This window comes from Cupriavidus sp. 10L43_2 (assembly GCF_056395265.1).
The window spans coordinates 171,843-227,697 of the sequence record NZ_JBFTJE010000002.1 but is presented as its reverse complement, the minus strand read 5'-3'; the positions used below and the strand labels follow the sequence as shown (position 1 = coordinate 227,697).

Annotated in this window: 50 protein-coding genes (2 of these 50 only partly in view); 13 read left to right on the top strand and 37 right to left on the bottom strand. The window is 69.0% G+C overall.

Annotated elements, in window-relative coordinates; translation table 11 throughout:
- The 6 genes in view from AC1DEL_RS03290 to AC1DEL_RS03265 are tightly spaced (at most 40 nt apart) and all read right to left on the bottom strand, a layout consistent with a single transcriptional unit that may run on beyond the window.
- A protein-coding gene (locus tag AC1DEL_RS03290; protein WP_477125209.1) for a hybrid sensor histidine kinase/response regulator crosses the window boundary here: on the bottom strand, positions 1 to 1,905 show its 5' portion. 66 nt of this gene lie to the left of the window's left edge; the window shows 1,905 of its 1,971 coding nt (coding positions 1–1,905); its start codon is at positions 1,903 to 1,905; the stop codon falls past the left edge of the window.
- Positions 1,898 to 2,815 carry a sensor histidine kinase gene (locus tag AC1DEL_RS03285; protein WP_092293247.1) on the bottom strand — a complete coding sequence of 306 codons (918 nt, stop codon included), beginning with the start codon at positions 2,813 to 2,815 and terminating at the stop codon, positions 1,898 to 1,900. Before AC1DEL_RS03285 ends, AC1DEL_RS03290 begins: the two co-directional genes overlap by 8 nt.
- Before the next feature lie 40 nt (positions 2,816 to 2,855).
- The gene (locus AC1DEL_RS03280) at positions 2,856 to 3,902 is read right to left on the bottom strand and encodes an ATP-binding protein (RefSeq protein WP_255370757.1); all 1,047 of its coding nucleotides are present in this window, start codon (positions 3,900 to 3,902) and stop codon (positions 2,856 to 2,858) included.
- Positions 3,877 to 4,302, bottom strand: coding sequence for an anti-sigma regulatory factor (locus AC1DEL_RS03275; protein ID WP_441591024.1), 426 nt, complete (start codon positions 4,300 to 4,302; stop codon positions 3,877 to 3,879). The genes AC1DEL_RS03280 and AC1DEL_RS03275 overlap by 26 nt, the downstream gene beginning before the upstream one ends.
- 1 nt (position 4,303) lies before the next feature.
- Positions 4,304 to 4,666 (bottom strand): STAS domain-containing protein, encoded by a 363-nt coding sequence (locus tag AC1DEL_RS03270; RefSeq protein WP_092293251.1) that lies wholly within the window; start codon positions 4,664 to 4,666, stop codon positions 4,304 to 4,306.
- 13 nt (positions 4,667 to 4,679) lie between these two features.
- Positions 4,680 to 5,528, bottom strand: a complete 849-nt coding sequence (locus tag AC1DEL_RS03265; protein WP_092293253.1) for an STAS domain-containing protein — start codon at positions 5,526 to 5,528, stop codon at positions 4,680 to 4,682.
- Positions 5,529 to 5,804: 276 nt separating this feature from the next.
- On the opposite strand from AC1DEL_RS03265, the gene AC1DEL_RS03260 reads away from it, so the two are divergent.
- Genes AC1DEL_RS03260 through pdeM form a run of 5 tightly spaced genes read left to right on the top strand, consistent with a single transcriptional unit; the run spans position 5,805 to position 12,251 of the window.
- Complete coding sequence (locus AC1DEL_RS03260; RefSeq protein ID WP_092293255.1) at positions 5,805 to 6,062, top strand: hypothetical protein; 258 nt, start codon at positions 5,805 to 5,807, stop codon at positions 6,060 to 6,062.
- 36 nt (positions 6,063 to 6,098) lie between these two features.
- The gene (locus AC1DEL_RS03255; RefSeq protein WP_477104961.1) at positions 6,099 to 7,175 is read left to right on the top strand and encodes a ligase-associated DNA damage response exonuclease; all 1,077 of its coding nucleotides are present in this window, start codon (positions 6,099 to 6,101) and stop codon (positions 7,173 to 7,175) included.
- Entirely contained in the window at positions 7,172 to 8,872 is a 1,701-nt protein-coding gene (locus AC1DEL_RS03250) for an ATP-dependent DNA ligase (RefSeq protein WP_441591021.1), read from the top strand. The genes AC1DEL_RS03255 and AC1DEL_RS03250 overlap by 4 nt, the downstream gene beginning before the upstream one ends.
- The gene (locus tag AC1DEL_RS03245) at positions 8,869 to 11,550 is read left to right on the top strand and encodes a ligase-associated DNA damage response DEXH box helicase (RefSeq protein ID WP_477125208.1); all 2,682 of its coding nucleotides are present in this window, start codon (positions 8,869 to 8,871) and stop codon (positions 11,548 to 11,550) included. Before AC1DEL_RS03250 ends, AC1DEL_RS03245 begins: the two co-directional genes overlap by 4 nt.
- Positions 11,547 to 12,251: a ligase-associated DNA damage response endonuclease PdeM gene (gene pdeM, locus AC1DEL_RS03240; RefSeq protein ID WP_477125207.1), complete on the top strand. Its 705-nt coding sequence runs from the start codon at positions 11,547 to 11,549 to the stop codon at positions 12,249 to 12,251. Before AC1DEL_RS03245 ends, pdeM begins: the two co-directional genes overlap by 4 nt.
- On the opposite strand, the gene AC1DEL_RS03235 is transcribed toward pdeM, so the two are convergent.
- Positions 12,197 to 12,736: a CinA family protein gene (locus AC1DEL_RS03235; protein WP_092293265.1), complete on the bottom strand. Its 540-nt coding sequence runs from the start codon at positions 12,734 to 12,736 to the stop codon at positions 12,197 to 12,199. The genes pdeM and AC1DEL_RS03235 overlap by 55 nt on opposite strands.
- Before the next feature lie 390 nt (positions 12,737 to 13,126).
- Between AC1DEL_RS03235 and AC1DEL_RS03230 the strand changes: the two genes are divergently transcribed.
- Complete coding sequence (locus AC1DEL_RS03230) at positions 13,127 to 14,212, top strand: flavodoxin family protein (RefSeq protein WP_255370980.1); 1,086 nt, start codon at positions 13,127 to 13,129, stop codon at positions 14,210 to 14,212.
- Positions 14,213 to 14,231: 19 nt separating this feature from the next.
- Here the strand turns inward: AC1DEL_RS03230 and AC1DEL_RS03225 are convergent, their stop codons facing one another.
- A complete protein-coding gene (locus AC1DEL_RS03225) occupies positions 14,232 to 16,178 on the bottom strand; it encodes a PAS domain-containing hybrid sensor histidine kinase/response regulator (RefSeq protein WP_477125206.1) in 1,947 nt (648 codons plus the stop codon).
- A gap of 315 nt (positions 16,179 to 16,493) precedes the next feature.
- Here AC1DEL_RS03225 and AC1DEL_RS03220 point away from each other — a divergent pair, with 315 nt between their 5' ends.
- The gene (locus AC1DEL_RS03220; protein ID WP_454757464.1) at positions 16,494 to 17,561 is read left to right on the top strand and encodes a Rieske 2Fe-2S domain-containing protein; all 1,068 of its coding nucleotides are present in this window, start codon (positions 16,494 to 16,496) and stop codon (positions 17,559 to 17,561) included.
- Positions 17,562 to 17,586: 25 nt separating this feature from the next.
- Here AC1DEL_RS03220 and AC1DEL_RS03215 read toward each other — a convergent pair whose 3' ends face one another.
- Complete coding sequence (locus AC1DEL_RS03215; RefSeq protein ID WP_441644207.1) at positions 17,587 to 18,666, bottom strand: alkene reductase; 1,080 nt, start codon at positions 18,664 to 18,666, stop codon at positions 17,587 to 17,589.
- Positions 18,667 to 18,796: 130 nt separating this feature from the next.
- On the opposite strand from AC1DEL_RS03215, the gene AC1DEL_RS03210 reads away from it, so the two are divergent.
- A complete protein-coding gene (locus AC1DEL_RS03210; protein ID WP_477125205.1) occupies positions 18,797 to 20,395 on the top strand; it encodes a phospholipase D family protein in 1,599 nt (532 codons plus the stop codon).
- 62 nt (positions 20,396 to 20,457) lie between these two features.
- On the top strand, positions 20,458 to 20,793 hold the full coding sequence (locus AC1DEL_RS03205) for a helix-turn-helix transcriptional regulator (protein ID WP_477125204.1): 336 nt from the start codon (positions 20,458 to 20,460) through the stop codon (positions 20,791 to 20,793).
- A gap of 149 nt (positions 20,794 to 20,942) precedes the next feature.
- On the opposite strand, the gene AC1DEL_RS03200 is transcribed toward AC1DEL_RS03205, so the two are convergent.
- From AC1DEL_RS03200 to AC1DEL_RS03160, 9 genes are all read right to left on the bottom strand, one after another.
- Positions 20,943 to 22,010 carry a 2-aminoethylphosphonate aminotransferase gene (locus AC1DEL_RS03200; protein WP_477125203.1) on the bottom strand — a complete coding sequence of 356 codons (1,068 nt, stop codon included), beginning with the start codon at positions 22,008 to 22,010 and terminating at the stop codon, positions 20,943 to 20,945.
- The gene (aepY, locus tag AC1DEL_RS03195) at positions 21,997 to 23,202 is read right to left on the bottom strand and encodes a phosphonopyruvate decarboxylase (RefSeq protein ID WP_477125202.1); all 1,206 of its coding nucleotides are present in this window, start codon (positions 23,200 to 23,202) and stop codon (positions 21,997 to 21,999) included. The genes AC1DEL_RS03200 and aepY overlap by 14 nt, the downstream gene beginning before the upstream one ends.
- Complete coding sequence (aepX, locus tag AC1DEL_RS03190) at positions 23,199 to 24,908, bottom strand: phosphoenolpyruvate mutase (protein ID WP_454757048.1); 1,710 nt, start codon at positions 24,906 to 24,908, stop codon at positions 23,199 to 23,201. Before aepX ends, aepY begins: the two co-directional genes overlap by 4 nt.
- Complete coding sequence (locus AC1DEL_RS03185; protein WP_477125201.1) at positions 24,905 to 25,690, bottom strand: phosphocholine cytidylyltransferase family protein; 786 nt, start codon at positions 25,688 to 25,690, stop codon at positions 24,905 to 24,907. The genes aepX and AC1DEL_RS03185 overlap by 4 nt, the downstream gene beginning before the upstream one ends.
- Positions 25,691 to 25,714: 24 nt before the next feature.
- Entirely contained in the window at positions 25,715 to 26,716 is a 1,002-nt protein-coding gene (locus AC1DEL_RS03180) for a flippase-like domain-containing protein (RefSeq protein WP_092301090.1), read from the bottom strand.
- Positions 26,713 to 27,540, bottom strand: coding sequence for a HalD/BesD family halogenase (locus AC1DEL_RS03175; protein WP_092301095.1), 828 nt, complete (start codon positions 27,538 to 27,540; stop codon positions 26,713 to 26,715). Before AC1DEL_RS03175 ends, AC1DEL_RS03180 begins: the two co-directional genes overlap by 4 nt.
- Positions 27,541 to 27,547: 7 nt before the next feature.
- Positions 27,548 to 28,222, bottom strand: coding sequence for a CDP-alcohol phosphatidyltransferase family protein (locus AC1DEL_RS03170; protein WP_092301098.1), 675 nt, complete (start codon positions 28,220 to 28,222; stop codon positions 27,548 to 27,550).
- Positions 28,223 to 28,427: 205 nt separating this feature from the next.
- Positions 28,428 to 29,690 (bottom strand): cytochrome-c peroxidase, encoded by a 1,263-nt coding sequence (locus AC1DEL_RS03165; RefSeq protein WP_477125200.1) that lies wholly within the window; start codon positions 29,688 to 29,690, stop codon positions 28,428 to 28,430.
- A gap of 64 nt (positions 29,691 to 29,754) precedes the next feature.
- Positions 29,755 to 31,059: an alkaline phosphatase family protein gene (locus tag AC1DEL_RS03160; RefSeq protein ID WP_477113660.1), complete on the bottom strand. Its 1,305-nt coding sequence runs from the start codon at positions 31,057 to 31,059 to the stop codon at positions 29,755 to 29,757.
- 151 nt (positions 31,060 to 31,210) lie between these two features.
- Here AC1DEL_RS03160 and AC1DEL_RS03155 point away from each other — a divergent pair, with 151 nt between their 5' ends.
- The 3 genes from AC1DEL_RS03155 to AC1DEL_RS03145 are packed head-to-tail and all read left to right on the top strand — an operon-like array spanning position 31,211 to position 33,194.
- On the top strand, positions 31,211 to 31,834 hold the full coding sequence (locus AC1DEL_RS03155) for a TetR/AcrR family transcriptional regulator (RefSeq protein WP_092301320.1): 624 nt from the start codon (positions 31,211 to 31,213) through the stop codon (positions 31,832 to 31,834).
- Positions 31,835 to 31,888: 54 nt separating this feature from the next.
- Entirely contained in the window at positions 31,889 to 32,245 is a 357-nt protein-coding gene (locus AC1DEL_RS03150; RefSeq protein WP_092301107.1) for an ArsR/SmtB family transcription factor, read from the top strand.
- Positions 32,229 to 33,194 (top strand): SRPBCC domain-containing protein, encoded by a 966-nt coding sequence (locus tag AC1DEL_RS03145; protein ID WP_477125199.1) that lies wholly within the window; start codon positions 32,229 to 32,231, stop codon positions 33,192 to 33,194. Before AC1DEL_RS03150 ends, AC1DEL_RS03145 begins: the two co-directional genes overlap by 17 nt.
- A 33-nt stretch (positions 33,195 to 33,227) precedes the next feature.
- Here the strand turns inward: AC1DEL_RS03145 and AC1DEL_RS03140 are convergent, their stop codons facing one another.
- Positions 33,228 to 35,234 (bottom strand): FUSC family protein, encoded by a 2,007-nt coding sequence (locus AC1DEL_RS03140; protein ID WP_477125198.1) that lies wholly within the window; start codon positions 35,232 to 35,234, stop codon positions 33,228 to 33,230.
- 135 nt (positions 35,235 to 35,369) lie between these two features.
- On the opposite strand from AC1DEL_RS03140, the gene AC1DEL_RS03135 reads away from it, so the two are divergent.
- On the top strand, positions 35,370 to 36,260 hold the full coding sequence (locus tag AC1DEL_RS03135; protein ID WP_441644214.1) for a LysR family transcriptional regulator: 891 nt from the start codon (positions 35,370 to 35,372) through the stop codon (positions 36,258 to 36,260).
- Between the two features lie 74 nt (positions 36,261 to 36,334).
- Here AC1DEL_RS03135 and AC1DEL_RS03130 read toward each other — a convergent pair whose 3' ends face one another.
- From AC1DEL_RS03130 to napA, 18 genes are all read right to left on the bottom strand, one after another.
- Positions 36,335 to 41,209 carry an ESPR-type extended signal peptide-containing protein gene (locus AC1DEL_RS03130; RefSeq protein ID WP_477125197.1) on the bottom strand — a complete coding sequence of 1,625 codons (4,875 nt, stop codon included), beginning with the start codon at positions 41,207 to 41,209 and terminating at the stop codon, positions 36,335 to 36,337.
- Between the two features lie 144 nt (positions 41,210 to 41,353).
- Positions 41,354 to 42,520, bottom strand: coding sequence for an ABC transporter permease (locus AC1DEL_RS03125; RefSeq protein ID WP_092301122.1), 1,167 nt, complete (start codon positions 42,518 to 42,520; stop codon positions 41,354 to 41,356).
- A gap of 22 nt (positions 42,521 to 42,542) precedes the next feature.
- Entirely contained in the window at positions 42,543 to 43,697 is a 1,155-nt protein-coding gene (locus AC1DEL_RS03120; protein ID WP_092301125.1) for an ABC transporter permease, read from the bottom strand.
- 34 nt (positions 43,698 to 43,731) lie between these two features.
- Positions 43,732 to 44,445 (bottom strand): ABC transporter ATP-binding protein, encoded by a 714-nt coding sequence (locus AC1DEL_RS03115; protein WP_441590997.1) that lies wholly within the window; start codon positions 44,443 to 44,445, stop codon positions 43,732 to 43,734.
- A gap of 25 nt (positions 44,446 to 44,470) precedes the next feature.
- Positions 44,471 to 45,679: an efflux RND transporter periplasmic adaptor subunit gene (locus AC1DEL_RS03110; RefSeq protein WP_441590995.1), complete on the bottom strand. Its 1,209-nt coding sequence runs from the start codon at positions 45,677 to 45,679 to the stop codon at positions 44,471 to 44,473.
- Between the two features lie 76 nt (positions 45,680 to 45,755).
- The gene (locus tag AC1DEL_RS03105) at positions 45,756 to 47,168 is read right to left on the bottom strand and encodes an FAD-binding oxidoreductase (protein ID WP_477125196.1); all 1,413 of its coding nucleotides are present in this window, start codon (positions 47,166 to 47,168) and stop codon (positions 45,756 to 45,758) included.
- Positions 47,169 to 47,196: 28 nt separating this feature from the next.
- Positions 47,197 to 47,904: a FadR/GntR family transcriptional regulator gene (locus tag AC1DEL_RS03100; protein ID WP_092301134.1), complete on the bottom strand. Its 708-nt coding sequence runs from the start codon at positions 47,902 to 47,904 to the stop codon at positions 47,197 to 47,199.
- 133 nt (positions 47,905 to 48,037) lie between these two features.
- On the bottom strand, positions 48,038 to 49,051 hold the full coding sequence (locus tag AC1DEL_RS03095; protein ID WP_477125195.1) for a cytochrome c-type biogenesis protein CcmH: 1,014 nt from the start codon (positions 49,049 to 49,051) through the stop codon (positions 48,038 to 48,040).
- On the bottom strand, positions 49,044 to 49,583 hold the full coding sequence (locus tag AC1DEL_RS03090; RefSeq protein ID WP_477125194.1) for a DsbE family thiol:disulfide interchange protein: 540 nt from the start codon (positions 49,581 to 49,583) through the stop codon (positions 49,044 to 49,046). Before AC1DEL_RS03090 ends, AC1DEL_RS03095 begins: the two co-directional genes overlap by 8 nt.
- A complete protein-coding gene (locus AC1DEL_RS03085) occupies positions 49,580 to 51,589 on the bottom strand; it encodes a heme lyase CcmF/NrfE family subunit (RefSeq protein WP_477125193.1) in 2,010 nt (669 codons plus the stop codon). The genes AC1DEL_RS03090 and AC1DEL_RS03085 overlap by 4 nt, the downstream gene beginning before the upstream one ends.
- Positions 51,586 to 52,041 carry a cytochrome c maturation protein CcmE gene (gene ccmE, locus AC1DEL_RS03080; protein WP_092301143.1) on the bottom strand — a complete coding sequence of 152 codons (456 nt, stop codon included), beginning with the start codon at positions 52,039 to 52,041 and terminating at the stop codon, positions 51,586 to 51,588. The genes AC1DEL_RS03085 and ccmE overlap by 4 nt, the downstream gene beginning before the upstream one ends.
- A complete protein-coding gene (ccmD, locus tag AC1DEL_RS03075) occupies positions 52,038 to 52,190 on the bottom strand; it encodes a heme exporter protein CcmD (protein ID WP_092301146.1) in 153 nt (50 codons plus the stop codon). Before ccmD ends, ccmE begins: the two co-directional genes overlap by 4 nt.
- A gap of 18 nt (positions 52,191 to 52,208) precedes the next feature.
- A complete protein-coding gene (locus tag AC1DEL_RS03070; RefSeq protein ID WP_477113671.1) occupies positions 52,209 to 52,970 on the bottom strand; it encodes a heme ABC transporter permease in 762 nt (253 codons plus the stop codon).
- 4 nt (positions 52,971 to 52,974) lie between these two features.
- Entirely contained in the window at positions 52,975 to 53,640 is a 666-nt protein-coding gene (ccmB, locus tag AC1DEL_RS03065; RefSeq protein ID WP_092301152.1) for a heme exporter protein CcmB, read from the bottom strand.
- Entirely contained in the window at positions 53,640 to 54,275 is a 636-nt protein-coding gene (gene ccmA, locus AC1DEL_RS03060; protein WP_441645212.1) for a cytochrome c biogenesis heme-transporting ATPase CcmA, read from the bottom strand. The genes ccmB and ccmA overlap by 1 nt, the downstream gene beginning before the upstream one ends.
- Before the next feature lie 57 nt (positions 54,276 to 54,332).
- Positions 54,333 to 54,923 carry a cytochrome c3 family protein gene (locus AC1DEL_RS03055; RefSeq protein WP_092301158.1) on the bottom strand — a complete coding sequence of 197 codons (591 nt, stop codon included), beginning with the start codon at positions 54,921 to 54,923 and terminating at the stop codon, positions 54,333 to 54,335.
- Positions 54,924 to 54,942: 19 nt separating this feature from the next.
- Entirely contained in the window at positions 54,943 to 55,416 is a 474-nt protein-coding gene (locus tag AC1DEL_RS03050) for a nitrate reductase cytochrome c-type subunit (protein WP_255370982.1), read from the bottom strand.
- A gap of 30 nt (positions 55,417 to 55,446) precedes the next feature.
- Positions 55,447 to 55,855 carry the final stretch of a periplasmic nitrate reductase subunit alpha gene (napA, locus tag AC1DEL_RS03045; RefSeq protein ID WP_092301164.1) on the bottom strand. The gene runs 2,087 nt beyond the window's last position, so 409 of the gene's 2,496 nt are visible here — the last part of the coding sequence; the start codon falls outside the window, past its right edge; the stop codon is at positions 55,447 to 55,449.

Below are 55,855 nucleotides of genomic sequence, written 5' to 3'. Positions count from 1 at the left end.
GCACACCGCGTCGAAGCCAGATTCGATGGCCGCGCGGCGGTCCTGCTGGCGGGTGAAGGCGGTCAGGGCGATGGCTGGCGTACGCGCCCGCGAGGCCACCGCCTCGCGGATGCGCACTTCGCGGATCAGGTCGTTGCCATCGCGGCCGGGCAGGCCGATGTCGCTGATGATGAGGTCCGGCGTGGCGGCCTCGATTTCATCCAGCGCGGTCTCGCAGTCGCGCGCGGTGCGCACCCGCGCGCCGTCGTTCGACAGGATGGCCGACAGCGCCGCCGCCGCATCGTCATCGTCCTCCACCAGCAGCACGTCCAGCGCGTTCAGCGGCACGCCCGGCTGGATCGCCGCCACCTCGGCGCGCTCGGCGCCCGGTTCGGGCGAGCCCGGCTCCACCAGCGGAATCGAGACCTCGAACATCGCGCCCTTGCCCTCGCCATCGCTGGCGGCATGCACCGTGCCGCCGTGCATCTCGGCCAGATGCTTGACGATGGCCAGCCCGAGCCCCAGGCCGCCGTGCTGGCGCCGGTTGGCGTCGTCGCTCTGCGTGAAGCGGTCGAACAGCAGCGGCAGGAAGTCCGGGGAGATGCCGCGCCCCTGATCGATCACGCGCACGCGCAGCGTCTCGGCGTCTGAGCTGGCCTCCACGCGCACCGCGCCGCCCTCGGGCGAGAACTTGATGGCGTTGGAGAGCAGGTTCCACAGGATCTGCTGGAAGCGCGCCGGGTCCAGCCAGGCGCGGGGGACCAGCGTGGCCGGCAGGATCACGTCCAGCGCCACGCGCCGCTCGGCGGCCTGCGCCTGCATGCTGTCCAGCGCGCCGCCGATCACATCGGCGGGGTTGGTCAACTCGCGCTCCAGCTTCATCTTGCCGACGTTGAGCATCGACACATCGACCAGATCCGCCACCAGCCGGCGCTGGATTGCGATATTGCGCTCCACCGCCGCCAGACCGCGCCGGCCTTCCTCGGACGCCACATGGCGGCTCAGTACATGGGTCCAGACCGAGATCACGTTCAGCGGGTTGCGCAGTTCGTGCGAGAGGATGGCGATGAAATCGTCCTTCATCCGGTTCAGCCGCTCCACGGCGGCGCGCGCGGCCTGCTCGCGCTCGATCAGCTGCTCGCGCTGGCGCTCCAGCAGCACGCGGTCGGTGATGTTGGACACCACGGCCACCTTCACGCCGTTCTCCAGCACGGCCGAGATGCTCCATTCCAGGTGCATGGTCTCGCCCTGCGCGTCGCGCAGCGGAAACGCGCCCTGCCAGCCGTCCTGCAGGTGCTGGCCGGTGGCCTCGGCCACGCGCGCCACCCAGTCAGGCGGGGCGAAGGCGGCCACGTGCTGGCCGATCAGCGCCTCCGCCGGGCGCTGCAACAGGCCCAGCATGGCCGGGTTCAGGTCGACGAAGCGCCCGTCCAGATCCAGCGTGCAGATACCGCCGATGGCCTGGTGGTAGATCGCCCGGAAGCGCGCCTCGCTCTCGCGCAGCGAGCGCTCGGCGGCGCTGGCGCGCAGCAGCGAGGAGATCGTGGCCACCAGCACGGCCGGCTCGGCCGGGTGGACCAGGTAGGCGCTGGCGCCAGCGTCCAGGCCGCGCACCTTGTCGTAGTCGGCCACGTAGGTGGCGGAGAGGTGTACCACCGGCACGGTGGCGGTCTCGGCGCGCTCGCGCAGGCGGCGGCAGACCTGAAAGCCGTCGATGTCCGGCAGGTTGACGTCGAGCACCACGGCGGAGACGCTGGTGTCGGCGCGTTGCAGCGCCTCCTGGCCGCTCTCGGCCTCGATGGTGCGGAAGCCGGCCGCGCTCAGCACGCGCACCGTGGCGTAGCGCGTGACCGGGTTGTCATCGACCACCAGCACCAGCGGCGGGGTGTCGCCCCTGCCGATGGCCGCTACGATGTGATCAGCCATGATGGTCTCCGGCAGGCGCGTCCGTTGGCACGGGCAGCGCCACCGGCACGGTCACGTAGAAGCGCGAGCCCACGCCGACTTCGCTCTCGAAGCCCACATGCCCGCCGAGCAGCTCCGCCAGTCGCTTGCTCAGCGCCAGCCCGAGGCCGGAGCCCCGGTAGCGCCGCTGCAGCGGGGAGTCGATCTGCACGAAGTCCTGGAACACCTCGCCGTGAGACTCCGCCGGGATGCCGATGCCGGTATCGCGCACGGAGAACGTGATGGTGTCGTCGCCGTCGCACACGGCCGAGACGCGGATCTCGCCGCTCGGCGTGAATTTCAGCGCGTTGGAGACGTAGTTGCGCAGGATCTGCGAGAGCTTGCGGTCGTCGCTGAACAGCTTGGGCACGTCGTGCGGGGCCTCGAAGATCAGCGACACCTCCGGGTTGGTCAGCACGGGCTTGAACATGCCGCGCAGGGCATCGAACAGCGCCACCATGTCGAACCAGGCCGGCGACACATCCACGCGGCCCGCCTCCAGCCGCGCCAGGTCGAGCAGGTCGTTGACCATCTCGGCGAACTCGGCGGCAGTGTCGCGCACGAACACCACCTGCTTTTCCTGCTCGGGGGTGAGCGGGCCGTCCACGCGGTCGATCAGCAGCCGGGTAATGCTCTGGATGGCGACGATCGGCGTGCGGAACTCGTGGCTCATATAGGCCAGGAAGCGGCTCTTCAGCTCGGTGGCCTGGCGCAACTGGTCGGCCTGGATGTCCAGTTCCGAGTACAGCGCCAGCACGCCGCGATTGGTTTCCTCAAGCTCGGCGCGCAGCGCCTCCACTTCCTGGGTGCGCGCCGCCAGCGCGGCCTGGAGTGCGGCGGGGTCGGTGTCGGGGGAGGCGGTCGGGTGGGTCGGGTGGGTGGGGTGGGTCATAGCGGCCAGTCTCACGGTGTCTTGCGGGGGCCCGGGGGCATCACCGCTGCGCGCGGCGAACCACCACGACGGTGGCATCGTCGCGGCCCCGGCAGAATTTCCAGAACACGAACGCGGCCACCAGCGACGGATCGCGCTGCAGCACGGCCGGGTCGTCCAGCCGCCAGCGCGACTGGATGCCATCCGAATGCACGATCAGCACGGCGTGCGGCGGCCACTCCACCTCCTGCTCCTGCACGGCCCGCATTTGCAGGCCGGCGGTGCCATTCTGGACCAGCAGCGTGCGGTCGTCGATGCCGGATATCACGCGCGCCATGACGTTGCCGGCGCCGGCATAGCGGATGCATTGGGCGCCGGCGTCCACGCGTGCGGCCGTCACGGCGGCGCCGCGCGTGGTGCGCAGCGCGCCGTGCGCCAGTTCCAGGTAGCGGCCGGGATGGCTGCCCCGGGCCCGGGCGAACACGGACAGCGCCACGGCGGCGGCTTCGGCGGCGTCGGGGCCGTGCCCCAGGCCGTCCGCCACCACCACGTCGGCGCGGTGGTCGTGCACGGCCACGCTCCAGCCGTCGCCGCTGACCGTCTCGCCCGGCGCGGCCACGCAGACCGCGCCCACGTCGAAGCCGTTGCTGGTGCGGCGCGCCGTGCCGCCAGCATCGCGCTCGCGGTAGAAGCGCGCCAGGATCAGCGTGCCCTGGCCGGGGCGGGTGTAGATGTCGAAGTCGTCGGCCAGCCGGCTGACCGCGCCGAGGCCCTGGCCTGCGCTGCCGCCGGTGGAATAGCCGTCCCGCAGGCAGGCCTGGAGGTCGGTCATGCCGGGGCCGTCATCGATTGAAATCAGCTCGATGGCGATGCCGTCGCCCAGTTGGCACGCTGCCACCAGCAGCCGGCCGCCCCGGGCGTGGTTGACGAGGTTGTTGCCCAGCTCGTTGACGGCCACGGCCAGCCGACCGGACTGGATGGCATCGAAGCCGTGCCGCCCGGCCAGTTCGGCGGCGGCGCGTCGGGCCTCGCCCACGCGGCTGCGGTCGCCCATCGGCACGGCGATGTGCGGGCCCAGGTTGTTACTTCCACCGAGTGATGCTGACACAGGTTCCCTCGCCAACTTTGGTTCTGATGGCGAACTCGTTCACCAGCCGTTTGCTGCCCGACAGGCCCATGCCCAGCCCGCTGCCCGTGGTCCAGCCGTCGACCAGCGCCTGTTCCACGTCCGGAATGCCGGGGCCCTTGTCCTCGAAATGCAGCCGCAGGCCCTTGCGGATGCCCTCGGCCAGCATCTCCCAGCGCATTTCGCCGCCGCCGCCGTACACCACGGTGTTGCGGGCGAGTTCGCTGGCCGCCGTAATCATCTTAGTCTGCTCCACCAGCGAGAACTTCAGTTGGATTGTCAGCGTGCGCACCATCGCGCGCGCATGGACGATATCGCGCTCGTCCTTGAGCGGGGAGCTGCCCGTATCGGCCAGCTCGGTGGCCACGGCAGGGGTGGCCATCTCAGGCCACCCGCGCGGCGGCGTCGAGCATCTGCATGCCGCGCTCCACGCTCAGGGCCGTCTTCACGCCGCCCAGCGAGAGCCCCAGCTCCACCAGCGTGATGGCCACGGCCGGGCGGATGCCCACCACCACCGTGGTCGCGCCGAGGATGCGGCTGATGTCCGAGATGCTCACCAGCATGCGGCCGATGAACGAGTCCACCATCTCCAGCGCCGAGACGTCGATCAGCACGCCATGCGCGCCGGTCTGGTCGATGGTGGAGGCAATGTCTTCCTGCAACATCAATGCGGTCTGGTCCTGCATGTCGATCTGGATCGTGACCAGCAGGTTCTTGCCCATCCGCAGGATTGGAATCCGTTCCATGGCGCCTCCGGGTTCAGGCGGCGCGGGTGACGGTGTGGCCGGTCATGCGCATGGCCGTGGCCAGCGCGTCCGCCAGCGTGGACTTGGTGATGATGCCCTGCAGGTCGATGCCAAGATGGACGATGGTCTGCGCAATCTGCGGCCGGATGCCGCTGATGATGCTTTCCGCGCCCATCAGGCGGATGGCCGTGACGGTCTTCATCAGGTGCTGCGCCACGAGGGTGTCCACGGTGGGCACGCCGGTGATGTCGATGATGGCCAGCTCGGAGCCGGTGTTCACCAGGCGCTCCAGCAGCGTTTCCATGACGATCTGCGCGCGGCTGCTGTCCAGCGTGCCGATCACGGGCACCGCCAGCACGCCGTCCCACAGCTTGATCACGGGCGTGGACAGCTCCAGCAGTTCGTGCTGCTGGCGCATGATGATGTCCTCGCGCGTCTTCTGGTAGGTGGAGACGGTCCACTGCGCCATGCGGTCCACGATGGACGAGGCGGCCCAGACCACCTCGATCTGGCCCTCCACCTCGCCGCGATGGCGCTGCAGGCCATCGAACAGCGGGCGCTTGAGCGCCAGCACGAAGCCGCTGGTCACGTCGGCCGTCTCGCCCTGCGCCGCGCGGGCGGCGGACAGGTGCGACAGCGTGTCCCGCAGGGTGGTCCAGGCACGGCTGTCGAAGTTGCTCGCGTCGGCATCCGCCGACAGGCCGGTGTCAAGCGCCTTGAGAATGGCGCGCTGCTCGGTCTCGAGGTTCTGGCTCAGGCCGCGGCCGCCCGTGTAGGTGTGATATTCGGCGGTCCAGCCGCGCAGGATGGTGTCCGGGTCCTCGCGCAGGAGGTCCGCTAGTCGCTGGTTTTCTGGGCGCATGAAGGTGTGAAAGATGGGAGGGATCGGGCAAGGAGGCGTCCGCGGCTGACCACGCCGCACGGCAGGACGTTGAGTCGATTCTAGGAGAGATTCCTAGTCGACACTATCGGCGCCCGGCTGATTGACGCCGTATGGGAAATCGGCATTCCGCTCTCTAAGTGATGCATTGGTAACTTTGTGAGAATGCGCCGACAGCCGAACGGGACACCCCACGCTGGCCGGCGCCGCCCCGGGCCGACTACGCTGGATATGGATCGTCAGGTCGGGAGGATTTCCGTGGATTGGCTCGATGCGCTGCAATGGCCCGCGATGGCGGTGACGGTGGCCGCCACCTGGCTGGTCGGCAGCCGCGCGGCGGGCCGTCGCAAGGTGGGCTTCTGGGTCTTCCTGGCCAGCAACGCGATGTGGGTAGGCTGGGGTTTCCATACCGGGGCGTGGGCGCTGGTGGTGCTCCAGTTCGCGCTGGCCGCGCTGAACGTGCGGGGCATGGCGGAGGCCCGCAAGGCGCGGCGCGCGGGGCCGTCCGCTACCTGACGCCCCGCCTATATATATAGAGGGGGATGGATCCCGATGGCCGACCTGATCGTCGCGCGGCCGGAAGGGCTGTATTGCCCGCCCGGCGACTTCTATATCGACCCGTGGCGCCCCGTGGTGCGCGCCGTCATCACCCACGCCCATTCGGACCACGCGCGCTTCGGCCACGGCAGCTACCTCTGTGCCGCCCCCGGGCGCGGCGTGCTGCTGGCGCGGCTGCCGGGCATCGCGCTGGAGACGCTGCCCTACGGCGAAGCCATCACGCATCACGGGGTGCGGCTGAGCCTCCATCCGGCCGGACACGTGCTGGGATCTGCCCAGGTGCGGCTGGAACATGGCGGGCAGGTCTGGGTGGCCTCCGGCGACTACAAGGTCGAGGCCGACGGCACCTGCGACCCGTTCGAGCCGGTGCGCTGCGACACCTTCATCACCGAAAGCACCTTCGGCCTGCCGATCTACCGCTGGCCGACGCAGGCCGCGCTGATGGCCGAGATCTTCGGCTGGTGGCAGGCCAACGCGGCGGCGGGGCGGGCGAGCGTGCTGTACTGCTACGCCTTCGGCAAGGCGCAGCGCATCCTGCACGGGCTGATGCGTCATGCGGGCGCGGACGTGGCGCTGCCGGGGCCCATCGTCGTGCATGGGGCGATGACCACGCTGAACCAGGCCTATGCGGATGCCGGCGTGGCCCTGCCACCCACCCTGACCACGGCGGACCTGCCGGCGCGCAGCCCGGCCCTGCGCCGCGCGCTGGTGGTGGCGCCGCCGTCCGCGCAGCGCTCCACATGGCTGCGCCGCTTTGGCGAGGCCGCCGATGCCTTCGCCAGCGGCTGGATGCAGTTGCGCGGCACGCGGCGCCGGCGCGGCGTCGATCGCGGCTTCGCGCTGTCCGACCATGCGGACTGGCCCGGGCTCCTTTCGGCGATCACCGCCACGGGCGCGCCGCGCGTCATCGTCACGCATGGCAACGTGCCGGTGATGGTGCGCTACCTGTGCGAGCAGGGCTGGCAGGCGCAGGCGTTCCAGACCGAGTATGGGGACGACGCCGGGGACGATGACGAGCCGTCGCAGGAGACCGTGGAAACCCCGGTCGAAACCCCGGAGGCAGCCCCATGAAAGCCTTCGCCGACCTCTACGCGGCGCTGGACGGCACCACGTCCAGCAACGCCAAGCTGGCGGCGCTGGTCGATTACCTGCGCGCCGCGCCGCCCGAGGACGCCGCCTGGGCGGTCTACTTCCTGTCCGGCGGCAAGCCGCGCCAGCTCGTGCCGGTGGCGATGCTGCGCGAACTGGCCCGGCAGGCCGCCGCGCTGCCCGAGTGGCTGTTCGAGGAAAGCTATCAGGCCGTGGGCGACCTGGCCGAGACCATCGCGCTGTTGCTGCCGGCCACGCCCCACATCGACACGGCCGGGCTGGCCGAATGGGTCGAGCAGCGCCTGCTGCCGCTGCGCGGCCAGCCGCCGGAGGTGCTGCGCGAGCGGCTCGATGCGCTCTGGCGCCCCCTCGACGCGCGCGGGCGGCTGGTCCTGTTCAAGCTGATCACGGGCGCGTTCCGCGTGGGCGTGTCGCGGCTGCTGGTCACCCGCGCGCTGGGCGAGGTGGCCGGGCTGGACGCCAAGCGCGTGGCCGAGCGCATGGTCGGCTACACCGACATCTCGCGCCGCCCCGATGCCGCGCACTACCTCGCGCTGATCGCCCCGGACGATGCCGGGACGGCGGCGGGCGAGGGCGCCCTCGCCACCTTGCAGCGCGGCGGCCAGCCCTATCCGTTCTTCCTCGCCCATCCCTTGCAGGCCCCGGTGGAGGACTTCGACACCGTGCTCGGCGCCCCGGCCCGCTGGCAGGTGGAATGGAAGTGGGATGGCATCCGCGCCCAGCTTGTGCGCCGGGCCGGCGCCACATGGCTGTGGTCGCGCGGCGAGGAACTGATCACCGAGCGCTTTCCCGAGCTGGCCGAAGCCGCCGCCACGCTGCCGGATGGCACCGTGCTCGACGGCGAGATCGTGATCTGGCAGGACCGCCGCGTGCAGCCGTTCGCCTTGCTCCAGCAGCGCATCGGTCGCAAGACGCTCGGCGCCAAGCTGCTGCGCGAGGCGCCGGCCATCCTGATGGCCTATGACCTGCTCGAATGGCAGGGCGAGGACTGGCGCGCCCGCCCGCAGGCCGAACGCCGCGCGCGGCTGGAGCAGGTGATTGCCGATCACGTCCACCCGGCGCTGGAGCTGAGCCCGCTGGTCGATGCCGACAACTGGGCGCGCTACGCCACGCTGCGGGAGACCTCGCGCGAACTGGGCGTGGAAGGCTTCATGCTCAAGGCCGCCGACGCCGCCTACGGCGCGGGGCGGACCAAGGACGTGGGCGTCTGGTGGAAGTGGAAGATCGATCCCTACACCGTGGATGCCGTGCTGATCTATGCCCAGCGCGGCCACGGCCGGCGCGCCAGCCTCTATACCGACTTCACCTTCGCGGTCTGGAACGCCCCGCCGGGCACGCCGGAGCGCGCGCTGGTGCCGTTCGCCAAGGCGTACTCAGGGCTGACCGATGCCGAGATGCGCGCGGTGGACGCCATCGTGCGCAAGACCACCGTGGAGTCCTTCGGCCCGGTGCGCAGCGTCACGCCGACACTGGTCTTCGAACTCGGCTTCGAGGGGATTTCCCGCAGCGGGCGGCACAAGAGCGGCATCGCCGTACGGTTTCCGCGCATGCTGCGCTGGCGCACGGACAAGCCGATCGAGGAGGCCGACACGCTGGCCACGCTGGAGGCGATGCTGCCGGGCGCCGCGCGCGCGGTGCCGGCCGAGGATGCCGCATGAGCGAGGCCGCACCGTTCGTCCGCGCCCCGCCAGTGGCTGAGACGCTGCCGGCGCTGTTCGCGGCCCGCCACTGGCAGCCGTTCGATTTCCAGCGCGACGTGTGGGACGCCATCGCCCACGGCCAAAGCGGGCTGCTCCACGCCACCACCGGCACCGGCAAGACCTACGCCGCGTGGCTCGGCGCGCTGCTGGCCTTCGCCGAACCGCCGGCCCGGGCCGGCGCCACGCCGCCGCCGCTCACCGTGCTGTGGCTGACGCCGATGCGCGCGCTGGCCGCCGACACCACGCGCGCCTTGCAAGCCCCGCTGGCCGAACTCGGCCTCGACTGGACCGCGGGGCTGCGCACCGGCGACACCGGCAGCAGCGAACGCGCCGCGCAGGCGCGCCGCCTGCCCACGGCGCTGGTAACCACGCCAGAGAGCCTCTCCCTGCTGCTGACCCGCGCCGACGCACGCGAGGCGCTGGGCCGCGTGCGTCTGGTCGTGGTCGATGAATGGCATGAGTTGATCGGCTCCAAGCGCGGCGTGCAGGTGCAACTGGCGCTGGCGCGGCTGCGGCAATGGCAGCCCGGGCTGATGGTCTGGGGACTGTCGGCCACGCTCGGCAACCTCGACCATGCCAGCGACGTGCTGCTGGCCGGCCTGCCGGACGATCGCCGGGTGCTGGTGCACGGCCACACGCCGAAGACGCTGGTCATCGACACGCTGCTGCCGGACGCCGCCGGGCGCTTTCCGTGGGCGGGGCATCTCGGCCTGTCGATGCTGCCGCACGTGGTGCGCGAACTGGAATCCACCAGCACCGCGCTGGTGTTCCTCAACACGCGCTCGCAGGCCGAACTCTGGTATCAGGCCCTGCTCGATGCACGCCCCGAGTGGGCCGGCCAGATCGCGCTGCACCACGGCTCGCTGGACCGCGCCGTGCGGGATTGGGTGGAGGTGCATCTCAAGAACGGCGCGCTGCGCGCCGTGGTGTGCACGTCGAGCCTGGATCTGGGCGTGGACTTCCTGCCCGTGGAGCGCGTGCTCCAGATCGGCTCGCCCAAAGGCGTGGCGCGGCTGTTGCAGCGCGCCGGACGGTCTGGCCATGCGCCGGGGCGGGCGTCGCGCGTGACCGTGGTGCCCACGCACAGCCTGGAACTGGTGGAAGCCGTGGCAGCGCGCAACGCGGTGCGCGCTGGCCGTATCGAGGCGCGCGAGTCCCCGGACAAGCCGCTCGACGTGCTGGTCCAGCATCTGGTGACGGTGGCGCTCGGTGGCGGCTTCCGCGCCGATGACCTGCTGGCCGAGGTGCGCACCACCTGGGCCTATCGCGCCCTGAGCGACGAAGAATGGCAGTGGTGCCTCGACTTCGTGCGGCAGGGCGGGAGCACGCTGTCCGCCTATCCCGACTATCGCCGCGCGATGCCCGACGAGGCCGGCGTCTGGCGCGTGCCCGATGCCCGGCTGGCGCGCCGGCACCGCATGAGCGTGGGCACCATCGTCAGCGATGCCACGATGCAGGTGCGATTCTGGACGCGCGCGGGCAGTGGCGGGGCCTCGCTGGGCACGGTGGAGGAGGGCTTTATCGCGCGGCTGGCGCCCGGCGACTGCTTCCTGTTCGGCGGCCGGCTGCTGGAACTGGTGCGCGTGCAGGAGATGACCGCCTACGTGCGCCGCGCGGCCGGCAAGCGGCCCTCGGTGCCGCGCTGGAACGGCGGCAAGATGCCGCTTTCCACCGAACTGGCCGAGGCCGTGGTCGATACGCTCGAAGCCGCCCAGCTTGGCCACCTCGACCCGGCCAGCACGCCCGAACTGCCGCTGATCCAGCCGCTGGTAGACCTGCAGGCGCGCTGGTCGGCGCTGCCCACGCGCGGCACGCTGCTGGCCGAGACCCTCCATTCGCGCGAAGGCTGGCATCTGTTCCTCTATCCGTTTGCGGGCCGCTCGGTGCATTTGGGGCTGGGCAGCCTGCTGGCGTGGCGGCTCGGGCAGCAGGTGCCGGCGACGTTCTCCGTGGCCGTGAACGACTACGGGCTCGAACTGCTGGCCTCGGCGCCGCTCGACTGGGCGCACTGGCTGCCGCTGGTGCTGGCCGAGGAACGCCAGCGCGACCTGGCCGCCGACGTGCTCGGCAGCCTGAACGCGGGGGAGCTGTCGCTGCGGCGCTTCCGCGAGATCGCCCGCGTGGCCGGGCTGATCTTCCAGGGCTACCCTGGCGCCCACAAGAGCGCGCGCCAGTTGCAGGCGTCATCGAGCCTGTTCTACGAGGTCTTCCGCAAGCACGACCCGGCCAACCTGCTGCTCGGGCAGGCCGAGCGGGAGGTGCTGATGCAGGAGTTGGACGCCCACCGCCTGGCCGACACGCTGGCCCGGCTGTCCGCGCTGCGGCTCGATCTGCACGCGCTGAAGCGCCCCTCGCCGCTGGCCTTTCCGCTGGTGGTGGAATTCCTGCGCGAGAAGCTCAGTACCGAGAAGCTGGCCGACCGCATCGCCCGCATGCTGGCCGAACTGGAGGCGGCGGCGGGGCCGGTGGGGGATACCGTCGATGCCGATGCCGCGCAGGTGGCCGAGGTGGCGCGCTTCGGCATGGCCGATCACGTCAAGTCAGGTGGCCGCAGTGGTGGAAGAAGCGGGGCCAGCGGTCGCGCACGTCGCTCGGGGCGCCCGCGCAAGCCATCGAAACCGCTCCCGCTGCTATGAGCCAGCCAGACGCCGCCACGTTGCATGCCTTCGGCGCCCAGGCCGTGGAAGTGGCCGGGGAGACGCTGTGGCTGCTGCCCGAGCACGCCATCTGGTGGCCCGGCGCGGCGATGCTGCTGGTGGCGGACGTCCACATCGGCAAGGCCGCCGCGTTCCGGGCGCTGGGGCAGCCGGTGCCGCCCGGCACCACGGCCGAGAACCTCGCCCGGCTGCACGCGCTGGCCGTGCGCTATCCGGCGCGGGAGCTGGTGTTTCTGGGCGATTTCCTGCACGCCCGCGCCGCGCGCACGGCGGCGGTCATCGTCGCGCTGCACGACTGGCGCCGGGCGCTGCCGGCCCGCGTGCGCTGCACGCTGGTGCGCGGAAACCACGACACCCACGCCGGCGACCCGCCGCCGGAACTCGGCATGACCGTGGTCACGGAACCGCTGCGGGCCGGCCCGTTCGCGCTGTGCCATATGCCGGGCGCTTCCCCGGACGGCTATGTGCTCGCGGGCCACCTCCATCCGGCCGTGGTGCTGCGCGGCAGCGGTGCCGACGCGCTGCGGCTGCCGTGCTTCGTACTGGGGGAGCATGGCGCGATCCTGCCGGCTTTCGGCGCCTTCACGGGCCAGGCCACGATCCGGCGCGCGCCGGGGGACCGCATCTATGGGGTGGGCGACGGGCGGGTCTGGCCGGTGCCGCCGCGCGCCAGTTCGTAGTAGTGCGGGATGCGCAGCAGCGCGTAGTCGGCGGCAGCGAAGCGCACGGTGTTGCGGTCGCCGTCGAAGCGCCGCGTCTCCGTGAACACGGCCAGCGGGGCAGTGCGGCCCGGCATCCGCAGCACCCACGCGAAGCACTGCGTGCCAGCCGGGGTGTCGTCGGGCGCGTTGCCGTCGGCCACGCCCGTGTTGGCAATCGCCAGATTGGCATCGGCCAGACGCAGCACGCCGTGCGCCATGGCCAGCGAGACGGCCTCGCTGGTCAGCCCGTGGCGACGGATGACTTCCTCGGGCACACCCAGCACCGAGGTCTTGATGTCGGGCGCATAGGCCACCACGGCGCAGCGCAGCACGTCGCCGCAGCCGGGCACCTCGGCAATGCGCGACGCGATCAGCCCGGCCGTGCACGACTCCGCCGTGGCCAGCCTGAGACCATGCCGCGCAAGGAAATGCGCCGTGTCCCGGATTTCAGGACTTTCTTTCATGTCGATGCCTTGTCGAGTGATGGCGTGGAGGGGCAGGTTTTGTGCCAGCGCGGCTGGAACCGCCGGCCCTCTCCCCCGGCCCCTCTCCCGCAAGCGGGCGAGGGGAGCATACCGGCAGGCTTTGATGGGCCCCTGGTTTTCTCCCCTCTCCCGCAAGCGGGCGAGGGGAGCACACCGACAGGCTTTGATGGGCCCCTGGTTTTTTCCCCTCTCCCTCCGGGAGAGGGGCGGGGGAGAGGGACGGCGTATCCACGGGCGACGCCGCGCGCAAAACCTGCATCGTTCTCCACGCATCCCCTTGTAAGACTTGCCAAGCCGCCCCACTGGCGGGCGCTGCGGGGTGGCGCCTATCTTGCAGAGACCTATGCGTCACCACAGAGGGGGAACGCCATGGACAAAGACGCCGCCCACGACGTGCGCAAGGGGCAGGTCACCGAAAAAATGCCGCGCGAGGCGTTTCGCGAGCGCTTCCGGGCGCGCTTCTACGACCCGGCGTTCCGCGCCGAAGAGGCCGCGATCGACCGGCTCGAAGCCATCGCCTGGGCCGCCTACGCCGACAGCCGCAAGGCGCCGCTGACCGCCAAGGCCGGCCCGGGCGCGGCGGACCCCGGCTACGACGTCTCCGTGGAATGGCTCGCCGCCCGGGACGCCATCGCGGCAGCGCAGCAACGGCAGTCAGACCCCGCCACGCCGCCCCGCGTGCTGCTGGTGGTGGCTGCCGCGCGCAACGACTTCACCTGCCCGGGCGAGATGTCGAAGTCATGGCGGCTCGCCGAACTGGCCCGGGCGCGGCTCGAACACGATGGCATGACCGTCGATGTGCTCGACCTCAGCGTGCTGACCTCGGACCCGGACCGCCAGATCCACCCCTGCAAGGGCTGCGTCTCCACCGCCATGCCGCTATGCCACTGGCCGTGCAGCTGCTATCCGAACCACGCGCTCGGGCAGGTCAACGACTGGATGAACGACCTCTACCCGCGCTGGGCCGCCGCGCACGGCGTGATGATCATCACGCCGGTGTACTGGTATCAGGTGACCAGCCCGCTCAAGCTGATGATGGACCGGCTGGTCTGCGCCGATGGCGGTAACCCGGACCCGAGTAGCACACACGGCAAGACCGTGCCCGAGGCCAAGGCACTGGAACTGAAGGGTTGGGACTACCCGAAGCACCTCGCGGGCCGGGTCTACGGCCTCGCGGTGCATGGCGACGTGGCCGGCATCGAAGGCGTGCGGCGCGCGCTGTCTGACTGGCTCGACTGGATGGGGCTGGTCGATGCGGGGCAGAAGGCCCGGCTCGACCGTTTCATCGGCTATTACAAGCCCTACGCGACGTCGCACCGCGAACTCGATGTCGATGGGGACGTGCAGCGCGAGGTGGAAACCGTGGCCGGGGCCGTGGCCAGCGCGGTGCGGCTGCGCCGGTCCGGCGGCCTCCCGCAGGCGGACGAGGGTCTGCCGGCGCCGCGCGTGAAGTAGGGGGATGAGGCCGGCGATGCTAGCCGGCGTCGATGGCCTGGAGCAGCGCCTCCAGTTCCACCGGCTTGACCAGATGCCGGTGGAAGCCGGCCTCCTGGGTCTGCTGGCGGTCCGAGGCCTGCCCGAAGCCGGTCATCGCGATATAGCGCGTGTTGGCCAGCGTGGGCATCTGGCGCAGCGCGTGGACCACCGCGAAGCCGTCCATGCCCGGCATGGCCAGGTCGACCAGCGCCACGTCCGGGCGCACGCGCGCCGCCGCGTACACGGCTTCCATGCCATCGTAGGCAATCGTCACGGCGTGGCCGGACATCTCCAGCAGGATCGCCATGCTGTCGGCGGCGTCGCGGTTGTCATCCACCAGCAGCACGCGCAGCGGCCGGGGCGTGCCGGCGGTGGCATCGGCGTTCTCGCCGGCCGGATTGAACGCCGCGGCCAGCGGAAGCTGCACCGTGAAGGTGGCGCCCAGCCCGGGCCCCTCGCTCGTGGCCGAGACCGAGCCGCCGTGCATCTCCACCAGCGAGCGGCACAGGGACAGGCCGATGCCCAGCCCGCCCTGCGCGGTGCTGCCGGGGCGGTCTTCCTGCACGAACAGGTTGAAGATCGTGTCGAGCGACTCGCGCGCGATGCCCCGGCCATGGTCGATGATCTGGATCACCAGCGTGCGGTGGCGCACCATCGACGTAATCGAGATCGACGCGCCCGGCGGCGAGAACTTGGAGGCATTGAGCAGCAGGTTCTGGATCACCTGCACCAGCCGCGTGCGGTCCGCGAACAGCGGGATGTCCTCGGTGGCGGCGGTTACGCCCACCGGCTGGGACTTGGCGGCCAGCGTCGGCTCGGCGGCCTCGATGCCGAGCGCGATGATCTCGCGCGCCTGCATCGGCTCCCGCCGCAGCTCGATCTTGCCGGCGGCGATGCGGCCCACGTCGAGCAGATCGTCCACCAGCCGGGTGAGGTGGGTCATCTGCCGGTCGATCAGGCTCAGGCTCTTTTCGGTGACGGCGGGCTCCTGCGGGCGCAGCCGCATCACGGTCAGTGCGTTGCGGATCGGCGCGAGCGGGTTGCGCAACTCGTGCGAGAGCGTGGCCAGGAACTCGTTCATGCGGCGCTCCGATTGTTCAAGTTCGACCAGCCGCTTGCGCTCGCTCATGTCGCGCGTGACCTTGGCGAAGCCGCGCAGGTTCTGGCGCTCGTCATAGACCGCCGTGATGGTCACGTTGGCCCAGAACAGCGAGCCATCCTTGCGCACGCGCCAGCCCTCGTCCTCCACGCGGCCCGTGGCGCGGGCGATGGCCAGCTCGCGGCCGGGCTTGTCCGCCGCCAGGTCCTCGGCGGGATAGAAGACCGAGAAGTGCTTGCCGACGATCTCGTCGCGGCGGTAGCCCTTGATATAGGAGGCGCCGGCGTTCCAGCTCATCACCCGGCCGTGCGGGTCGAGCATGAAGATGGCGTAGTCCTTGACGCTCTCCACCAGCATCCGGAAGGTTTCCTCGCTCTGGCGCAGGGCCTCGGCGGCGAGGCGCTGCTCGGTCATGTCGCGCGTGACCTTGCCGAAGCCGAGCAGGTGGCCCTTGGGGTCGCGCAGCGCCGTGATGACCACGTTGGCCCAGAAGCGGGTGCCGTCCTTGCGCACGCGCCAGCCTTCGTCCTCGAAGCGGCCGATGCGCGCGGCGGTCTCCAGCTCCATGCCCGGCCAGTTACGCGCGCGCGCCTCGTCGGTATAGAAGCGGGAGAAATGCTGGCCGACGATCTCGTCGCGCGCATAGCCCTTGATCCGTTGCGCGCCGGTGTTCCAGCTGGTGACGTGGCCCTCGGCGTCCAGCGTGAAGATGGCGTAGTCCGTGACGGCCTCCACCAGCGTGCGCAGGCGTTCGCTATCCACATCGTTGGGCGAGGCGGCTGGCGAGGGCCCCGAAGGCTGCGAAGGCGGCGGGGGCGGGGAGGGTGGGGATGCGGGGCGCGGCATCGTGTTGGCTGGCTTCAGATCCTCCAAGGATACATAGATTTCGACCATTTCTGGCCCGGTGGCTACCCGCAGGCAGGAGATTCCCACCCATCGGGCAGGCCGGGGCTGTCGCCGCTCCGCAACACGTGGCGCGGGGCGTGCCGGGGTGGGGTAACGTCGGAGAAATGCCGACATACCGGGGGGGCGCAATGGGGTAGACTCGATCGCTTCCCTGCCAGTCCTGGCTCCACGGAGACGCCACGCATGTATGCCGAGTCCGCGCTTGACCGCCGAACCATCGATCCAGCCGTGCAGGCGGAGCCGCCGCCAGCCGCCATGGCGGCGCCGCAGCCACTGGCCGGTGACGTCGGCGTGCGGGACCTGCGGCGCGTGCCGATCCACCCCGACTACTGGTATCCGCTAGCCTGGTCCAAGGAAGTGAAGCGCGGCAAGGCGCACGGCGTGCGCTTCGCGGGCGACCCGATCGTGCTGGTGCGCACCGAGAGCGGCAACGTGTTCGCGCTCGAAGACCGCTGCGCCCATCGACAGGTGCCGCTGCACGCGGGCGTGGTCGATGGCGAATCGATCCGCTGCTGCTACCACGGCTGGACCTACGACTGCACTGGCCGCTGCATCGACGTGCCCTACCTCGGCAAGGAACGCCTGCCCAACGGCGTGCGCGCCTACCCCTGCAAGGAAGTGGCTGGCCTGATCTTCGTCTTCCCCGGGGACCCCGCGCTGGCGGACAGCAAGCCGCTGCCGGCCTTCGCCTCCGTGGCGGACAAGCAGTACAAGACCCGCCGCCTGGGCCGCGCGGTGAAGTGCCACTACTCGTTCATGCATGAAAACCTGATGGACATGAACCATCAGTTCCTGCATCGGCGCCAGATGGGCATGATGCGCGCGCGCTCGGTCGGGCGCAGGCGCGGTGAGGGCTTCGTCGAGGTCGATTACACCTTCACCCGCGAGGGCGGCAAGCAGCCCGTGGGCGAGGCGCTGGTGTTCAGCAAGGACGGCGGGGAGAACAGCAAGGATGTGATGACGGTACGTACCGTCTATCCCTATCAGACACTGCAGATTCGCTCGGGCAGCGGGACGCTGGTGATGGACCTGTGGATTGCCTACGTGCCGCTGGACGCGGCGCAGCGCACCAACCGGACCTTCGGCATGCTGTCGATTCGTCGCCCGGGGCTGCCGTTCGCGCTGGACCTGGCGTGGCCGCTGCTGGTCTGGTTCACCGAACGGATCTTCAAGGAAGACCGCGAGATCGTGGAGATGGAACAGGCCGCCCACGACAAGCAGGGCGCGGACTGGAACCACGAGGTGTTCCCGGTCATCCGCGACCTGCGCGACCTGCTGCGCGAGTGCGGCGGCCGGACGGTGATTCCGATCCAGAAGATCTGAACCCCGTCCCAGCCGCCCTACGCCATTACGACGCCGACGCGGTTTCCAGCGTCGGGTAGTCCGTATACCCGCGCGTCTCGACGCCGCCCGTGCCGTACATCGTGGCCGGGTCGACCGCGTTCAGGTCGGCGCCCAGCCGCAGCCGTTCCACCAGATCCGGATTGGCGATGTACGCGCGGCCGAACGCCACGGCGTCGGCATCGCCCGTCGCCAGCACAGCCGTCGCGGCGGCCTGGTCGAAGCCATCGTTGGCGATGATCGCGCCACCGAATTCGCGCTTCAGCAGCGGCAGCAGGGCGCCTTCGCCCGGCGTCTCGCGCACGAACAGGAAGCCCAGGCCGCGCTGGCCCAGCGCCCGCGCCACATGGCCGAAGGTCTCGGCCGGCTGGCTTTCGGCCATCGAATGACTGGGCGAACGCGGCGCCAGATGCACCCCCACGCGCTTGGCGTCCCACACGGCCGTCACGGCATCCGCCACTTCCAGCAGGATGCGCGCGCGGTTCTCGATCGATCCGCCGTATTCATCCGTCCGCACATTGCTGCCGTCCTGCAGGAACTGGTCGAGCAGGTAGCCGTTGGCGGCGTGGATGGTCACGCCATCGAAACCGGCCGCCTTGGCGTTGGCGGCGGCGCGGCCGAAGTCGGCCACCACGGTGCGGATCTCGTCACGCGTGAGTTCACGCGGCACTACGAAGGGACGCTGCGGACGCAGCAGGCTCACATTGCCCCCGGCCGCGATCGGGCTCGGCGCCACAGGCTGGCGGCCATTGAGCAGGCTCGGGTCGGAAATCCGGCCAACGTGCCACAGCTGGGCCACGATGCGGCCGCCGGCGGCGTGTACGGCATCCGTTACTTGTTTCCAGCCTGCTACCTGCTCGCCGGACCACAGGCCCGGCACGTTCTGGTAGCCCACGCCGTCTTCGGAGATGGGCACGCCCTCGGAAATCAGCAGGCCGGCAGAGGCGCGCTGGGCGTAGTACTCGGCCATGACCGCGTTGGGGACATGCACGGGCTCGGCGGCGCGCAGCCGGGTCAGCGGCGCCATGACGATGCGGTTCGGCAGCGCCAGGTCACCAATTTGCAGGGGATCGAACAGGGTGGGCATAAGCATATCCGTCACGGTTATAAAGCTTGCAAACTGCAAGTAATGCAAGCTTAGCAGCGCGCGGTAAGATCGCAAACGTCGATTTCGACCCACTCAATTGTTGCGGGTGGAACAATCCAGGAGCGGTCCGATGCGCGTTGCAAACTGGCTGATGGCGGCAGGAGTGATCGTGATGTCGATGCTGGGGGCGGGCTGCGCCAGCCTGCCGCCGCATCCGGCCCAGCCACCGACACAGGCCCTGGCCTTGGCCGATTCCGCCGATTCCGCCGATACCGCACTCGGCCGGGCACTGGCGCCGCGCCTGGCGCAGCATCCCGGCGAATCGGTGTTCTATCCGCTCACCGCCGGCGCCGATGCCTTCGCCGTGCGCCTCGCGCTGGCCCGCACCGCCCAGCGCAGCCTGGACCTCCAGTACTACATCTTCGATGCCGACGACACCGGCCTGACCCTGCTCGCCGAGGTTATGGCTGCCGCCGACCGTGGCGTGCGCGTGCGGCTGCTGCTGGATGACCTCCACACGGATGGCCAGGACCAGGCGCTGGCCGCGCTGGACGCCCATCCCAACGTCGAAGTGCGCCTGTTTAATCCGTTTGCCAACCGGGGCGTGCGGATGTTCGAGTTCGCTACTGATTTCCGCCGCGTGGACCGGCGCATGCACAACAAGTCGATGACGGCGGACAACCAGCTCACCGTGGTGGGCGGCCGCAATATCGGCGATGCCTACTTCGCGGCCAAGAGCGATGTCGATTTCAGCGATCTGGACCTGCTGGCGGCCGGCCCGGTGGTGCCGCAGGTCTCGGCCGTGTTCGACGATTACTGGAATGCCGAGGCCACCTATCCGCTCGCCACCCTGGCGAAGCCCCAGTCGGACGCCGAGACCGTGGCCTTCCAGCAGCGCGTGCGCCAGTACCTGGACGACCGCAAGGTCAAGCTGCGCGCCACGCCGTACGGCAAGACCGTGCTGGAGTCCGGCGTGATCCGCGCCATCCAGCAGGAGGCGCTGCCGGCCTACTGGGGCCGCGCCACGGTCATCGCCGACCGCGCCGCCAAGGTCACGCTGCCGCCCGAGGACGATTCGACCCACGCGATTCCGGCGCTCACCAAGGTGCTGGGCAGCGCGCAGCACGACCTCACGCTGGTCTCCCCGTACTTCGTGCCCGGCGATGCCGGCATGGCGTGGCTGACCGGGCTGCAACAGCGCGGCGTGCAGGTCCACATCCTCACGAATTCGTTCGGCGCCACCGATGTCTCGGCGGTGCACGCCGGCTACGCCCCGCGCCGCGAGGCGCTGCTCCGGGCTGGTGTGTTGCTCTATGAACTCAAGCCCAGCGCCTACGCGGAAATGGCGAAGGAGAAAAAGGGGCACGGCATGGGGGGCAGCAGCCGGGCCAGCCTGCACGCCAAGACCTATATGGTCGACCGGCGCCTGCTGTTCATCGGCTCCCTCAACCTGGACCCGCGCTCGGCGCGGCTCAACACCGAGATGGGCATCGTCGTGGACAGCGCGCCGCTGTGCGACATGCTTGGCAAGCGGCTCGACGATGCCTTGCTCGACGCCGCCTACCAGGTCGTGCTGCTGCCCGACCCCCAGACCGGCAACCTCCAACTGGCCTGGATCACCCGGGAGGACGGCGTGCTGCGCACCTACACCAGCGAGCCGGACATGAGCACCTGGAACCGTATCGGCCAAGGCTTCATGCGCCTGCTGCCGGTGGAGTCGGAGTTGTGATGACAGAGGCACATGTGTGTCTGTGCTTGCTATAACAAGCAGTAACGCCAATAATGCTTGTTATGACACGCCCGATCGCCTCGCCACTGCCCCCTGAAGTCGGATTGCGCCTCGCCGCGCTCGGCTCCCGTATCCGGGACGCCCGGCAGCATCGCAAGCTGCGCCAGGTCGATCTGGCGCAGCGCGCCGGCCTGTCCCGCTCGACCATCGAGGCCATCGAGCGCGGCAGCCCCGACACCGCCATCGGCGCCTTCGCCCGCGCCCTCTGGGTCATGGGCCTCGACCGCGAACTGGACGTCGTGGCCGACGCCGCTCTCGACCAGGAAGGCGCCGCACTCGAATACCAGCCCGGCGAGCGCCGCGTGCGCATTCGAAGGGCACTCGACAATGACTTCTGAGGCAAGGCCGCTGGAAACAGGGTTTGATGGACGAGGGAATCGGCGAGCAGGAAGCCGACGACTGGGCCGTCTGCTTTACCCCGCTGCCGGATTCCCTCTGATCGATTAGCCGACCGACTTGCCGACCGACTAGCCGACCGACTAGCCGACTAACGCTGCGTCAGCGCCTTGAAGCCGTCCACCAGCCGGTCGATGTCGGCCGGGGTGAGCGCGCCCATGGTGGAGATGCGGAACAGTTGCGCGGACAGGCCGCCCTGGCCGGCATAGATCACGAAGCCGCGTGTCTTCAGGCCGTCGTGAAGTTGCTCGTACGTCACGCCTTGCGGCAGCTTGTACGCGCACAGCACCACGGACGACTGGGTGGCGGGCCACAGCGGTTCGATGCCGAGTGCCGCCAGCCCTGCGCGGGCCTGTTCGGCCAGTGCGGCGTAGCGCTGATGCCGTGCCTGCCAACCGCCTTCTTCCTCGTGCTCGCGCAGGGCTTCCACCAGCGCGTAGTACGCGTGCACGGACGGCGTGAACGGCGTGTTGCGCTGGTCCTGGAGCTTGGCCAGCCGGCCGATGTCCAGGTAGTAGGTGCGGCTGGCCGCCTGCGCCAGCGCGCTGCGCCGGGCGATGACGAAGGCCGCGCCGGGCACGCCGTGCAGGCACTTGTTGGCCGTGGCGGACACGGCGTCGATGCTGCCGCCGAAATCGATGGCCTCCGCGCCGAAGCTGCTCACCGCATCCACCAGCAGGCGCACGCCGTGTTCCTGGCACAGCCGGTCCACGGCGGCGATGTCGTTGAGCCGCCCGGTGGTGGTCTCGTGATGGATCACCGCCACGTGCGTGATCGCCTTGTCAGCCTTGAGGGCGGCGGCGATACGGTCGAGGTCGGGCGCGTCCATCCAGTCGTGCTTCACCAGCGTGTGCGCGATGCGGTACTGCGCGGCGATCTGCGCGATGCGCTCGCCATAGACGCCGTTCTGCACGATCAGCAGCTTGCCCTGCTCGGGGACGAGGCCGGCGATCATGCTTTCCAGCGCGGCGGTGCCCGAGCCCGTCATCAGCACGGTGGACCATGCGGCGGCGTCGAGCGCGTAGATCTTCAGCAGCCGCGCGCGGGCTTCGTCCTGAAGGTCGAAGAACTCGCTTTCGCGGTGGCACAGGTCGGTTTGCAGCAGGCTCTGGCGCACACGCTCGGAGAGCGTGACGGGGCCCGGGTTAAGCAGCAGCATGGTCGGTGCCTTGGCTTGTGCCTTGATCGGCGCCGATCTGGCGGCCGAGGCGGGTCTTGACTTCCACCGGCGTCACGGTCGGGCGCGGCAGGCCGTCCGGCGTGCCGGCGCGGGTTTGCAGGCAGACGAAGGTCGGGCCGGCCTTGGCCGTGGCGGCGCCTTGCAGGACCTGGTCGAGCAGGTCGAGGTGATCGCCCTCGGCTGCCGACGCGTAGCCGCATGCAGCCGCCACCGAGGCGAACGACACGTTGTGCGACACCGTCGACTGGCCGCCCGTGGAGTCGTGCGCGTTGTTGTCCAGCAGCACATGCGTGAGGTTGGCCGGGCCGTAGGCGCCCAGCGTGGCGAACACGCCCATGCGCATCAGCGCGGCGCCGTCGCCATCGATGGCCACCACGCGCAGGTCCGGGCGCGCCAGCGCGAGGCCGAGCGCGAACGGCGTGAGGCAGCCCATCGAGCCGACCATATAGAGCTGGTTCGGCCGATCATCGAGCGCATAAAGCTCACGACCGCAAAAGCCGGTGGAGGCCAGCACCACGGTGCCGTCGACCGGCGTATGGGCGATCACGCGGGCCAGTGCGTCGCGGCGGCTCGGCAGTTCGGCGGCCGGCACGTTGCGGCGCGACACCTGCGGCGTGGCCTTGGGCCGTGCCTGCGGCGGCGTCTGGGCCGTCAGCGGATAGGGCGCCACGCTGCCTTTCTGCATGACCAGCGCGTAGGGCCGGCCGGTGGCGTCCATATGGGCCACGGCGCGGTCCAGCGCGGGGCCGACATCGGCTGGCTCGGTCGGGAACAGCTCCCATGGAATTTCCATGGTTTCCAGCATGGCCGGCGTGACCGGGCCCATCAGCGCGTGCTGGGGCTCGTCATGCACGCCGGGCTGGCCGCGCCACGTCACGATCAGCAACTGCGGCAGGCGGAACGTCCACGTCAGCGAGGTCAGCGGGCTGACGGCATTGCCGAGGCCCGAGTTCTGCATCATCGTCACGCCGCGCACGCCGTTTTGCGCGCCTTGCGTCACGCCGGCGATAAAGGCGACGGCATCGCCCTCATTGGCCGCCGAGACGTAATGCAGCGTGTTGTCCTGCACCACGTAGTTGATGAACGGCGTCAGGTACGAGCAGGGCACGCCCGCGTACCACTGGAAGCCACGCTCGCGCGCGGCCTCCACGAACTGGACCGCCTCGATCATCGGGCGGCCTCGCCGTCGGCCTCACCGTCGACATTCCCCAGGGCGTACGGCGTCTGCGTATGGGCGAAGTCGCCGGCACGGCGGAAATCGTCCAGATCGTTCACACCGCGCCAGTGGCCGTGCACGTACTTGACCTCGACCTTCTCGCCGGCTTCGACCAGCGCGTTGAGCAGGTCGGGCAGGTCGAGCTGGTCGAAGTCAGGCCGCTCGCGCAGCTTGGCCAGCAGCGCCTGCAGCTTGGCGCGGCCTTCGCCACGCACGCTGAACAGGCCGATCCAGCGGCCATTGGGCTGGGCTTCGCCGGCGGCGGGCAGGGTGTCCGAGACCTTCTTCAGGGTGATGGTCTGGCCGAACAGGTCGCGGTCGTCGCCGCCCGAGCACCAGGCGAAGTCGCGCACGCTCTGGTTCGACGGTGCGGTCTGCGAGGAATCCACCACCACGCTGAACGGGGCGTCGGATTCGAGCAGATCGCGCAGGATGTAGCTGCGGAACAGCAGGTCGCCGTAGGCGATCACGGTGTCGGTCTGCATGGCATCGGCCGCGCAGGCCAGCGAGGCCAGTTCGCCGGTCTGGGCGTGGCGCTCGTTGACCGCCAGCTTGATGCCGGCCGTGTCGATGGCCTGCGCCTGGTAGCCGCCCACCACGGTGATGTCGTTGATGCCTTGCTTCTTGAAGCCATCGACCAGCCAGCGCAGCAGCGGCTTGCCGGCCACCGGCAGCATGATCTTGGGCTTGTCTTCGGTCAGCGCCTCCAGGCCCTTGCCACGGCCAGCCGCCAGCACCACGGCGGCGCCCGGCACCTGCGCGCCGGACAGGTAGATCTTCTCGGCGGCCGAGTACTCGTCGGCGTCCTGCAGGCGGAAGATCTCGTTGACGGAGGCGATGCGGTCTTCCACGTTCACCAGCGTTTCGCTGTCGTGGATTTCGCGGGCCACGGCCTGCATTGACGAGGCCGCCACGCGCACCAGGTGGTTGGCCCAGATCACGAGGCTGATGCCCGCCTTGCGGAAGGCCTCGGTCGGCGTGCTGTAGTACTTCGTCGGCACGATGACCAGCGGACCCCGGCCCGCCCATTCGCGCGCGAAGGTCAGGATCTCGTCCGGCTTGGACAGCTTGCTGTGGATCAGGATGGCGTCGGCGCCGGCCTGACGGTAGGCCTCGGCGCGGCGCAGGGCTTCTTCCATGCCCCAGCCGGCGATCAGGGCTTCCACGCGGGCGACGATCGAGAAATTGTCGTCGGTCTGCGAGTCCTTGCCGGCCTTGATCTTGCCGCAGAATTCGTCGATTTCCGCCAGCGGCTGGCGCTCGCCGTCGATGAAGCTGTTGGTCTTCGGGAACTGCTTGTCCTCGATGCAGACGCCGGCAATGCCGCGCTGCTCGAGCTTGCGCACCAGACGGCGCACATTGTTGAAGTTGCCGTAGCCGGTGTCGCCGTCGAGCAGGATCGGCAGGTCGCTGGCATCGGCCATGAACTCGAGGTTGTCCACCACCTGAGTCCAGCTGGCCTCGTTGTTGTCACGCACGCCGAACTGGGCCGAAATGGCCAGCCCGGAGGCCCAGATGCCCTTGAAGCCGGCCTCGCGCACGATGCGCGCGGACAGCCCGTTGTGGGCTTCCATGATGAATTCGAGCTGGTTGGACACCAGCATCTGGCGCAGACGGGCGGCGCGGGAGGTGGCGAGCAGGTTCGGGTCGATGGCGTTCATTGTGCGAATCCCACGATGGGCAGAAGTTGGGGCAGGACTTCATTGGCGGCGCGTTCGACGTCGCCGGGGAAATCGATCTCGATCCACGGCGCGCCGGTTACGTCGGCCGTGTCGAACTGGTGGCTACGCTGGGCCAGCGACTCGAGCAGCAGGTCGCGGACGGCTTCCTCGTGCGGCATGTTGGCGCGGCCCGAATCGACGTAACCCTTGACGATCTCGGCCAGCCGGCGTGCCGTGTGTTCGTGGAATCGGAAAAATCCTACGGATTCGCCGATGGTGTCGTACTGGAGGTCGGCCATCAGCTGCTTGCGCAGCTCTACCGGCACGCCGTCGCGCAGGCAGAGCTTGACGGGCTCGTCGCCGGCCTCGAAATCGCGGTCGATCAGCAGGCGGTTGACGGTCTCACCGGCCACCAGTGCGTTGAGAATGCGCTCATCGTAGAGCACGTCGGCGTCCATCAGCAGGACGTCGCCGCCGCGCGTGAGGGCGTCCGCCACAGTGTGCACGGTCAGCACGCTGCCGAGGTCGAAGCGCGGGTTCAGCACGATTTCCACGGGCGGGTGACCGGCCGGGCGCTCGATCTGGGCCAGTTCGGCCTGCACTTGAGTGGGCTCGAAGCCCAGCGCCAGCACAACTTCCGTGACGCCGGCCGCGTCGAGCATGCGCAGGTGGCGCTCGAGCAGGGTGATACCGTCAAAGCGCAGCAGGCACTTCGGAAACTGCTTGCCCGGCTGTTGCTGAAGCCGCAGGCCCAGGCCCGCGGCGAGAATGATTGCTCGCATTATTGTCTTTTCACCTTGCTTGAATTATTCGGAGCCCTGCCACGCGGCCTGCCGGGTGCGCCGGCGCTGGTATCGACGCTCGCTGTGATGCAGGTAGAGCAGCCCCGGAATGCCGAGCACGAGTTCGCGCACGCGCTTGGCCAGCGACATCGCCAGCGCGGCATCGGGCGGCAGGCCCACCAGCGGCGCCAGCAGCAGATAGCCGCCTTCCTGCGCGCCGAGCGAGCCGGGAATGGCGAACGCCGCGCCACGAATCGCCTGACCCACGCTCTCCAGCAGCAACGCCTCGTGCCAGCTCACCGGATGGCCCAGGAAGTAAAGAATCAGCCAGACCTCGCCGGTGCCAACGATCCAGCCGGCCAGATTCAGCATGAAGCTGGCGGCTACCTTGCGGCGGTCGCGGTAGAGGGCGCGGATGGCCTCGTCCACGGCATCGGCGCGCAACGCCAGATCATCCCAGTTGCGCTTGCCGAACACGCGCGCGGCCACGCGCATCACCCGGCCGAACATGCCGCGCCGCTGGAGGATGCAGAAGGCCAGCACGCACAGGGCGAGGACCACCGTCACGGCGATGATCGGCGTGCGCTGGTCGGAGAGGTTGCCCTGTGCGCCGAACAGGAGGATGCCGAGCAGTGCGAACAGCATCTGCGAGAGCGCCTGCGTGGTCGTGCTGACGGTGATGGCCGCGGCGGCGTCGCGCATGCGGGCGCCATGATGGGCGAGGTAGCGCACCATCAGCACCGGGCCGCCGATCTGGCCAGCCGGCAGCAGGCTGTTGACCGACTCGCCGGCCCAGCGCGCACGCAGCGCGGTGCAGAACGAGCCATGGTGCGCGGTGCGGTCCACCAGCACGGCGATGGCGGCGGCGTCCAGCGCCAGCGGTACCACGTGGAACGCGGCGACCACGGCCAGGCCCCAGCCGGCCGACATCAGCGTGGTCGTGACCGCGCCAAAGCCTTGCCATGCCAACAGCGCGACAAACAGCGCCGCGCCAATCGTCAGCAGAATAAATGCGGCACGCGTCACTTGCCAGACTTCCCGCCTGATAGCAGGCGCTTGAAGACCTGCCGGAAGCCGAAATAGGCCACCGCGTCTTTCATATTGGAGATAAAGCGCAGCCACGGCCGCATGCCCGGATCGGTCACGTATTCGAAGGTCAGCGACACGCGGATCTCGTTCGGGCCGGCCGGGGTGATGCGGTGGCGCAGCTTGTCGCCATCGAACAGCACGATGCCGCCCGGCGGAATCTGCACCGCGCCCGGTTCGTCGGGCACCTCGGGGTTGCGGGTGTGGAGTTCGTATTCGAGCCGGCACGAGGACTCGTCCAGCACGCCGATCAGCAGCGTGTAGCGCCGGCCGTCGTAATAGGAGGTGTCGTAGTGCCAGCCGATATGGTCGCCCGGGCGCGTGTAGTAATAGAGCGCGTAGGCGTGCGGGTCGGTGGGCGGGCAGACCTGGAGCTTGTCTCCGGTGACCTGTTCGAGCCAATGAATCAGCGCGGGCGATCGATAGAGTTCGGCAATGAAGGGCGCCTGCTCGTCGATGGTGTGCCGGCTGACGCTGCCACCCTGCTTGTGGCCGGGCAGGTAGTTGCGGTTCAGCCCCGGCTGGAGCGCGCGGGCCAGCGCCTCCAGCTCGGCGCACTGCTCGGGCGGCAGGAATGTGTCGAGGTAGAGGAACGCGCCCTGGCGGTCGAAGTCGGCGCGCAGCGCGGGCGTGTCCAGCCCGGCCGCCGCGCGTGCCACGGCGGCATCCGGGTGGCCGGCATGACGCGGAGGCGGCGCGGGAGCGTCGATGACTGGATCGAGCGGGGAATCGAGCGCGATGTCGCGGGTAGCCTGTTCCGTCATGGCTGCCTCAATGTTTCGTTGGGGTGCCGACCGCCTGGGGGCGCCGCATGACGCGCCAGTAGTCGATGATCACAAGCAGGGCAAACAGCGGCGCGCCAACCGAGGCCAGCGCCAGGAACGGTCCGATGCTGCTGGTCAGCGTGACCAGCGGCAACAGGTACAGCACGTCCTCGGTCTCGAACCCGGCGGCGGAAGCCTGCTTGGTGCCACTCTTGCCAACCCGCGATTCTATACGCATGCGCAGGAAGAAGATCAGGGCCACCGCCAGCCCGGCCACGGTGCCGCGGCCCACGGGGCCGATCGCCTCGGTGGTCGCGGGCGCGGTCGCGCCAATCGCCATGCCCATGCTGACGAACAACAACACGGTAATCAGGGCGTCGCTGGCCAGATCGTAGAAATGCCCGATCTTGCTGCCTTTGCCGCTGATTCGCGCCAGTTCGCCATCGGTGTGATCGATGAAGTTGGACAGCACGACCAGCAGGGCGCCGTAATTGGTCCACGCGTAGCCCCCCTGCGCCAGGCAGGCAACGCCGGCCAGCCCGATGAGCAGGCGCAGCGTGGTCAGGTGGTTCGGGGTGACTCGGGTATTCCGGAGGGGCCGCACAAGGCGGCGGGCAAGGCGGGCATCCCAGGTGGGCGGCATGGGCGGCTCATCCGGGAAATTCGGGGATTTCTGGTTCATCCGTCAACAATCTGGAACGCGTCCCGGCGCGGAGGGGCCGGGCGATGCGCAACACTACGCCGGTGGCGCGGGAATGACAAGCGCACCAGAATACGCCTTTTTGCGGGACGGCGCACTGAGGACGGGCCCGGCGGGCGCTGGGGGCGGCACCTGCAATGTGGCGCTGGCGCCGCCCCGGGGCGGACGATGGCGGGCGAAAAGCGGGCTAGGGCCGGAAGCCGTCGTCGAGGGTGCGCAGGAACGCCACCACGTCGCGGATCTCTCGGTCGTCCAGCGCCGGGCGGGCACCGGGCTTGCGGTCCATCGGCGGGTCGAAGTCGTCGATATTCTGGCGCAGCGCGGGCGGCAGGTCGTCGTAGGCCACGGTGCGGCCACGCGCATCGCGCCCATACCATTTGGCCGGTTTCAGGTCGCGCTCGACGTAGAAGCGCACCACGTCCTCCAGATTGTGGAAGCGTCCGTTGTGGAACCACGCGCCGCGCTGCGCCGTGTTGCGCAGCGTGGGGGTCTTGAACATGCCGCAGTACCCCTGCTGGGCGGCCTGGTCGGTGCGCTTCGGGCCGCACAGGCCGAGGTCGTAATACTGCGGATTGGCGTTGGCGGCGATCTCCGGGTTGCGCGGCACGCCGAGCGCGGCGAACTGGTAGTCGGTCAGCAGCGGATGGGAGCCGTCGGCGCCCTTGTCGATGCGATGGCACGACGCGCAGTTGCCTTTCGCCGGGTCCGAGAACAGCCGCAAACCGCGTGTCTCGGCGGCGCTGAGGGTGGTTTCGCCATCGAGGAAGGCGTCGAATTTGCTGTTGTAGCGATGGAAGCTGGGGTCGTCGAGCTGGAAGCGCTCGAGGGCCTGGGTGGCGGCATCGAAGGCGCGCTGGGGATCGTCGAACACATTGGCGCCGAAGGCGGCGCGGAAGGCGTCGCCATAGGCAGCACGTCGTAGTTTGGCTACGACGGCTTCGCGGTCCGGGTTCGCCATCTCGTCCGGATCCAGCAGCGGGCCGCCGGCCTGCTCGCGCAGGCTGTTGAAGCGGCCATCCCACATCAGGCCGCCCGTGGGCGGGCTATCGGTCTCGGTCAGGCGCTCGCTGAGGCTGGCCACCTGCACCTTGTGCCAGATCGGCGTGCGATTGAGGGTGTACGCCAGAGAGGGCGTGGCGCGCTTGCCCTGGCGGGTGAGGTCCGGGCCGCCAAGCTGCACGGCCAGCGCATTGGGCGGGCCGTAGCCGTGGGCGGGATCGTGGCAACTCGCGCACGATTGCCGGCCCGAGGCAGACAGCGTGGGGTCGAAGAAAATCGCCTTGCCGAGGCTGGCCAGCGTGGCGGCGTCGGGCTTGGCGGGGGCGGGGGCTGACGCGGCGGCGGCCGGGGTGGCAACATCACGCGGCTGGCAGGCAGCCAGCAGGCTCACACACATAGCCAGCCACAGCAGGGCGCCCAGGCGGCGCGGCAATCCGGTATCGAGGGTCATGGCAACGGCAAGCCGCCGGGCGCTTGCGCAACCCGGCGGCAGTCAGTGGTCGATCAGATGACGATCAAAGGTTGGTGAAGATATCGGTGCCGAAGCTCACCAGCCCGTCCTGCGCCGCGTACCCAAGGTAGCCGCCCACCTGGAAGATGTCTTCCAGGCTCTTGAGCATCGAGTAATGGTTGTACGGCGTGGTGGACACCGTGCCCGGCTTGATGAACGGCGAGAGCAGCACGGCGCCGGTGCGGTCGCCGCCATGGCTCTGGGTGACCAGGTTGATGTCGTACGGATAGTGCGACACCGAGGCCGGGAAGCTCTGCGTGATCGGGAACGTGACGTTCGGGCCGGGTTGCTGGTTGCAGCAGGTCTGGCCGGAGAAGATCATGTTCAGCGTCGGCGGCGTGGTGGTAGTGTCGATGGCCTGCGACGAGTACGAGCTTTCATCGAAATTGATGATGATCAGGCCGTCCTGCTGGTAGGCCGGCGAAGCCATGATGATCGGCACCCACTTTTGCAGGAAGGCATCGGCCGAGACCAGCCCGCCCGGCGCGCCGTCCACGCACGGCGAATCGTGGCCGTCGTTGCAGAGGTTGGGCGTGATGAACGTGAAGTTCGGCGTGGTGGCCACGGTCTTCAGGTCGTCGGTCAGCTTGTTCAGGTTGACCACGTTGGTCGCGCAGTCCGGCGAGTCGGTGATCGAGTGGAAGTAGGCGAACGGGTTGTGGCGCGTGGCGTACTGGTCCGCCGGCACGCCGCCGGCCGTGGCGGCCTGGGGCGACTGGGTGGCGTCCGTGGCGTTCAGCGCCGGGTGGCCGCACGTGGCGGATTCGCGGGCCGGGTCGTTGCCCATGTCCTCCATATAGCCCTTCCAGGCCAGGTTCACGGCCTTGAGCTGGTCAGGCAGCGTCTTGATCGAGGCCGGATAGACGCAGCCCGTGCCGATGGCCTGGCCGTGGTCGGCCATGCCGGTCAGCGCGAAGTCCTTGTAGACCATGCAGTCCATCTGGGTGTCGGCGGTGACCGACTGGCCGCTGATCATGGCGATGTAGTTGCCCAGGCTGACGTGGCTGGTGCCGAAGTACTGCTGGAGGTGCGCGCCCTGGGCAACCAGGGTCTTGGAGAGGTAGGGCGCCTTGGAGTCCGCCGCGAAGGTGGTGGCGTAGTTCTGGTTCTCGAGCGTGATCACGAACACGTGGCGCACCGACTGGATGGTCTTCGGCACGACTGGGGCCGGGACTTCGGCGGCAGGCGGCGTGGTGGTGGTGCTCTTGTTGTCGTCGGAACCGCAGGCGGAGATAGCCAACGCGGCCAGCGCGGCGCAGGCGGCGGCGGGCAAGGCGGCCAGCCAGCCGGCTCGGGGGAGCTTGAACATTCGGAATTTCCTTGTTGTCGTGGGTGCGCGCGCGGCCGGACCATGGGCTCTCTTGCCGCGCGCGGGCCAGATATAAACAAACTTGTATGTTTGTTTTGTGACAGTTGAGGAATCAATGGCGACGCAGGGCGATGTGGCTACAATCGCGGCCATGCCGACCCAAGCCGAGCGCAGCGCGTCCACCAGACAGGCGCTGATCGATGCCGCCACCCAGTTGTTGATCGAACAGGGCTATGCCGCCTTTGGGGAGGCGCGCGTCTGCGAAATGGCTGGCATCAGCCGCGGCTCGCTGCGGCATCAGTTCCCGGAAGGGCGCTACACGCTGCTGCCGGCGATGGTCGAGCAGCTGATCGATACCGAGGCCGCGCGCCTGGCCGCGCTCGGGCCGATGCCATCCCGCGTGCGCCTGCACCTGATGCTCCATGCGCTGGTGAACCGCCGCCAGCGCCACACCTCGCTGGCCATCCTAGAAGTCTGGATGGCCGCGCGTGGCGATACCCGGCTGGCCGAGGCCATCGGCCCGCTGCTGGCCACCGTGCCGGCGCGGCTGTTCGGGCAGGGCCCGAACGACCCGTCGCAGCCAGAGTTGCTCGCGCTCCGGCTGTTCCTCCACGGCGCGACCCTCCACAGCTTTTCCGCCGACTACGACGCCGACAAGGTCGCCGATGCCGTGCAGTGGCTGATCGGCCAGCTCACGCCGCCCCCCGAACTTCCCGCCGTGCTGGCGCGCATCGCCGCGCTACAGGCGCAGCAAGCTTCTCGCCAACCCGCCTGAAGATTTATTGCTTAAGTCCTTGCTTAACTATTTGCCGTCGCTATACTAAAGCACATGCTTAACCAATCCGATCCTCTCGATATGACGTTCCAGGCGCTGGCCGACACCACGCGCCGGACCCTGCTGGTGCAACTGTCACGCGGCCCCGCGTCCGTGACCGACCTTGCCCGGCCGCTGGCGATGTCCTTGCCGGCCGTCATGCAACACCTGGCCGTGCTGGAACAGGCCGGGCTGGTGCAGTCGCAGAAGGTCGGGCGGGTACGCACGTGCCGGATGGCGCCGAACGCGCTGAGTCAGGCCGAGCAGTGGATCAGCGCCCGGCGGGCCGAGTGGGAAGGCCACTTCGACCGCCTGGGCGAATACCTGGAAACCATGAAAAAGGAGGCAACCCCCGATGGCGACGGCAACTGAAGATACGGCAACCCAATTGGCGCAACCGCGCCCACTGACGGTCTCGCGCGCGTTCAACGCACCCAAGGAACTCGTGTTCCAGGCGTGGACGTCCGCCGAGCACGTCAAGCACTGGTTCTGCCCGCAAGGGTTCACGATCCCCGAGGCCGAGGTCGAGCCCCGCGTGGGCGGCAAGTTCGACTACTGCATGCGCGCGCCGGATGGGCAGTCGCACTGGGTGCGCGGCCATTTTGTCGAAATCCTGCCGAACGCGCGGCTGGTGATCGACATGACCGTGGTCGACGGCGACGGCGCCGCACTGTTCAACGCCCTGACCACGGTGTCGTTCGAGAACGTCTGCGGCGGCACGCAGCTCGATGTCGAGCAGCGCTACACGCTGCTGGACCCGGTCGCCGGCAATTTCACGCGCGGCGCCGCGCAGGGCTGGGCCGAGACGCTGGACCGCCTGGAGGTGGAAGTGGCCCGTATGGCCGATGCGCCGCCCGCCGAGCGCTCGGTGGTGCACGGCATCTTCCGCATCGAGCGCACCTTCAAGGCCACGCCGGCGCAGGTCTTCCGCGCGCTGACCGACCCCAAGGCCAAGGCGCAATGGTTCCGGGGTGGCGATGGCTATCAGGAACTGGCGCGGACCATGGATGCCCGCCCCGGTGGCCGCGAGCACCTGAAGGGCAGCTGGGCCAACGGGCTGGTCTCGACCTTCGATGCCATTTATTACGATGTGGTGCCCGGCGAGCGTCTGGTCTACGCCTACGAGATGCATATGGGCGAGCGCAAGATTTCCGTCTCGCTGGCCACCTTCGAGATGAAGCCGGTCGACGATGGCACGCGGCTCGTCATGACGGAGCAGGGCGCTTTTCTCGATGGCTATGACGATGCGGGTTCGCGGGAGCATGGCTCAGGGCTGCTGCTCGACGCGCTGGCGCAGTATCTGGCGGGGGCGGTTGTGTGAAGGGGTTTTCTCTCGCACGCTTTCTCGATGCGATCACGCATCTTGAGCCGCCTGCCCTCTCCCCCGCCCCGCTCCCGGAGGGAGAGGGGAGCACCCCCTCGGCCCGTCAACGGACGGCGGTTTGCTCCCCTCGCCCGCTTGCGGGAGAGGAGCCGGGGGAGAGGGATTGCGCGGAATGCGCGATATCACCTCGTCCTCACCGTGGACAAGCGTCACGCGTAACACCACCAGCGCGCTGATTACGGCAGCGTTGTCACGTACATCCGCAACCGCGCCGAGGGCTTCCCTGATCCGAGCCGATAACTGCGCCGGCGCTGGCACCGCCTCGCCCGTCCGCAGCCGTCCGCGATAGTGCCGCGCCACCCCGCTCAACACGCGCCGCACGGGTTTGCGCGCGGCGGGCGGCAAGGTCGGCAGCGCCTGCTGCAGCGTCAGCGTGCAATAGCCCACCTGCAATTCCGTAAAGCCGTCCGAGGCCAGCCGGTCCGCGCTGGCACCGAGGCGCGGCATCAGTTGCCCGAAGCGGTCCAGCATGCGCGCGCCCACCGGCGCGGGGTCGCCGCGCCACGTGGCGGCCTGCGCCAGATCCTGCCAGCTCGCGCGGATCAGCCGGTGCGCGGCCACATGCGCCCCGAACGGCCGCGCGAGCGTCGCCCAGAGCGGCGCGAACAGCATCGCCGCCGCGTTCGCCAGACTCGTGTTGAAGGCGCCGAGCAGGTTGGCATCGTAAATACTCTGGATATTGGCGAACGAGGCCGTGTTGACCGACAGCAGCATCGCAATCAACTGGAAGCCGGGCCGCGCGATCAGCAGGCCGATGCCGAGGTAGGGCAGGGCGAGCATGCCGACCAGCGCCTCGAAGGTCTGCGCGTGCGGCACGACCAGAAACAGGTAGTACGACGCCACGCCCAGGCACGCCAGGCTCCAACGCGCGAACACCGGCGTCACGCGGCGCGGTTCGTCGAGGGTGGCGAAGAAGCAGCACGCGATGGCCGCCACCGCCACCGGTCCGCCCCCATCCTCCCATCCGGAAAACATCCAGATCAGCCCCGCGCAGAACACGGCCAGACCCGTGGAGGCCGCGCCGAACAGCAGCATGCCGTGATCGTGATAGCGGCTTGCCGTGGGGCTTTCTGACGGGGCGATGCGCGCCGAGGCTGGCGGGACGGCTTGCGTGGGACGGTCGCCGATGCCGTGCTGGAGGGCGTCGCAGGTGGCTAGCAAGTCGTCCATCCGGCCGCGCAGGAAATCGGCCGTGTCTTGCAGGGCGCGGTTGGCGTGCGGCGCGCGCGGTTTGGCCCGTAGCACGCTGTCCAGCGCGGAGAGCGTGGGCATCAGCCGCGACATGGTCTCGCGCAGCGCCCGCGCGTGGTGCAGCGTGTGCCGGCTCTCGGTATCGAACGACAGGTGCGCGATCATCTGGTCCAGCGCGAGCATGTCCGCCGCCAGCCGGTGGCGGCTGGCGCTGGCGTGCGGGTCGGCAGCGAGGATGTCGGCCGCCCAGGCCCGGGCATCGCGAATCCACTCCCCGGCGCGCTCGCGCAGCGCCGGCGCCACCTTGGCCGGCAGCACGATCGCCCCGACCAGCCCCGCGCAGACGATGCCGATGACAATCTCCTCGATGCGCGCCACCGCCACATCGAAAATCTCCCCCGGATGGCTCACGGCCGGCAGCGCCACGATGGGCAGCGTGTAGGCGGCCAGCAGGAACACATAGCTGCGCGGGCCGCGCTCCAGCAGCGAGAGGTAGACCAGCCCCGTGATCCACAGCGCAATGGCGCCCGTCAGCACAATCGGCATATTGACCAGCGCCGGCACCGTGACCACGGCGGCGGTGGCGCCCAGCACCGTGCCGGCCACGCGATAGGCGGCCTTGGAGCGCGTGGCGCCCGTGAGCGGATGCGAGACGAAGTAGACCGTGGCCATGGCCCAGTAGGGGCGCGGCAGGCCGAAGGACAGGGCGATATAGAGCGCCAGCATCGCGGCCGCGAATGCCTTCAGCGAGAACAGCCACTGTCGGGCATGCGGCCAGCCAGCCATGATGGGAATCGTCCGGGGGCGGAAGTGTGTGGGAGCGTTGCGGGGCAGTGTAGCGAACTGGCGATCATTCCCTGCATGATTTAAAATTCGTCGATCCAGTCGGAATTTTCATATCAATCGATCCCGGGGAATGCCATGCCCATCGACATCCGCGCGCTGCGCTACTTCGTGGAAACCGCGCGGCTCAAGAGCTTCACGCAGGCGGCGGCGTCGCTGTACGTCACCCAGTCCACCATCAGCAAGATGGTGCGTCAGCTGGAGGACGAGGTGGGCCAGCCGCTGTTGATCCGCGAAGGCAAGTCCGTGCGACTGACCGATGTGGGCCGGGTGGTCTACGACCGGGGGCAGGAGGCGCTTGGCGTGGTGCATCGGCTGACGCTGGAAGTGGCGGATCTGTCGTCACTCGGGCGCGGGCAGCTGACCGTGGGCCTGCCGCCGATGGTCAACCTGTTCTTCTCGCCTGCGGTCAGCGCGTTCCGTCAGCGGTATCCGAATCTCGAACTGACCTTGTCCGAGCATGGCGGGCAGGTGGTCGAGCAACAAGTGGCGAATGGCGAACTTGAAGTGGGCGCCACGGTGCTGCCCGGCGACAGCGGGCTGGATCTCGCCACGCGCGAGTTCGCGCGGTATCCGATCTGGGTGGTCGGCCCGCGCGGCGCGCCCTGGGCGGGTGGCCGGACGGTGAAGCTCGACGCGCTGCGCGAGACGCCGCTGGTGCTGCTGACCGACGAGTTCTCGCTGACCCGCAAGCTGCGCCAGGCGTTTGCCACGGCCCGCATGGCGCCGCGCGTGGTGGCGCAGAGCGGCCATTGGGACTTCCTGGTGTCGATGGCCGCCGCCGGCCTCGGCACCACCTTTCTGCCCGAACCGCTGCTGGCGCGGCTGGATGCCGCCGACACCCTCGCCATGGCCCGGCTGACCGAGCCGACCATGGACTGGGCGATGGCCCACGTCTGGCCGCCGGGCCGCTACCTGTCTCACGCGGCGCGCGCGTGGCTGGCGGTCTGCGAAGAGGTCATCGGGTAATCGGGTAAACGAAAAAAGGCCGGGCAAGGCGCCCGGCCGAAGTCACCGCATGGAGAGGCGGATTCGGATCCGTCTTAGAACTGCTTGACCACCTTGAACATCACGCCGTAGTCCTTCACGCCGTCCTGGTCGGCCGTGTAGCCGTTGGCGGACAGGTTGAGCAGGTTCTTGGCGTAGCCCACGCTGACCGTGCTGTTGTAGTTGAAGCGGCTGCGCTGGGTGGCATCCGGCAGCGCGAAGCGCGCATCCGGGGCACCAGCCAGGCTGGCCTGGCGCTGGCCGGCGCCGTAGAACAGGTTCGGCCCGCCCTGCAGGCGCACGCTGGCGTTCAGGCCGTTCGCGTGCTGATAGCCCAGCTTCACACCGCCGATGGCGTCCATCGCCGTGGTGGTGGCGCCCGAGACGTTGAGGTTGTAGGCCCCGGCGCCTTGCTCGTTCACCGCGTGGTCGCGGGTCTGGCGCATGTCCAGGCCCATCATCGGCGTGACGGTGAAGCCCTTCGCCACTTCCACCGGCTTGCCCACCACGAAGTTGGCGCGGTACTTGTCCTGGCCGTTCTTCGAGGAAGCGGTCTCGTTGACGCTGCCGTAGTTGAGCGAGCGGCTCGATTCCAGCCGATGTTGCTCGAACTGCAGGTCACCGGAGAGTTCCAGCCCGGCGGCGATCGGGTTGACGTACTGCACGCCGGCGAACTGGCTCACCCCCGAGAGGCCGTTGCTGGCGGCGGCGTTGGAGCCGGCGTCGATGCTGGCCAGGTTGGCCACGCCGTAGCGCACGGCCACCTTGCCCTGGTCGCCCACGCTGAAGCGCGAGGACAGCACGGCCATGTCGTACTCGGAGCCAGCCAGGCGGGCGCCGGGGGTGCCACGGGTGACCATGTTGAAGCCCAGGCCGCTCGGGGTTTCCTTGACGTTGTCGGCCAGCACGTTGAAGCGGTTGCTGAGCACCTTGGCCTGGTTCATGGCCTGGCCGAAGCCCTGGCCGGTGAGCTGGCTCACGCCCTTGGTGACTTCGGCGGCGGTGGCCAGGTTCAGGCTCTGGAACACGGCGTTGTTGGAGTAGGCGCCTTCGAGGGCGGCGGCGGCGTCCTTGAGCTTGGCGTCGGTCACCACGTCCTGGTAGGCGTTCTTGGTCATCGTCACGTCGATGCCCTTGGCGTCCTGGGCCGCGTTGGCGGTCCAGACGGCGCTGTCGGACTGAATGCTCTGGGCGCCGGTGATATCAGTGCCCTGGAACACGTTGTCGAAGGTGACCGCCTTGGCGGCGGTGCCGGCGGCGAAGGCGGTGTCGACCTTGACCTCGGAGACGTCCAGATGGCTGCCGCGCAGGGTGCCGGCCGTACCGTTGGCATTGGTGCCGACCTGGTAGCCGCGCAGCACCATGCGGGGCGCTTCGGCTGCCGGCGTGGGCACGGTGCCCTGCGATGGCGCTGTGGTCTGGGCCACGATGGCCTTGTTGCTGCCCGTGATGGCCGCGGCGCTGCCCGGCGCAAAGATCGCACAGCCGGTGTCGCACTCGAGGTTCACGGTGCCGTTGTTGACGACCTTGCCATTGCCGCCGAAGGCGTACGAATTGTTGGCGTAGACGTTGATGACGCCCGTGGTGTTGTTGTAGATCTGGTTCGCGGTGTTGGTGCCCTTGATGCCGACCAGACCGGTGCCGTTCGTGCCGTCCGCCTTGCCGGCTTCGGTGCCGACGTTGAGGGTGCCGGCATTGATGATGTGGGTGGTGTAACCCGAATTGACGCCCAGGATGCCCACCGCCCCGTTGCCCTGCACATTGATCGTGCCTTCGTTGCCGAAACTGGTGGCGCGGCCCATGCTGATCAGTGCCTTCTCGGTGCCGTTCATCATGCCGTTGATCACGCCCGTCGAACGGTTGACCAGCCAGTTGTTCGGATTGGCGGTCGCGTCGCCATTGGCGGTCTTGAGGGCGCTGTAGCCGTCGGTGGCCGTGATCGTGCCGGCGTTGTTGAACGGCTGGCCCCCAGGCAGGGAGCTGATGTTGACCAGCGTGCCAGTGCCCGGCGCCGTATTGCGCAGGGTGCCGCCCTGTTGATTGAAGACGTTGAGGCGGCCCTGGATGGCATTGCCCGCGTTCACCGTCCAGTTGCCGGTATTGACGATGTTGTTGGTATAGGACGCCGCCGTTGCGCTGCCGTGGAAGTTGCCTTCGTTAAACAAGGTGGCGTTCGAAGCGAGCGTCAGCAGTTCCACATTCATCGTGGCACCGGCCCGGTTGTACCCCGTGCCGCTCCGCACCGCGCCGGCCGCCAGCGTGCCCTTGTTCTCGAAAGAACCCAGCGCCAGCGAGTTCGACGGCGACGAGAAGCTGGCGCCTTGCTGGTTGAGCAGCCAACTGCTGCGCATGTCCAGCGTGGCGGCGTTGGTCACTGCGCCATAGTTGGTGAGATGGTTGGCGGCGACATAACCCAGGGGGTCATCCAGCGTAACCGACTGGCCTGTTCCGGCAATGACGCCGGCAAGTGGCGTGGCCGTGTTCGGCGTCGCCCCCATATGCGAGTCGCTCGGGTCCATGGTCTGGCCGTTGAAGTTCACGCTGCCCCGATTGACGATCAGGCTGGTGCCGTCAACGTCGAAGGCCCGGCCCGCACCGGTCTCGATGTTGATGACGCCCGTGGTGTCGTTGATGGCGGTGCCACCGTTGTAGGCGGCCATGCCGATCAACTGTCCATCGCGCGCCGTTGCGCCCTCGTCCGCGACGAGGTTGATGGCGCCTTGGTTGACAACAGTCGCACCTTTCTGGGCAACCATGCCGATGCCAGCGTTATGCATGGTGATGGTGCCTCCGGGCGCATTGGTGGCCGTGCCCAGACTGACGCGGTCGGTGCCTGCGTACATGCCGGCGCCGTAGTCGTCGGCGCGAGCAAAGGCGATATCCGACTTCGGCTGGAGGTCGATCTTGCCCTCGTTGCGCACGGCGCCCTCGATGGCACCCATGCCGTAGAGCCGGTAGCCATGGCCGGTGATCGTGCCGGTGTTGACGGCGGTGCTGCCCGCATTGCTCGCGATCATCCCCATCATGCCGCTCTGAACGGCATGATAGTTGACCCACTCCCAGTCGCCGTTGCCTTCGAGGACGGCTTCGGCATCATCGCTGTTGAGCGAGATCGTGCCGCTATTTGTTGCGCTGGCGCCTTCATAAGCGAAGAGGGCGACCGTGGAGACGTGGGTACCTGTGCCCGTGATCGGGGCATCCTCGTTCACCTTCGTCAGGTCGATCGTACCTTCGTTGTTGACCCGGCTGCCCGTGCCCCGTGCCTCGATGAAGTGGGTCTGGGTGCCAGCCTGGACATGGGCTGAATCCTTGATGTCCAGGCTGGCGCCGCTGCGGACATCGATCAGGGCCGTGCCGCCGTTGTCATACATCTCGTGGGTGCTGTACCGGCTGGTATCGGCGTTAAGGTCGCCGTTCTCCCAGATGATGCGGGCGCCGTTGCTGGCCGTGATCAGTTTCGGGGAGAACGTGCCGCTGCCCTCGATGCTGGAGTGACCCGAGATGTGCAGTTCGCTGTTGCCGTCGACGGTAACGAGCGGCGCGTAGATGCTGCTGCCTGCGGACTGCGCACTGCCGGCTGCCCCGGTCAAGGCATTTTTTTCGCCCGTCAAGGACACGCCACCATTCAGGAACACCTTGTTGGTGTTTTCTGCGCCGGCCACGTCTCCGGACACGATCACCCCGTTGAGCGACTCCGCCGCGCCACTTCCACCACGGGCAACGAAGGCTTCAATCTCTTCGCCATCGGCCACGACGTGCAATTGCCCGTTCAGAATCACGGTGTTGCTGCTCCCGGTGACGGCCAGGCCCGTGGCGGTTTCCGCAAACCGCTCGGCCGCATCGGGGGCGCTCTGGTCCTTGTCTACGGTGATGCCGCCGTGCAGCGTGATCGTATTACCGGTGCCGGCCACCTTGACGCCGGTGGCGTTACCACCGACTACCGTGACGTTTGTCGTAGCCGCGCCCTGACCGGCGCTGCCGATGACGATATGGCCCTCGTTGCCGTTCAGCTGCGCGCCGGTAGCATCGTTGCCCACCGTCATCTGTCCAATCAGGTTGACCTCGGCACGGTCGCCGTTCACGGAGACGCCCGTGGCGCCGTCCGTGATGGTGTTCTGTCCGGCGTCGGTGACGATGGCGTCGTCGCCATTGACAAGCGTCCCGATCGAACCGGTACCCGCGGTGTAAACGTTGCCGGTATTGGTAATCGTGGCGTTCGAGCCGTCGACGCGAGTCCCGGTGCCGCCTTCGGCGACCGTCACGCTGCCTTCGTTGACCACCGTTGCGCCGTCGCCGGTCACCGATGTCCCGACGGCGCCCTCGCCGGTGGCCGATACCTGGCCGCCGTTGATGATCGTGGCGTTGTCGCTCTTGACTTCCGTGCCGATCTGGCCGGCCAAGACCTGGGTGTCTGTGGCATTGACGATGCGAACGCCGGGAAGCGGGGCAGGGCTGGGTGCGGGCTCGGCGTCGGGGGCGACGACCGGAGCGATCACCGGGGCGAAGTCGGGAGCGATCGCCGGGGCCGGTGCGCTGGCGTGGCTGCCGCCACCGCCATTGAGCAGGGCCGCGAGGCCGCCGAGGCCGGTGACAACGCCAGCGCCGATGACGAGCTTCTGATCGCCAGACGTCGCAGTTTCCTTGCAAGTATCGACAATCGGCAGGCCGGCGGCGTCGAGTTCGGGCTCGCAGGCGGCCGCGTCGGCCGACTGGATGTCTTGGGAAGTCGTGGGCTGGGCGAGCACGGCCGCTTCCGCGTCAATCTCGCCGGCATTGGCCATGCCTTGCATGCCCATCAGGCTTGCCGCCACGGCCAAGGCAGTCAGTGCCTTGCGCACGCTGCTGCGCTTGCCGTGGGACTTGGCGATTTCGGAAACGGCAACCCAGGTGCCAAGGGATTCGTTAAAGACTGCGCGATAGGTGGTGTTCATTTCTGCTCTCCATGAGTGTGCATGGAGGGTAGAAATGAAGCGGTCTGCGCTGAATGGTAGAAACTTTAGAAACCGGGAGACGCCGGGGGGCCCCCCGACCCGGTTTCGATCCGGATCTATCCGATCACCCGAACGGGTTTCCGATCAACGCGCGCGCAGCGCATCCACGATATTCAGGCGCGACGCGCGCAGCGCCGGCAGGAATCCGCCGATGAAGCCCATCGCCATCGAGAACAGCAGCGTCTTGACGACGATGCCCGGCGTGAGCAGGAAACGGAACGACAGGTCGGCGAAGGTCTGGAAGTTCGTCGTCGAAAATGACGCAAACTGCATCAGCGCCGCGCAGGCCAGCCCGGCCACGCCGCCGACAAAGCCCAACAGCACCGCCTCGATAAGAAACGCCGCGAGCACATTGGTGCGCTGGAAGCCCAGCGCGCGCAGCGTGCCGATCTCGCCCACGCGATTGGCCACCGAGGCGTACATCGTGATCATGGCGCCGATCATCGCCGCCACGGAGAAGATCGTGGTCAGCGTCAGCCCAAGGATGTTGATGAAGGTGGAGAGCGCGCGCGACTGGTCGCTGTAGAACTGCTGCTCGCGCTTGGCCTCGTTGGCGAGGCGGGGGTCCACGTCGATGTCGGCCCGGAACTTGTCGAAGCCGTCCGCCTGGCCCAGGCGCACCACCATCGACGAATAGCTGGTGCGCCGGAACGACTGCATGAGCTGGTCTACATCGCCCCAGATCTCGGAGTCGAAGCCGCTGCCGCCGGCGTCGAAATGGCCCACCACGGTCCAGTCGCGCTGGGCAAAGCGCAGGTGGTCGCCAATGCGCACGTTGCCGAAGCCCTTGGCGATGCTGCTGCCGACGATGATTTCCGACGAACCCGGCCGGAACACGCGCCCGGCCGTGATACGTACCTGCGGGCGCAGCGTCACGCCCTGCGGCGATATCCCCCGGATCACCACATTGGCCGGGGAGGCCGCGCCGCTCTTGGTCAGCGAAATCAGCACCACGGCCTCGCGCGAGGCCATCGGCCGACCCTCCTTGTTCATCGCCACGGCCGGGTGCATCTCCATGGCCGCCGCCTGGTCGCGGGTGATCGCGCTCTGGATCTCGGTTTCGGCGCCCTTGCGGATCAGCACCACGTTGTCCGCCTCGCCGGTGGTCACCAGCGTCTGCTTGAGGCCGGCGTCGAGCATCAGCATCGCCGCGAAGACGAAGACCACCAGCGCCAGCCCGCCCGCCGTGAGCGCGGTGGTGAGCCGCCGGGCCCAGACGTTGCGTGCGATGTAGTGGAGTGGGATGACCATGTGGGGGAGGGGGCCGGGCCGGTCAGCCGATGGCCCGCAGGCCCTCGACGATGCGCACGCGCGCCGCCTGCACGGCCGGCACGATGGCCGCCGCCACGCCGCAGACGAGTGCGCAGGCCGCCTGCATCGCGGCGGTTTCGTGCGACACCGTGAACACCGGGAACACATTGCCGACCGTCGACTTGAACAGATTGGCGGCCGGTGGGGTCAGTAATATGCCGATGGCGCCGCCGATCATGCACAGCACCATCGACTCCCCGAACACCAGCATCGCCAGGAAGCCCGGCCCGAAGCCAAGTGCCTTTAGCGTCGCATATTCGGTGGTCCGCTCGCGGGCGCTCATCGCCATGGCATTCGCCATCACGGCCATCACGATCACGATCACCACGTACGACACCACGCGGATGGCCGCGATGATCTGGTTGGACATCGCCACGAAACCGAGCTGGAACGCCTGCTCCGTCTCGGTCATGGTCTCGGCCAGCGAGTTGCGGAAGACGTCGTCCACGCGGCGGGAGACGGCGGCGGCATTGTCCGGGTTGTCGATGCCGAGGATGAACACGCCCACCTGATCCGGCTTGCCGACGGCCTTCTTGCGGATGCTTTCGTTCAGGTACTCGTAGTGGAACAGCATCTGCCGCGTGATGGTGGACTCATCGCGGCCTTCCATGATGCCGCGCACGACGAAGTCCCACGTGCCGGGGTAGATCGTGCCCTTGAGCGGGATGACATCGCCGATCTTGAAGCCGTACTGGTCGGCCAATTGCCGGCCCACCAGCGCGCCCCGGCGGTCGCGCCGGTAGTCCGCGCGCTGTTCGGGCGGCAGGATCAGTTCGGGATACAGATCGATGTAGTTGTCCGAGACGGCGAACTGGGCGAAGAAGTTCTTGGGGTCGCGATAGGTGCCCGCGAACCAGCTTGAGCGGGCGACTTGCGTCACGCCCTCCACGCCACGGATGCGATTTTCGTAGCTCAGCGGCAGCGGAAACACCAGCGAGATCGAGTTGCGCGTGACCAGCCGCGCGTTGGACGCCGCCGCCGCGCCGGCGTACCAGGCATCCACCACGGTCTGGAGCAGCCCGTAGGCCAGCACGGCGATGACCAGCCCGAGCACGGTCAGCGCCGTGCGCAGCTTGTGGCGCATGGCGTTGCGGGCGATCAGCCGGGGCAGGTACATGGCGATGGGGTCCTGATGTCCTGGAATGCTGAAACTAGCGCCGGCCGGCCAGCAGTTCGCCCTTTTCCAGATGGACGAGCGAGCGCGCCGCCTCGGCCGCGTGGGCGTCGTGGGTGACCATGATGATGGTCTTGCCGGCGTCGGCATTGAGCCGTTGCAGCATGGCCAGGATCTCGGTGGCGGAGGTGCGGTCGAGGTCGCCAGTGGGCTCGTCGGCCACGATCAGCGTGGGGTCGGTAATCAGCGCGCGGGCAATCGCCACGCGCTGCTGCTGGCCGCCGGACAGCTCGGACGGGTAGTGGTCCATCCGGTCGGCCAGATTGACCATGCCCAGCACCATCTCCACGCGCTCCCGCCGCTCATGGCGCGACAGGCGCGTCAGCATCAGCGGCAGTTCCACGTTCTCGTACGCGGTGAGCACCGGCATCAGGTTGTAGAACTGGAAGATGAAGCCGACGTGCGCGGCGCGCCAGTCGGCCAGCGAGGATTCCGGCAGCCCGGCAATGTCCACCCCGGCCACGCGCAACTCGCCGCTGTCCGGGCGGTCGATGCCGGCGATCAGGTTCAGCAGCGTGCTCTTGCCCGAGCCGGACGGCCCCATCAGCGCGATGAAATCGCCCTCGGCAATGTCGAGTGTGATGTCGGACAGCACCGGCACCGTCTGCGCACCACGCCGGTACGACTTGGCGAGGTGGCGGATGGCGACGAGCGGCTCAGCGGGGCGGGGGGCGGCGGGATCAGTTGTCACGTCGGTTGTCACGTCGGTCGTCACGTCACTTCTTCGCCACGGTGACCTTGCTGCCATCGGACAGCTTGTCGGCCGGCGCCAGCACCAGCGTGTCGCCGGGCTTCACGCCCTGCACGGCCACCAGCTCGCCCACGCGGGCGCCCTTGGTCACCGGCACCTGCCTGGCCTTGCCATCCACCACCTGGAACACCACCGGCTTGCCGTCGCGCTCGACAATGGCGGCCGGCTGCACGGCGACCAGCGCCTTGCGGTCCTCGGGCGGCACAGGCTTGGAGAGGAAGGCGATCTTGGCGCTCATGTCCGGCAGCACGCGCGGGTCACGGTCGACAAAACGCACCTTGACCAGCACGGTGGCCTTCGAGCGGTCCACGGTCGGCACGATGCGCGACACCCGGCCGGCCATGCGCAGGTCGGGCAGGGCGTCCAGCAGCAGTTCCACGGGCTGGTCGACGATGATCTTGACGATGTTCGACTCGGACACATCGGCCTCGACTTCGAGGGTCTCCATGTCGGCGATGGTCACGACCGCGCCCTTGGTGTCCGAGGCGGCCGAGAACGGCGTGATGTTGTCGCCGACGTTGGCGTGCTTGATCAGCACCACGCCGTCGAACGGCGCGCGGATCACGGTCTGCTCGACGGATACCTCCGCCGAGCGGGCGTTGGCCTGGGCGGAGGTGATGGACGCCTGCGAGTTGTTGATCGACGCCTTCGCCTTGTTGTAGCGGGCCAGGTCGGCGTCGTACTGCTGCACCGAGATGGCCTTGGGCGCCAGCAGCGTCTCGGAGCGGCGCAGGTTCACCTCGGCATCGCGCAGTTCGGCCTGCTGGAGTTGCAGGTTGGCCTGCGCCACCTGCACCTGCGCCCGGGCCTGGGCCAGCGACGCCTCCACGTCCCGGCTTTCGATCCGGGCGATGATTTCGTCCTTCTTGACGCGCGAGCCTTCCAGCACGCCCAGCCATTCGAGCCGGCCCTGCGCCTTGGACGCCAGTGCCGCCTTGCGCTGCGGCACCACGTAGCCGGTGGCGTTCAGCAGGGTGTAGTTCTGGGAGGGGTAGGCGCTGGAGACGGTGACCACCTCCACCGCCTGCGGCCCGGCCAGCCGGGCGCCAATGCCGATCACGGCCAGCACGACCACGGCGATGGCCGCGTAGCGGAGCCAGCGGCGGCGCCCACGCGGCGCGGGCGCCATGGCACTGCGATCGATCTTCAGCCTGCTCAGGTCTTGATCAGCCAATTTTTCAACCGATAGGGTGCGGAAAAGGGCTGACAGTATAGCGCCGTGTGATCCCGACGCCGGCGCCTGCGCGGAATCAAAGCAGCTTGCCCGGATTCATGATGCCGCTGGGGTCGAACACCTGCTTGATGGCGCGCATCAGGCGCAGTTCGAGCGGGTCTTTCAGTGCCAGGAACGCGTCGCGCTTGAGCTGGCCGATGCCGTGCTCGGCGCTGATGCTGCCGTCGTAGCGGGCCACTTCGTCCAGCACGTCCTCGCTGACCGCCTTGCCCTCGTTGAGCGCCCATTTGGCGTCCGCGCCGAGCGGGCGCGACAGGTTGTAGTGCAGGTTGCCGTCGCCAAAATGGCCGAAGATGAACGGGCGGATGCCGGGGTGCCTGGCCAGCAGCCGGGCCTCCATCGACGCCATGAAGGCCGGAATCCGCTCGATCGGCAGGGAAACATCGTGCTTCAGGTGCAGCCCGTCGGCGCGCTGGGCCTCGGAGATCTCCTCGCGCAGCCGCCACAGGCTCTGCAACTGGGCCAGCGAGGCCGAGACCGCCGCGTCGAGGCAGAGACCCTGCTCCAGCGCGTCGCCAATCACCGATTCCAGCAGGGCGTTGAGCACGTCCTCGGGCGCCGTGTCGGCGATTTCCACCAGCACGTAGGCCGGATGGCGCTCCGGGAAGGGCGCCTGCACGCCTTCGACATGGGTCAGCACCAGTTCCAGGCAGTCGCCCGTAAAGAACTCGAAAGCCTGAAGCCGGGCGCCGCAACGGGCGAACAGCAGCGAGAACAGCTTCAGCGCCTGCTCGGACGATTCCACGGCAGCCAGCACCACGGCGCGCGAGTCGGCGCGCGGCAGCAGGCGCAGCGCGGCAGCCGTGATCACGCCCAGCGTGCCTTCGGAGCCGATCAGCAGTTGCTTGAGGTCGTAGCCGGTGTTGTCCTTGCGCAGCGTGCGCAGGCCGTGGAAGACCTCGCCATCGGGCAGCACCGCCTCCACGCCCAGCACCAGCTCGCGCGTCATGCCGTAGCGCACCACGTTCACGCCGCCGGCGTTGGTGGCGAGATTGCCGCCGATCTGGCACGAATCCTCGGCCGCCAGCGAGAGCGGGAACAGCCGGTCGGCCTCCTCGGCGGCGCGGCGCAGATTGCCGAGAATGCAGCCGGCCTCCACGACCATGGTGTTGGCGATGGTGTCGATCGACCGGATCTTGTCCATGCGGTCCAGGCTCAGGATCACGTTGACGGACCGGTTGTCCGGCGCGGCACCGCCGCACAGGCCGGTATTGCCGCCGCGCGGCACCACCGGCACGCCGGCCTGCTGGCACAGCGCCAGCGCCTGGGAGACCTGCTCGGTCGTGCGCGGCCGGATTACGGCCTGGGCCTGGCCCTTGTAGAGGCCGCGCCAGTCGCTAGTCCACGGCGCCACGTCATCGGGCGCGGTGGCCACCACGTCGGGGCCAAGGGTGTCGGTCAGGCGTTGCAGGAAGGCGGCGTCGGACATGGGATACCTATCTATATATAGAGGGGGTTCAGGCGGCGGCCCGCAGCGGCAGGCCAAGCCGCGCGGCGGCATTGCGAAGATGGGCGGCGGCGGCCAGCCGGGCGGCCTCGGGGTCCGCCGCGCGGATCGCCTCGAAAATCGCCACATGCTCGCCATGCACCTGCTCGGGCAGCCCCGGCTGCTGCTGGGAATTGCCGCGCGCGGTGCGCACGGCGTGATGGAGCTGCAGGTTCAGGTACTGGAGCAGGTCCTGGTAGTACTTGTTGTGGGTGGCGGTGGCCACGGCCACGTGGAACTGAGTGTCGGATTCGGCACCCCGGTCGATGTCGTGCAACTGGGCGGCGAGGGTACCGAGCAGGTCGGCCATACGCCGGAGATCGTCGTCGGTCCGGCGACGCGCGGCCATCGCTGCGGCGGCGCTTTCCAGATCGAGACGCAGCTCGTAGATCGCCGCCAGATCGGCGGCGTCGGCGCCAGCCTGGCCGGACAGGCGGAATCCAGCGTCGCTGACGCGGGAACGGACGGTGCTGCCGAGCCCCTGACGGCTTTCGATCATCCCCTGCGAGCGGAGATGCTCGGTCACTTCCCGGATGACGGCGGTGCTGACGCCGTATTGCTCGGCGAGCTGCTTGCCGGTGGGGAGGCGGGCGCCGACCGGGTAGACGCCGTCCGCAATCTCCGCGCGGAGTTGCTGGATGACGCGTTCGGTGAGGGTGATCGGGCGGGTCGTCTGCATGGGGTGAGACGTTACCCTTTTATGGTTATATGAAAACTTGGGGTAAACGCTGATGTGGTGTTGGCTTTTGGAGTCGCAGCGCCCGCAGGGCGATGTGAAACATGCCGTTGCCAACAAAAGCCAACACCATCCATCAACGAACCGCCCCCCTCGCAACCTCCAAATTCCCCCTAACCCTCCGAGCCGTCTCAGAATCCGCCGGCAGCAACCGATACAACCGCTCCCAATACCCAATCGCCTCAGGCAGCGCCCCCCGCTCAGCCGCATCCGTCCCCGCCAGGGCCAGCGCCTTGGGCTCATCCCCATCCAGCGCCAGCGCCGCCCGCACCTGCTCCATCGGCGCCCCCTCCAACTGCCCCCCAGCCGCGCTGGCCAGCGCATCCGCATAATCAGCCCTGAGCGCCGCCGCATCCGGGACGAGCGCCACGGCCTTCCCATAAGCCGCCGCCGCATCATCAAACCGTTCCAGCGCCGTATACGACCGCGCCAGCATGTACCACCCATTGGCATCGCCCGGTTCCTGCCGCAGCCGTAGCGCCAGCCGGGACACCATGGCGTCGATTTGCTGCATGTCGACCGTATGCCCATCGCCAGTCGGCAGCGTGGCCGGCGCACTGGCCCACGCCGCGCGGACCATGCCGGGGTTGCCGAGGTGGAGGTAGAGCAGCATCGCCCCGCCTGGCAGCAGGGCCAGCGAGGCGGCGACCACCCAACGGGACCGTCCCGGCGGCGGACCACTATCGAACGATTCTGGCCGATCAGTACGAGGCCGGAACACCGCCCGATGCCGCCGCCGCGCCCGCACCACAACCACCGCAGTGCCGAGCGCCAGCAGCGCCGGCCCGAACCACAGCAGCCACGTCAATGGCCGCACCGGCGGGTCGTAGAGCACGAAGTCGCCATAGCGCTGCACGAGGAAGTCCTTCACGGCGGTCTCGCTCGCGCCGCTGCGTAGCTGCTCCCGGATCTGGGCGCGCAGGTCCACCGCGAGGTCGGCGTTGGAATCGGCCAGCGTCTGGTTCTGGCAGACCAGGCAGCGCAGCTGTTCCGCCAGCGCATGCACGCGGGCGTCCAGTTTGGCGGCGTCTTCGGCGCCGTGGGCGGCGCACGCCATCCAGAGCAGGCAGGCGAGCGCCAATCTACGCATGGCCGGGCTCCCGTTCCAGCGTGCGCAGCAGCGGCAGGATCTTCTGCTCCAGCACCTGCGGCGTGATCGGCCCCACCTGTCGATAGCGCACCACCCCGGCTCGGTCGATGACATAGGTTTCCGGCACGCCATACACACCCAGGTCGATGCCGGCCTTGCCATCCGCGTCCACCAGCGACGCCACGTACGGATCGCCCATGCGCCGCAGCCAGTCGCGCGCGGCGTTGGGCTGGTCCTTGTAGTTCAGGCCGACCAGCGGCACCTCGGACTTCCCGGCGAAGTCGGTCAGCACGGGATGTTCGACGCGGCACGCGGTGCACCACGACGCCCACACGTTCAGCATCCACACCTTGCCTTTCAGGTCGGATGTGGCACGCACGCCCTCGGAAGCCTTCAGCAGCGGCAACTGCAACGCTGGCGCGGGCTTGCCGACCATGGCCGATGGGAGTTCGCGCGGATCGTGCCGCAGCCCGGCGGCCAGCGCGGCGGCCAGGGCGAGGAAGACGGCCAGCGGCAGCAGAAAGCGCGTCATCGCAGCGGCTCCCGGGTGGTGGCCAGCGGCACGGCGGGGCGCGGGGCCGGGGGCGCGGCCTCCGCTTCCACCTCGGCCGTCCGACGTCGATAGCGCCGGTCGCAAGCCGCCAGCACGCCGCCGAGCGCCATCAGCACGCAGCCGCCCCAGATCCAGCCGACGAACGGCTTCACGTGGAGCCGCACCGCCCACTGGCCGTCGGCCACCTGTTCGCCGATCGCCACATAGAGGTCGCGGGTAAAGCCATTATCGATGGCGGCCTCGGTGGTCGGCATGTCCTGGCTGCGGTACACGCGCCGTTCCGGCGCCAGCGTGGCCACCGTCTGCCCGTCGCGGCTGGCCACCAGCTTGGCGCGGAACGCCGCGTAGTTCGGGCCGCGCACCGGCGCCACGCCCTCGAAGCGGAACGTGTAGCCGCCCACGCTGACCACCTCGCCGGCGCGCATCGGCAACTCGCGCAGGCTTTCCTGGCTTTTCACCAGCGTCACCCCGGCGATAAACACGCCCACGCCGACATGCGCGAGCAGCATCCCGTAATACCCGGCCGGCAACTGCCGCAGGGCGGATCGGCCACGATGGCGCAGCCGGCTGGCGAGGCTGGTCAGCCCGCTGGCCACGCACCAGGTAGCCAGCCACAGCCCGAGCCCGGTCAGCGCGGAGGCCGTGCGCAGCGTCGCCAGCAGCGCCAGGGCCACCAGCAGGCTGCCGATGGCGGCCCAGCGCAGCCGCGCGGCCAGGTCGGGCAGGGCGGCGTGGCGCCAGCGCACCAGCGGGGCCACGCCCATCAGCAGCACGGCCGGCGCCATCAGCGGCACGAAGACCTGTTCGAAATAGGCCGGCCCCACCGAGATCTTGCCGAGGCCGAGCACGTCCAGCAGCAGCGGGTAGAGCGTGCCGAGCAGCACCGTGGCCGCCGCCACGGCCAGCAGCACGTTGTTGGCGAGCAGGAAGGATTCGCGCGAGACCGCCGCGAAGGCCGCGCGCACCGACACCCGCGGCGCGCGCCAGGCATAGAGCGCCAGCGCGCCGCCCGTGATGGCGCTGAGCAGGGCGAGGATGAACACGCCGCGCGTCGGGTCCACGGCGAAGGCGTGTACGGAGGTCAGCACGCCCGATCGGACCAGGAAGGTGCCGAGCAGGCTCAGCGAGAACGTGAAGATGGCGAGCAGCGCGGTCCACGCGCGGAAGGCGCCGCGCTTCTCGGTGACGGCCAGCGAGTGCATCAGCGCCGTGCCGGCCAGCCAGGGCATCAACGAGGCATTCTCCACCGGGTCCCAGAACCACCAGCCGCCCCAGCCCAGTTCGTAGTAGGCCCAGGCGCTGCCGAGCAGGATGCCGATGGTCAGGAAGCTCCACGCCAGCGTGGTCCACGGCCGCGCCCAGCGCGCCCAGGCGGCGTCCAGCCGCCCGCCCAGCAGCGCAGCCACCGCGAAGGCGAAGACCACGGCAAAGCCCACATAGCCCATATAGAGCTGGGGCGGATGGAACACCATGCCGGGGTCCTGCAGCAGCGGGTTCAGGTCGCGCCCCTCCATGGCCGGCGGCAGCAGGCGGATGAACGGGTTGGAGGCGAACAGCAGGAACAGCAGGAAGCCCACGCTGATGGCGCCCAGCACACCGATCACGCGGGCCCGCAGCGCCGGCGGCAGGCCGCGGCTGAAGCGCGCCACGGCGAGCGTCCAGAGCGCCAGCATCAGTGTCCACAGCAGCATGGAGCCCTCGTGCCCGCCCCAGACCGCCGCCGCGCGATAGATCGCCGGCAGCGCGGTGTTCGAGTTCGCCGCCACGTAGCGCACGCTGAAATCGTTGTCGAGGAAGGCCAGCGTCAGCGCGCCGTAGGCTGCCATCACCAGCAGCGCCTGGGCGACGGCGGCGGGGCGGGCCACGGCCATCAGCGTGGCGTCGCCGCCGGGACCCCGCGCGGCGCCGGCAATCGGCAGCACCGCCTGCATCACGGCGACGAACAGCGCGAGGATCAGGGCGAAGTGACCGAGTTCGACGATCATCGTGGCGTGGTCTCCGGGATGCGTGCCTTGGTCTGGGCGGCCTGCTTCAGGGCCTCGGCGGCCTCGGGCGGCATGTAGTTCTCGTCGTGCTTGGCCAGCACTTCGGTGGCCTGGAACACGCCGTCGCGCAACTGGCCACGCGCCACCACGCCTTTGCCTTCTCGAAACAGGTCCGGCAGCAGGCCGCGATAGACCACGGGCACCTGTCGCATGGTGTCCGTGACGATAAAGCGGATGGTCATGCCGTCGCCCTCGCGGCGCAGCGAGCCGGTCTCGACCAGCCCCCCCAGCCGGAACGCCCGGCCGGCCGGGGCTTCCTGCGCGGCCACCTGCGTCGGGCTGAAGAAGAAGACGAGGTTGCCCCGGAACGCGTTGAGCACGAGTGCCGTGGCCACGCCGGCGCAGGCCAGCGCGGCCAGCAGCCAGCCGAGGCGACGGCGCCGGGTGGTCATGCGCGCGGTGCGTCGCCAGCCGCCAGCCGCCGCGCGGCCCGCGCGCGCCGCGCCAGCAGCATCATTTCCAGCCCCAGCGCGGCAAACGCCACCCCGAAGGCGCCGGCCACATAGCCCAGATGGGGCGAAGACAGCAGGAGGTTCAGCATGATCGGCTCCGGTTCTCGTTAGATCAGCCGCGGCTCGGCGCGCTCGCGCAGGATGCAGCGCACGCGCACCAGCGCCACGGCAATCGTGTACATCCAGCAGGCCAGCGTCATCAGCAGCATGCCGGCCAGCATGGTGTGCGCCATGGATGGCGCGGCGGTCAGGCTCACCGACGCGCCCTGATGCAGCGTGTTCCACCACTGCACCGAGAAATAGATGATGGGGATGTTCACCACGCCGACCAGCGCCAGCACCGCGCAGGCACGCTCGGCGCGGCGCGGGTCGTCGATGGCGTTTTCCAGCGCGAGAAAGCCGAGGTAGAGGAACAGCAGGATCAGTTCGGAGGTCAGCCGGGCGTCCCAGACCCACCACGTGCCCCAGGTCGGCTGGCCCCACAGCGCGCCGGTCCAGAGCGCGATAAAGGTGAATAGCGCGCCGGTGGGGGCCAGCGCGGAGGCCATCATCGACGAGAGCCGCGTGCGCAGCACCAGCGCCAGCGCGCAGTAGCTGGCCATCACGAGGTAGATGAACATCGACATCCACGCTGCCGGCACGTGGATGAAGATGATGCGATAGACCTCGCCCTGCTGGGCGTCTGTCGGCGCCACGCCGAAGCCGAGGTAGAGCCCGGCGATCAGAAGCAGCGCTGCCGCCACGGCGAACCACGGCGTCAGCCGCCGGGCGAGCGGGTCGAAGCGGGCCGGGGAGGCGTAGGTCAGCCAGCGCGACCGGGAGGGCTGGGGCAGTCTGGCGGAGCGGGGCAGGTCGGCCGAGGGTCCCATCGTCTCACTCCATGGCAATGCGCAGGCCGGCAGCGGCGGCCGGCGGACAGAGGCACAGCGCCAGCGCCAGGCAGGCGCCCAGCAGCGACAACTGCGGCATGACGTCGAGCCCGGCATCCGCCGCCGCGCCGGCCCCGGCGCCAAAGACCAGCACCGGCACGCAGAGCGGCAGGACGAGGATGCACAGCAGCACCGCGCCGCCGCGCACGCCCAGCGTCAGCGCCGCGCCCACCGCGCCGATCAGGCTCAACACCGGCGTGCCGATCAGCAGCGACGCCGCCAGCATCCACGTGGCCCCGGCCGGCAGCGAGTACTGCTGCGCCAGCACCGGCGTCAGCACCAGCAGTGGCAGGCCACTGGTCAGCCAGTGCGCACAGATCTTGGCCAGCACCAGCAGCGCCAGCGGCGCCGGGGACAGCAGCATCTGCTCCAGGCTGCCTTCGGCATGATCGGCGGCGAACAGGCGCGACAGCGACAGCATCGACGCCAGCAGCGCCGTCACCCACAGGATGCCGGGCGCCAGCGCGCGCAGTTGCTGCGGATCGGGGCCGATGGCGAGCGGGAACAGGCTGGCGGCGATGACGAAGAACACCAGCGTGGCGACAAGGCCGTCGCGCCGGCGCCAGGCCAGCTTCAGGTCATGGACGAGCGTGGCGCCGAAGGCATGCATCAGGCGGTGCCCTCCAGCGCGAGCCCGCGCAGCCTGCCGCGCGCCGTTGCCAGTGGCAGCGCCAGCGGGCCGTGCAGGGCGATCACGGCCATGCCGCCGGCGGCCAGATGGGCGTCGAGGCGGGTGCGGAAGTGGTCGGCGGCGGGGGCGTCCAGCGCCGCCAGCGGCTCATCCAGCAGCCACAGCGGGCGCGGTGTGAGGGTCAGCCGCGCCAGCGCGATACGCCGCCGCTGGCCCTGGGAGAGCGTACGCAGGCGCGCATCGGCCATCCGCGCGAGCCCGGCGTCCGCCAGCGCCGCCCGCGCTGCCTCCGGCGTGACCCGGTGGCCGGCCAGCCGCGCCGCGTAGACCAGCTGCTCGATGGCGCTCATCTCGGCGTCGAGCCCATTGTGGTGGCCGAGGTAGGCCACCGCTCGCCCATAGTCCGGATCGCCACCGCGCACGGGCCGCCCTTGCCAGGTCACGGCGCCGGCCAGCGGCACCAGCAGCCCGGCCAGCACCCGCAGCAGCGTGGACTTGCCGCTGCCATTGGGCCCGGTCAGGGCGATGGCCTGCCCCGGCGCCAGGTCGATGTCGATGCCATGGAACACGGCGCGGCCGGCGCGGGCAAAGGCGAGCTGGTGGGCCGCGAGCATGGGGCGGGCCTCAGCCGGAACGGGGTCGGGAGCGGGAACGGGCGCGCGCGGCGTGGGTCATTCGCTGCCCTCGGCCTTGGAGACATCCGGCAGCCGGTGCGCAATGCCCTTGTGGCAGTCGATGCAGGTCCGCTCCTTGTTGGCGAGGTAGGTGGAGTGCATGGCCTGGGCGCGCGGGCTCTGCCGCGTGAAGTCCATCGACTGGTAGTCGTGGCAGTTGCGGCATTCGAGCGAGTCGTTGGCCTTGAAGCGCGCCCACTCGTGCTGGGCCAGCTCCAGCCGATGGGCCTGGAACTTCTCGCGGGTGTCGATGGTGCCGAAGATCTTGGCCCAGACCTCCTTCGATGCCTGCATCTTGCGGGCCATCTTGTCGGTCCAGTTGTGCGGCACGTGGCAGTCCGAGCACTTGGCGCGCACGCCGCTGCGGTTGGTGAAGTGGATGGTGCCCTGCAGCTCCTGGTACACGTTGTCGCGCATTTCGTGGCAGCCGGTGCAGAACTTCTCGGTATTGGTGAACTCCAGCGCCGTGTTGAACGCGCCCCAGAACACCACGCCCGCGATGAAGCCGCCCAGCGTGAGGAAGCCGAGGCTGAAATACGCGCTGGGCCGGTTGATGGTGCGCCAGTATCGTTTGAGCAGGTCGAGCATCGCGCTAGTCCGCCAGGTCTTATTTCTTGGCTGCAGTGCCCTTGGGCGCCGCCGGTTTCTTCAGCATGGTCTCCACGTCCGTGAACGTGTTGCCGACCAGCGGCTTGGCGTCGGCCTGCGGCACGTGGCACTGGGTGCAGAAGTAGCGCCGGGGCGAGACATCGGCCAGCACGTTGTTATTCCGGTCCATGTAATGCGTGATGCTGACCGGAATCGCCTGGGTCTCCTCGGTGCGGGTGCGCGCGTGGCAGAACATGCAGCGGTTGTAGTCCTTGTCGAGCTGGTAGCCGTCGATCTTGTGCGGGATGGTCGGCGGCTGCATGGTGTAGTTGCGGGTGCGGCGCACGTCCTTGTTCTCGGTGGGGTAGAGCAGGGGCGGTTTGGACTCGCTGCCGATGGGCGTGGGACCGCGCATGGCGTCGGTCAGCCCCTTTCCCTCGGACTGGGCCTGCGCGCCGGCCAGCACGAACTGGCTGGCGAGGATCCAACCCATCCAGACTGTTGATCGCATGGCGTGGCCCCCCTATACCTTCACGATCTTGACCGCGCACTTCTTGAAGTCGGTCTGGAGCGAGATCGGGCAGGTGGCGTCCAGCGTCACCTTGTTGATCAGTTGGCTGGCGTCGAACCACGGCACGAAGACCAGCCCGCGCGGCGGCTGGTCGCGCCCGCGCGTCTCGATCCGGGAGCGCATGCGCCCGCGCCGGGACACCACCTCCACCTCCACGCCGCGCCGCAGTCCCATCGCCTTGGCATCCTCGGGATGCATGAACACCACGGCGTTGGGGAAGGCGCGGTACAGCTCGGGCACCCGCCGGGTCATCGAGCCGGAATGCCAGTGCTCCAGCACCCGGCCGGTGGCCAGCCAGAACGGGTATTCCTTGTCCGGCGACTCGGCGGCGGGCTCGTAGGGCAGGGCGAAGATGACCGCG

Excerpts from the sequence above, each read along its gene's own strand:
- AC1DEL_RS03285 (WP_092293247.1), bottom strand. The coding sequence starts at position 2,815 with ATGACCCACCCCACCCACCCGACCCACCCGACCGCCTCCCCCGACACC.
- AC1DEL_RS03275 (WP_441591024.1), bottom strand. The coding sequence starts at position 4,302 with ATGGCCACCCCTGCCGTGGCCACCGAGCTGGCCGATACGGGCAGCTCC.
- AC1DEL_RS03270 (WP_092293251.1), bottom strand. The coding sequence starts at position 4,666 with ATGGAACGGATTCCAATCCTGCGGATGGGCAAGAACCTGCTGGTCACG.
- AC1DEL_RS03265 (WP_092293253.1), bottom strand. The coding sequence starts at position 5,528 with ATGCGCCCAGAAAACCAGCGACTAGCGGACCTCCTGCGCGAGGACCCG.
- AC1DEL_RS03255 (WP_477104961.1), top strand. The coding sequence starts at position 6,099 with ATGGCCGACCTGATCGTCGCGCGGCCGGAAGGGCTGTATTGCCCGCCC.
- AC1DEL_RS03250 (WP_441591021.1), top strand. The coding sequence starts at position 7,172 with ATGAAAGCCTTCGCCGACCTCTACGCGGCGCTGGACGGCACCACGTCC.
- AC1DEL_RS03245 (WP_477125208.1), top strand. The coding sequence starts at position 8,869 with ATGAGCGAGGCCGCACCGTTCGTCCGCGCCCCGCCAGTGGCTGAGACG.
- pdeM (WP_477125207.1), top strand. The coding sequence starts at position 11,547 with ATGAGCCAGCCAGACGCCGCCACGTTGCATGCCTTCGGCGCCCAGGCC.
- AC1DEL_RS03235 (WP_092293265.1), bottom strand. The coding sequence starts at position 12,736 with ATGAAAGAAAGTCCTGAAATCCGGGACACGGCGCATTTCCTTGCGCGG.
- AC1DEL_RS03230 (WP_255370980.1), top strand. The coding sequence starts at position 13,127 with ATGGACAAAGACGCCGCCCACGACGTGCGCAAGGGGCAGGTCACCGAA.
- AC1DEL_RS03225 (WP_477125206.1), bottom strand. The coding sequence starts at position 16,178 with ATGCCGCGCCCCGCATCCCCACCCTCCCCGCCCCCGCCGCCTTCGCAG.
- AC1DEL_RS03220 (WP_454757464.1), top strand. The coding sequence starts at position 16,494 with ATGGCGGCGCCGCAGCCACTGGCCGGTGACGTCGGCGTGCGGGACCTG.
- AC1DEL_RS03215 (WP_441644207.1), bottom strand. The coding sequence starts at position 18,666 with ATGCCCACCCTGTTCGATCCCCTGCAAATTGGTGACCTGGCGCTGCCG.
- AC1DEL_RS03210 (WP_477125205.1), top strand. The coding sequence starts at position 18,797 with ATGCGCGTTGCAAACTGGCTGATGGCGGCAGGAGTGATCGTGATGTCG.
- AC1DEL_RS03205 (WP_477125204.1), top strand. The coding sequence starts at position 20,458 with ATGACACGCCCGATCGCCTCGCCACTGCCCCCTGAAGTCGGATTGCGC.
- AC1DEL_RS03200 (WP_477125203.1), bottom strand. The coding sequence starts at position 22,010 with ATGCTGCTGCTTAACCCGGGCCCCGTCACGCTCTCCGAGCGTGTGCGC.
- aepY (WP_477125202.1), bottom strand. The coding sequence starts at position 23,202 with ATGATCGAGGCGGTCCAGTTCGTGGAGGCCGCGCGCGAGCGTGGCTTC.
- aepX (WP_454757048.1), bottom strand. The coding sequence starts at position 24,908 with ATGAACGCCATCGACCCGAACCTGCTCGCCACCTCCCGCGCCGCCCGT.
- AC1DEL_RS03185 (WP_477125201.1), bottom strand. The coding sequence starts at position 25,690 with ATGCGAGCAATCATTCTCGCCGCGGGCCTGGGCCTGCGGCTTCAGCAA.
- AC1DEL_RS03175 (WP_092301095.1), bottom strand. The coding sequence starts at position 27,540 with ATGACGGAACAGGCTACCCGCGACATCGCGCTCGATTCCCCGCTCGAT.
- AC1DEL_RS03170 (WP_092301098.1), bottom strand. The coding sequence starts at position 28,222 with ATGAACCAGAAATCCCCGAATTTCCCGGATGAGCCGCCCATGCCGCCC.
- AC1DEL_RS03165 (WP_477125200.1), bottom strand. The coding sequence starts at position 29,690 with ATGACCCTCGATACCGGATTGCCGCGCCGCCTGGGCGCCCTGCTGTGG.
- AC1DEL_RS03160 (WP_477113660.1), bottom strand. The coding sequence starts at position 31,059 with ATGTTCAAGCTCCCCCGAGCCGGCTGGCTGGCCGCCTTGCCCGCCGCC.
- AC1DEL_RS03155 (WP_092301320.1), top strand. The coding sequence starts at position 31,211 with ATGCCGACCCAAGCCGAGCGCAGCGCGTCCACCAGACAGGCGCTGATC.
- AC1DEL_RS03150 (WP_092301107.1), top strand. The coding sequence starts at position 31,889 with ATGCTTAACCAATCCGATCCTCTCGATATGACGTTCCAGGCGCTGGCC.
- AC1DEL_RS03145 (WP_477125199.1), top strand. The coding sequence starts at position 32,229 with ATGGCGACGGCAACTGAAGATACGGCAACCCAATTGGCGCAACCGCGC.
- AC1DEL_RS03140 (WP_477125198.1), bottom strand. The coding sequence starts at position 35,234 with ATGGCTGGCTGGCCGCATGCCCGACAGTGGCTGTTCTCGCTGAAGGCA.
- AC1DEL_RS03135 (WP_441644214.1), top strand. The coding sequence starts at position 35,370 with ATGCCCATCGACATCCGCGCGCTGCGCTACTTCGTGGAAACCGCGCGG.
- AC1DEL_RS03130 (WP_477125197.1), bottom strand. The coding sequence starts at position 41,209 with ATGAACACCACCTATCGCGCAGTCTTTAACGAATCCCTTGGCACCTGG.
- AC1DEL_RS03125 (WP_092301122.1), bottom strand. The coding sequence starts at position 42,520 with ATGGTCATCCCACTCCACTACATCGCACGCAACGTCTGGGCCCGGCGG.
- AC1DEL_RS03120 (WP_092301125.1), bottom strand. The coding sequence starts at position 43,697 with ATGTACCTGCCCCGGCTGATCGCCCGCAACGCCATGCGCCACAAGCTG.
- AC1DEL_RS03105 (WP_477125196.1), bottom strand. The coding sequence starts at position 47,168 with ATGTCCGACGCCGCCTTCCTGCAACGCCTGACCGACACCCTTGGCCCC.
- AC1DEL_RS03100 (WP_092301134.1), bottom strand. The coding sequence starts at position 47,904 with ATGCAGACGACCCGCCCGATCACCCTCACCGAACGCGTCATCCAGCAA.
- AC1DEL_RS03095 (WP_477125195.1), bottom strand. The coding sequence starts at position 49,051 with ATGCGTAGATTGGCGCTCGCCTGCCTGCTCTGGATGGCGTGCGCCGCC.
- AC1DEL_RS03090 (WP_477125194.1), bottom strand. The coding sequence starts at position 49,583 with ATGACGCGCTTTCTGCTGCCGCTGGCCGTCTTCCTCGCCCTGGCCGCC.
- AC1DEL_RS03085 (WP_477125193.1), bottom strand. The coding sequence starts at position 51,589 with ATGATCGTCGAACTCGGTCACTTCGCCCTGATCCTCGCGCTGTTCGTC.
- ccmE (WP_092301143.1), bottom strand. The coding sequence starts at position 52,041 with ATGACCACCCGGCGCCGTCGCCTCGGCTGGCTGCTGGCCGCGCTGGCC.
- ccmD (WP_092301146.1), bottom strand. The coding sequence starts at position 52,190 with ATGCTGAACCTCCTGCTGTCTTCGCCCCATCTGGGCTATGTGGCCGGC.
- AC1DEL_RS03070 (WP_477113671.1), bottom strand. The coding sequence starts at position 52,970 with ATGGGACCCTCGGCCGACCTGCCCCGCTCCGCCAGACTGCCCCAGCCC.
- ccmB (WP_092301152.1), bottom strand. The coding sequence starts at position 53,640 with ATGCATGCCTTCGGCGCCACGCTCGTCCATGACCTGAAGCTGGCCTGG.
- ccmA (WP_441645212.1), bottom strand. The coding sequence starts at position 54,275 with ATGCTCGCGGCCCACCAGCTCGCCTTTGCCCGCGCCGGCCGCGCCGTG.
- AC1DEL_RS03055 (WP_092301158.1), bottom strand. The coding sequence starts at position 54,923 with ATGCTCGACCTGCTCAAACGATACTGGCGCACCATCAACCGGCCCAGC.
- AC1DEL_RS03050 (WP_255370982.1), bottom strand. The coding sequence starts at position 55,416 with ATGGGTTGGATCCTCGCCAGCCAGTTCGTGCTGGCCGGCGCGCAGGCC.